The following is a 55,543-nucleotide window of genomic DNA, read 5'->3' as shown; positions in this document are numbered from 1 at the left end:
TTCGGGCAGGTTGGGGGTGATGACAGCAGCCAGCGGCAGCATCACGCGCAAGGCGGCGACGGCATCCGCCTGCAACAGCCTGTCGCCGCTTTTGGCAACCATCACAGGGTCGAGCACGATGGGCGCGTCCAGCCCCTGCAAGCCATCCGACACCGCGCGGATGATGGCGGCATCGCCCAGCATCCCGATCTTGACGGCATGGATGCGAATATCGGCACGGAGTGCGGCGATTTGCGCCGCCACCATCTCGGGGCCGATCATCTGCACGGCTGTCACCCCCTGGGTGTTCTGCGCCGTCAGCGCGGTGATCGCGGCCATGGCATAGCCGCGATTGGCCGAAATCGCCTTGATATCAGCCTGAATACCGGCACCGCCCGAAGGATCCGACCCTGCGATGGACAGGATATTGGGGATCATGCCAGCCTCCATGCATCGACCAGCGCGCGCGTCGCGGATTGGGGGTCAGTGGCGCGGGTCACGGCGCTGACGACGGCCATACCGACGGCCCCCGCCGCTTTGACCGCTGGGGCGTCGCCCGGTTTCAGCCCGCCGATGGCGTAGCAGGGCAGCGATGTGCCCGTGATAATCCGCGCCAACCCGTCAAACCCGATAGGCGGGGCGTGGTCGGCTTTGCTGGCGGTGGCGCGGACCGGCCCCACACCAAGGTAATCGACGCCAGCGGGGACGTGGGCGAGGTGCTCTTCCGCCTCGACCGAGAGGCCAAGCAGCATATCCGCGCCAATGCGCGCACGGATCAGCGCCGGATCACCGTCGCCCTGCCCGATGTGCAGGCCATGCACGCCAGTGCGGATCGCCAGATCGACACGGTCGTTGATAATCAGCCGTGCGCCTTGTGCTGTCACCAAAGGCAAGACGGCGGCGATCAGCCCGGCAAGATCAGCGTCGCTGGCTGTCTTGTCGCGGATCTGGATCAAGGCGGCGCCACCCTGCGCCGCCGCCTTGATCTGGTCGATCACCGATAACGGGGCCTCGGCATCGGTGACAACATAGATCGGCCCCATCATGCGGATGTGACCTTTGCGCCGACGGTCAGGTCATGGGGTGTGATCGCATAAAGACGGTCCAGAAACGCCGCACCAAAGGCCCCCGGCCCTTTTGTCGTCGCTGCCGCCTGCTGCCCAGCCAGCCCGTAATAGGCCATCGCCGCGACGGTTGTTTCCAGCGCCGGCTGGCCGACGGCGAAGGCCCCGATCACCCCGTTCAGCGAACAGCCAAGCGCTGTGACCCGCGTCATCAGCGGATCGCCATTGGCGACGCGATAGGCACGGGTGCCATCGGTGACGTAATCGACGGGCCCCGACACCGCGACCACCCCGCCCGTCCGCTGCGCCAGTTCACGCGCTGCGGCCTCGGCGGTCTCGACCGTGTCGGTCGTCTCCGGCCCGCGCCCGCCAGTGGACAGGCCCGCGAGCGCCAGCACTTCGGAGGCGTTGCCGCGGATCACCGTGGGCCGCAGCGCCAAAAGCCGCGCGCAGACGTCCTGCCGGTAGCGGGTTGCACCCACACCCACAGGGTCCAGCACCCAGGGCCTCGCTGCGTTTTGCATGACCTGAGCGGCCGTTTCCATCGCCTCGGCCCAAGCAGGGTCGAGCGTGCCGATATTGACGGTCAGCGCCTGTGCGATGGCGGCGAATTCGCCCACCTCCTCGCGCGCATGGACCATCGCGGGGGCGGCACCTGCGGCCAGCAGCACATTGGCCATGATGTTCATGGCGACGTAATTGGTGATGTTATGGACCAAGGGCGCGTTGCCGCGCATCTGGTCAAGGTAGTGCCCTGTGTCGTTCATCGTGGTCCCCCGTGGCATGGGGGTCAGGGAACGCACCAACCCCAGACAGGGCTTGGCTGTTCACGGACTCCCTACGCCAGCATGATCTGGTTCAGGTTCAAAGGGTGCTTCTCAGCCCGCAATGCGGACGCCCCTGTCGTGATGCGGAACGTAAAGGGTGGGGACGGTCTGTCAAGGGATCGCGGTCAACCCCGCCAGATCGCCTCATACTTTGCCATGATATCGCCCAACCGCTCTGGCCCGAAACTCGGGTCGTGGCCGCCGTGGACCAGCGTGATGTCCAGCGCGTGCAGTTTGGCGAAAGTGTCCAGATAATCCGGCACCGACATGCCCGGCCCGTCATAGATCAGCGGGCCGTCGTAGATCGCGTCGCCTGCGAACAGGACGCCCGTTGCGCGTTCATATAATCCGATGCCGCCCGGCGAATGGCCCGGCAGATGGATGATCTCATACAGATGGTTGCCCAGATCGACGGTGTCGCCCGCGTCGAGCAAGTCCGTCGCAGGCGCGCCGCGCAGGACGTAGGACCGCGGGTCATAGCCCGCATAGGGCAGGGCGTCGATCAGCACCTCGTCCAGAGGCGGATAGCCTGCATCAAGGAAAGTCTGGATCAGGCGCGCGGGCATGTCGTCGCGGTAAAGCGATTTGAGGCCGGAAGGAGCCGCCATTTCCTCTGCCTCGGTTGGATGCACCAGACGGGTGTCGAATTCATGCACCCCGCCGATATGGTCGATATGGGTGTGGGAGGACACGCAGATGATGTCCTTCCCCGGATCATCACGGAGCGTGTCAAGGAACGGGCGCAACGGCACGATCCCCATGCCGGTATCGAGGATCATGTCGCGGTCACGGCCTTGGACCAGAAACATGTTGGCCTGTTCCAGCACATGGACATGCGGCTCAAGGATCAGGGTCACATCGGGGCCGACCACTTTGGCTTTGAACCAGTTTTCGGCGACGGGAAGCGGCATGTCAGTGGACTTTCATAAGAGGACGGGATTCAATACCGCCGGTGAATAGGGGCGCGTGCCAGACGAAGCTGTCGTTCGCGCGGTCCAGAACGGGTTTGCCCATGGCGAACGGGTCGGTGGCAAGTTCGGCGATGCCACGCGCGCCGTCCCATGTGCCCAGCGCATAAAAGCTGGTGAATGTATCCCGTACGGGCCGGTCCATTGGCGCGAGTCCGATGCCCAGCAGGAAACGATCGTCGCTTTCCACCAGCACGCCGGTCATGTCGCCCCAGGCGATGCGATGCCCGCGCAGCGGGGCGGTGGGTTGCTTGAGCCACGCCTCGCGATAGTCGGCATGGACGCCGTCTTCGATCAGCACATCGCCGTCGAACCACATCGCCCCCACATCGGGGCGGGCCAAAGCGCCTTGCCAGTTGATCGTGCGGTGCCACGTGCATTGGCCCTGCGCGACAGTGATCTCGCCAGCGAAACCCTCGATCCGCAACAAGGATTGCAGCGCTGCGGCGTCCAGATCGGCAAGGCAACCCCCCTGCAGGGCAGGCAAATCGGCAGGCACGCGCAGATCGGCAAAGAGCATCCCCGCCTGCAACCAATGCACGCGGGTTGTCGTATCCTCAAAATCCGGTGCCTTGATCCAGTCGCGCCGCCAGTGGCCTCGCAGATCGGCGGTCTTTATCACGCAGCGGCCACCTGCAAACGGCCCAGTTCGGCGGTGATCTGGTCGGCGGTCACGACAGCGCCCGTCTGGAGGTATTCCATCGCCTTCAGCGACGCGTCATGCGCATCCGTCGATGACCCGCCGACGCAATCGCCCACGACGCGGCAATAGTAATCGCCCTGATGCCCGTCCGCGAAAGTATAATGCACGCAGACATCCGTAAGCCCGCCGATCAGGATCAGCGTCTGTGCCTTCAGCCCTTTGAGCAGAATTTCCAGCTCGGTCCCGTAGAAAGCCGAATAGCGGCGTTTGTGGACAAAATAATCTCCGGGCTGGCGGCCCATTTCCTCGAACGCGACGGGGGTGCCGGGTTCGCCGTCCATGCAATGCACATCCTCGGTCCCGTCCAGTTCGCGGCCATAATCCACCATGTCGCGGCGATGGATTTCCTGAATGAACACGACCGGAATCCCCGCGTCATGGGCGGCATCCACGACGCGGCGCGCGCGTGCGATATTGGCGCGGTAACCGGGCATGACGGGGATGCCCGCCTTGTGATCCATGAAAGCGGATTTCTGGATATCGACGACGATCAGCACAGGTTGGCCGACAAGCATGGGTTGGCGTGGCATTGTGAAACCTCCTTTAATTGCGGGATTGATCCGCGCCCATCAGGCGCGGCAGATCGCCCCAACGGGCGACGGCGGAAAAGACGGCGATAGAGACGGTGATGAACAGCACGGCCGCCACCGCCATCGTGGGGGTGTAGCCATTGCGCAAGGAATTGAAGATTTGCAGCGTCACGGTCGCATAGGCCGAGGCCGAGACGAAGAACATCACGATGAATTCGTTGAAGCTGAGGACCAGCGCAAAAAAGAACCCCGAGATCGAATAGGGCAAGGTCTGCGGCAGGATCACCGTGCGGAATGTCACCGCCTCGGTCGCGCCCATGGTGGCAGCGGCGTCCAGATGCGCGCGATCAATGGATTGCAGCCCGATCGAGATGGTCACCAAGGGCAGCGCCAGAAACAGCGTCGCATGGCTGACGATGCCGACCCAGATCGCCCCCAGACTGCCGATGAAGGCCCACAAAAATCCCAGCCCCACGCCAAAGACGATTGGCGGCAGCGCGAAAGGCAGCGACCCAAGCCCTGCCAGCACCTTTGATGCCTTGCTGCCCTTGGCCCAGAGCAGATAGGCCAGCGGCCATGCGAGCAACACCGCTAGCGTCGCCGACCCGAAGGCCACGATCAGCGAATTCTGCAAGGCGCGGACCCAGATCGTTTCGGTGATGAAGAATTCCACAAAGCGCGCGAAATTGGGATCCTCGGGCGGGAACAGCATGGTGCGCCCGCCGTTCAGCGACGCCCCCGCCACCACGATGATCGGCAACGCCAGCACCAGCCCCGACAGCGCCATGAAGATATGACCGAATAAGCGGCGCATCAGCGGGCCTCCGATCGTTTGGTCAGGTACTGGGCCAGCACCAGAAACAGCGCCGCCGTGACCAGCAGGACCACCGCCTGCGCCGCCCCGAAGGGTGCGTCCAGCGTCGCGCCCCGCACGCTTTCATAGACAGCGACGGCGGTTGTCTGCTTGGCGGGTTCGGCGAAAACGACGACGGTGACATAGCTGCCCAGCAGAAAGACGAAGAGCAGCAGCGTGGACCCGATCAGCGGCAGTTTCACCGTGGGCAGGATCACCGATGTCATCACTTTTGTCGGGCTTGCGCCCATGGTGCGCGCGGCCTCGGTCAGGCTGGGGTCAAGGCGCGACAGGGCCGGATAAAGCAGGATCACCGCATAGGGCCAGACCAGATAGGACATGGTCAGGATGGTCGCGAATTCGGATGTCTTGAATTTCACATTGCGCGGATTGGCAAGGCCCCATTCGCGCAAAACGTCGAACCAGCCCGTGCGTTTCAGCCAGTCGGTGGCACCCGACACCTCGAACAGCATCGGCAGGCCGGAGCGGTTTGAGAGCAGTACATCCCAGCCCATGACGATGAACACTTCGGACAAGGACAGGCTGGCGAGGATGAACACGAGCCAGCAGCTTTGCGCGCGTCGGGACTGGCGGGTCAGAAGATAGGTGAACGGAAACGCCGTGGCGACCGCCAGCACCGACGCGATGACGGCATAGTAAAGCGCATAATACAGCCGCTGCAGATGCAGGAACGTCACCTCGTCTGGCCAAAGCGCGCCGACGAAGAACCGCTGGTAATTGGCCAAGGTGAAATCCCATTCCCAGCCAGCGCCTTCGATCTTTTGACCAAAGGAAATGACGATCACCAGTATGAACGGCGTGACCGCAAGAAACAGGATCAGCGCGCCCAGCGCCCACGTCCCCCACGGCCTGCGCATCTGCGGCACCGGAGCGGTCATCTCCGCCTTGGTGCTGTCGACGGCGGTCATGCGGCGACCTGATCCGCGACGCGCGGGAAGACGTGGATCGCCTCTGCAGGCAGAGCGACGGCGACGGCATCACCGATACGCAAAGGCTGGCCGCTGTCGCTGTCGGTCACGATCATCGGCCCGATGGGCGTGTCCAGATAGATGTCGCGCACCGGCCCCACATCGCGCACGAATGTCACCTTTGCGGGAAGACGGTTCGCCTCGCCTACCAGACCGGCCTTTTCGGGGCGGATCGCGATCCGCACGGGTGATCCGTCGATGAAATTGGCGCGCGGCGTGATCTGCAGCAGATGCGCCCCCAGCCGGACATTGCCACCTTCGGTCACGCCATCAAAGAAATTCGCCTTGCCGATGAAATCCGCGACAAAGGCGTTTTCGGGCTGGTGATAGATCGCCTGTGGCGTGCCCACCTGTTCGATGCGGCCCTCCGACATGACAACGATCTGGTCGGCCATGGTCATCGCCTCGTGCTGGTCATGGGTGACGACGATTGTGGTGATGCCCAAACGCTGCTGCAACTGGCGCAGTTCGACCTGCATATCCTCGCGCAGTTTGGCATCGAGCGCGGACATCGGTTCGTCCAGCAAGAACACATCGGGTTCCTGCGCCAAGGCCCGCGCGATGGCGACGCGCTGGCGCTGGCCGCCCGACAATTCCCCGATCCGGCGGTCGGCAAAGGCCGACAATTGCACAAGGTCCAGCAATTCGCGCGCGCGCGCCGCCGCCTGCCCGCGCGGTGTGCCCGCGATGGTCAGCGCATAGCTGACATTGTCGCTGACGTTCAGATGCGGGAACAGCGCGAAGGACTGGAACACCATCCCGAATTTGCGTTTGTGCGCTGGCAGGCGCGTGATGTCCTGCCCGCCCAGTGAAATGGACCCCGCCGATGGGTCCTCCAGCCCCGCGATCATCCGCAAGAGCGTGGTCTTACCGCACCCCGACGGCCCTAACAGGGCCGTCAACGCGCCGTCCGCGAAATCAAGGCTGACGTTATCGACCGCCCTGACATCGCCATATGCCTTGCGGATGTATTTGAGGCTGAGGCCTGCCACCTTTGTCACGCCCCCGCAAGCATGCGGTCCCACGATTCCTTGATGAAGGTTTCCTTATCTAGATAGGCCTCATAGGCCGGACGGATCACGGGACTGCCGGAGACCGAGGCGAATTCCTCCGGTGTCAGATCGGTGACGGACGCGTCCACCAGCGGGGCAGTGCCGATCATCCGCGACATCAGCGCCTGCGTGGACGGCTGCGAGGTGAAGTTGATGAATTCCGCCGCTTCCGCGCCCTTGTCGGACAGCGAGGACAGACACCAGGATCCGTAATCCTGCGGATTGCCCTCTTTCGGGAAAATCGACTGGATCGGGAACCCGTCAGCGGCCATCAGTTGCGCCACGTCGTGATAATACTGCCCGCCAATAACATCGCCGTTCTTCATCGACTGTTCCATCTGGCTTTCGGCGGTCCACCACAGCGCCACATTGGGCTTCAGCTCTGCCGCCTTTTCGATCAGCGCGACGATGCCGTCCTCGGTCGCGAAGGTGGCTTCGCCTTCAAAGAAGGTCGCGGCGATGATGTCGAGAAGCTGGGAATTGTAGTTCTTGGACAGCCCAAGGCTGGATTCATAGACCGAGCTGTCCCAGAAATCGGCCCAGCTTGCGGGCGCGCTGACCTCGTTGGGGTTGATGACCATGGCGCTAAACCACGACAACGCACCGACACCGATCGGGCCTGTGCCATCCTCGAAAATGAAATAACCGTCCAGATTGGACGCATCCGGGATCGCCGCCATGTCGAGAGGCGAGATCAACCCACCCAGACGGCTGGCCTTGATCATCGTGTCGCGCGCATAAAGAGACAGGTCCGTCGGCACCGTGCCTGCGGCGGTCGCCTGCTGCATCGTGACCAGCCAGTCGGTCGAATTGGGCTGCGTGACGCTTTCAACCTCGATCCCCGTCGCGGCGGTGAAGGCTGGAAACACATGTTCCTTGAAGCTGTTTTCGAAATAGCCGCCATAGGATGCGACCTTGAGACTGCGCGTCTGCGCAATCAGCGGCGTGCCGATCACGCTGCTGGCCAGCGCAAGGCCGCCCGCACTGGCACCGGATTTCAGCAGACTGCGACGGTTCATGAGATGACGAGACATTGGCTTTCCCTTGGTAATTGTGACTGATGTAAAGGCGGCGGGCGCAACAGATCGCCCATGACATTCAGCAGGCCAAAGCCGTGTTGATCCGTCAATGCCGCACAGCAGCAAAGCCATGCCGCACCTGCATTCGCGCGAAATGCAGGCAGTCTTGACCAAAGGTGAACAAAAAACAGGCATGACGCCCAAGGCTGGGCCGCGAGGGCGCAGCGCTCTTGCCCGGTGCGCGCGGGATGCAGAACGGTGGGGACAGCCGCTTTCAAAGGGAGTCGTTTCCATGTCCGATGCCGACCAGCACGCCTTGACCATCGCCGAAGCCAACCTGCCCGTCATCGACCTTGGCGGTCTGACCTCGGGTGAACCCGCGCAAAAGGCCGCCGTCGCCCGCGCGCTGGGGGATGCCTCGCGCACATCGGGGTTCTTTTACATCCGCAATCACGGGATCGATCAGACGCTAATCGACGCGGCCTTTGCCGCATCCAAACAGTTCCACGACCTGCCGCGCCGCGAAAAGATGAAATACTGGTCGGGCTTCACCACCCACCATCGCGGCTATGTCCCGCTGGAGGAAAACGGCGCGAGCTTTCCCAAGCAGATCAATTTCAACGAAGCCTGGGACATGTCGTTCGAGGCCCCCGCCGACCATCCTGATTACCTCGCAGGCTGGCGGATGACGGGGCCGAACATCTGGCCCGACCTGCCCGGCTGGAAAGAGACGGTCAGCACCTATTACGACGAGGTCTTCGCGCTGGGTTTGCGCCTGCTGGATGCGCTTGCCTTGGAACTGGGCGTCGATCCGGCAGAGTTGTTGCAGCACATCACCTGCCCTACGTCGCAGCTGCGCCTGCTGCGCTATGTCCCCAACGACATGCCCGCCAACAAGGATGTGGTCGGCATCGCGTCGCATTCGGATTTCGAGTGTTTCACGATCCTGATGCAGGGCGGCCCCGGTCTGCAGGTGATGACCGCCGACGACGACTGGATCGAGGCACCCCCACTGCCCGGCTGTTTTGTCGTCAACATCGGTGATATCTTCGAGACATGGTCGGGCGGCCAGTTCAAATCCACCCAGCACCGCGTCAACAACATCGGGCGCGAACGCTATTCGATGCCTTTGTTCTTTGGGCTGGATTATCACAGCATCGTCGAACCGCTGGCGCAGTTCCGCACGCCGGAAACGGTTGCGAAATATCCGCCCATCAAGGCGGGCGAACATCTGATGCGGATGACGGTCAATGCCTTCCGCTATATGGCCGATGCGCGCGCCAAGGGTGAATTCAGCACCGATTACGAAGTCCCCGAGGAAAACCCCTTCAAGCGCGAGGCACGGGTGCTGGTCGCCGAATGACCCCGCATCCCGATTTTGCAGGGCTGGATGTGCCCAAGGCGCTGCCGCTTGGCCCCTATCTGCTGACCATGCTGACAGGGGCCGATGTGGACGAGGATTTCGCGGCCGTCATGGCGTCGGCCGCCGTGCTGCGCGGGTTCTTTGCACCCGGTTGGCCGGACGAGCTGACCCATGACTATGACCTGACCGACCTGCATTGGCACCACCGCGAATTCACGGCGCGGCGATCGTTTGCATGGATCATCCGCGACGGTGCGGGGGTCTATCTGGGCTGCGCCTATCTGTTCCCCGACATCGCGACCACAGGGCGGGGCGAGGCGGTGTTCTGGTTCACCGACACGCCGAACCGCCTGTCCCATATCGCGGCTTTTGGTCCGTTTTACCGCGACTGGTGGGTGGCGTTGTTACCGCAGGGGTATGATCTGCGGCTGTCGCATAATGCCCATCTGGGGCGCTGAAACTTTTAGGCCTCCGGCGGGGATATTTGGGCTCGAACGATGTCAGAGGCTGGCGATATAGGCGCGCCAGCCGCCGAAGTGGGTGATGTCCTTGGCTGTGGTCAGAGCGTAAGCTTCGCACAGGAAGCCTGATACCGCATTGCCATCCGCCAGCGTCAGCTTGCCGATGCCCAAGGGGGCGGGGATCGCGGTGACAAAGCGGCCAAAGGCGGCCTCGGGCAGCGCCCAGATTTCCACCTTGATCGCAGCCCCGTCTGCGGCGCGGACCAGCCCCGGTTTCGGTGGCACGGTGCCGTCCAGCGCGTAGAGCCTGTACGCCGCTTCTGTCATTGTCTCACGCAGCAAGCGCCCGCCCGCGTCGGTCAGTTGGTGATTGAGCGGCATCCCCGTCAGATGCGCACCGACGACGGCGATGGGGATCATGCCTTTGGGGATGGCGGCTGTGTCGAGCGGCGGGATCGCTGCGGCCGTGTCGCGGCCCATGCCGCAGGCGGCGGAATGGTGCAAGGCGGCGGCGAAAGGTGCCAAGCCATCATCGCTGAAGGCGGGGCCGATCAAGGTGACGCCACCGGGCAAACCATGCGCCGTGATCCCCGCAGGCACGGCGATGGCGGCATAGCCCAGAAGGTTCGCGAAATTGGTGTAGCGCCCGAAATGGCTGTTCTTCGTCACCGGGTCGGCCAGCATGTCGGCCACGGTGTAGATCGTCGGCGAGGTCGGCAAGAGCAGCAGATCGACGCTGTCCCAGACAGGGGCGACCTGCGCGCGCAGTTCTTCCAGCCGATAGCGTCCGTTGAAAGCATCGACCGCGCTATAGCGCCCCGCCGCACCGATGATCCCGCCCACGGTCGGGTCAAAATCGGCCGCATTGGTGGCGTAGAAGTCTTCCACCGCTGCCAGACGTTCTGCGACCCAAGGGCCGTCGTAAAGCAATGCTGCCGCTTCGCGGAAAGGTGCGTAATCGAAGGGGACGATGGTGGCGCCCAGCGCCTCGGCCCGTGCGATGGCGGCGTCGTAGAGCGCCTCGAATCCGGCATTGCCGTAGAATTCACGCTCAGACCCCGCCAGCACGCCGATGCGCGGCTTGGGCCGGATGCCGACAGGCTGTGCCGCGCGCGTGAACCCGTCGCCGGGATCGACGCCCTCCATCACCGCGCGCACGGCGATGCCGTCGGCCACACAGCCGGCAAAGACCGTGACCACATCGACACTGCGGCAGGCGGGCACGACGCCGGTGTTGGGCACCAGTCCCGGTGTCGGCTTGATCCCGACAAGGTTGTTGAACGCCGCAGGCACACGGCCTGATCCGGCGGTATCGGTGCCCAGCCCGAAGGTCGCAAGGCCAGAGGCCACCGCCACCGCCGACCCCGACGACGACCCGCCAGAGACATAATCCGCATTGAACACCGACCGTGGCGCGCCGTGGGGCGAGCGTGTGCCATTCAAGCCTGTGGCGAATTGGTCGAGGTTGGTCTTGCCCACCAGCAATGCCCCCGCCGCGCGCAGCCGCGCGATCACGGTGGCATCGGCCTTGGGATCATAGGCATAGGCCGGACAGCCCGCTGTCGTCGGCAGGCCCACCACGTCGATATTGTCCTTGGCCACGTAAGGAATACCCCAGAGCGGCAGATCGCGCGGCCCCGCCATCAGATCGCGGGCGGCGGCGCGCAGAGCGTCATCGGCCACGGGCAGAATGAAGATCGCGGGGTCGCTGGCGGCATGGCGGCGCCGGATGATCTCCTCTGCCAGATCAAGCGGGGTGGCGCCGTTGGCATAGGCGGTGCGGACAGCCTCTATCGTCAGGATTTCGGGGAACATCAGTCAGTCTCCAATATTGCAATCACTTGGCCTGCGCGCAGGGTCTTGCCCGGTGCGACGATACATTCCCGCAAGATGCCCGCCGCCGGGGCCAGCACGCGGATTTCCATTTTCATCGATTCCACGATGGCCACCGTATCACCTGCCGCCACATGGTCGCCGATGGCGGCGGTATATTTCCACAGATTGCCAGGGATGCTGCTTTCGACACCCACATGACCCGCCGCGATGGCAGCGTTCGCAGGTTCCGCCACACCTGCATCGCTGACAAAACTGTCCAGCCCTTGCGCCTTCCAGCGGGCGCGTTCCGCCTCGAACGCGGCTTGCTGGCGGGTCTTGAAGGCGGTGATGCTGCCTGCCTCGGCCGCTTGCTGCACCTTGTGGTCGGCCCAGCGAAAGGTCGTTTCCTCGATCTTCACGTCATACCCGCCGTGGGGGAAGGCGGCGCGCGCCTCGGTCAGCTCTTCGTGCGAGACGGGGAAGAACCGGATCTGGTCGAAGAACCGCAAGAGCCACGGCTGGTCGGCAAAGGCCGTCGTGCGCCGCCACGTGTTCCAGATCTGGATCGTGCGCCCGAAAAGCTGATAACCGCCCGGCCCTTCCATCCCGTAGATGCACATATAGGCCCCGCCGATCCCTACTGCATTTTCGGGGGTCCATGTGCGGGCGGGGTTGTATTTGGTCGTCACCAGCCGGTGGCGCGGATCAATCGGGGTCGCGACCGGCGCGCCCAGATAGACATCGCCCAGACCCAACACGAGATAGCTGGCGTCATGGACGATTCGATGCACGGCATCCACATCAGGCAGACCGTTGATCCTGCGGATGAAGTCGATATTCGACGGACACCACGGCGCGTCGGGGCGCACGAGGTCCTGATAGCGGGTCATGGCCAGCACGGCGTCGGGGTCGTTCCATGACAGCGGCAGATGCACGATGCGCGATGGCACGGTGACATCCTCGGCGGCGGGCAGGGCGCGTTCGATTTCGGCCAAGGCGTCCAGCAGTTTGGTGCGCTTGAGCTTGGTGCTGTCGTAATGGATTTGCAGCGACCGAATACCGGGGGTGACGTCGATCAGCGGCAGGCCCGCGTCCTGCACCGCCTGCATCAGCAGATGCACGCGCAGGCGTAGTTCGATGTCCAAGGTCATGTCGCCATATTCGACCAGCAGGTTGTCATCGCCCTGACGGCGGTAGACCACAGGCACGGGTCCGTCAGGGTCACCACCTAGGACAGGCGATCCGGCACCGATCACGGCAGGCCCGGCGACGGGATCAGCGGCGCGGGCGGCGGGCACGAACCGCACCCGATCACCGGGGCGCAACTGGCCCATTTTCCAAAGATCGTCGCTGGCGATCACGGCAGGGCAGACGAAACCGCCAAGGCTCGGCCCGTCGGGGCCAAGGATGATCGGCATGTCGCCGGTGAAATCAATCGCGCCCACGGCATAGGCGTTGTCATGCAGATTGGACGGGTGCAACCCCGCCTCGCCCCCGTCGGCGCGCGCCCATTTCGGCGCAGGGCCGGTGAGGCGCACGCCGGTCCGGTCGGAATTGAAATGCACCTCATAGGCGGTGGCAAACAGGGTGGCGATATCCCCGTCCTGAAAGAAATCGGGCGCACCGTGGGGGCCATAGACCACCGCGATCTCCCAGTCCTGCGTCAGATCGGCAGGCTCGAACGGTTGCGGATCACCGACCGGCGCATGGGCCAGCCCCAGTACATCGCCAGTGCGCAGGGTGCCAGTGGCATGGCCGCCGAATTGCCCCAGCGCGAAACAGGCGCGCGACCCCAGAACCTGCGGTGCGGCAAACCCGCCCGCAACCGCCAGATAGGCACGCTGGCCTGCGCCCGTGATCGCGCCAATCGCCAGCACGCTGCCCGCAGGCACGTCAACGACCGGACCGACAGGCACACCATCCAGCGTCATCGCCATCTGCGCACCGGCCAAGGCCACACGCGCGGCACTGGCAAAGCGCAGGGTCGGGCCGTTGACGGTCAGTTCCAAAGCGGCGGTGTCGGGATGGTTGCCCAGCGCGCGGTTGGCATTGCGGAAAGATCGCGCATCCATCGGACCCGAGGGCGGCACGCCCACATGCCACAGGCCCAGACGGCCAGGCAGTTCCTGAAGGCTCGATTGCGCACCGGGGGCCAGCACCTCGATCACCTGCGGATCAAAGGCGAAGCTGTTCAGCGCCGTCGTCGTCACCTGAGCGGAGGCGAGGAGGTCCGACCCCGCAATCGCGCGCAGATAGCGCAGGTTGGTTTCCACCCCGCCGATCCGCGTGGCCTCCAGCGCCTGTTGCAGCGCGGTGATCGCGGCATCGCGGGTGTCGCCATGCACGATGATCTTGGCCAGCATCGGGTCATAAAATGGCGTCACATCGCTGCCCGTCTCGATCCAGCTGTCGATGCGAGCATTGGCGGGGAATGTGACCTCGGTCAGCCGCCCCGCCGCCGGGCGGAAATTGGCATGGGGGATTTCGGCGTAAAGGCGGGCCTCGATCGCGGCGCCTTTCGGTGCGGGTGCGGTTTCAGGCAGTACGAGATCACCCGCTGCCTGCCGGACCATCCATTCCACCAGATCGATGCCGCAGACGGCCTCTGTCACCGGATGTTCGACCTGCAGGCGGGTGTTCACCTCCAAGAAAAAGAAATCCTGCCGCACAGGGTCATAGATGAATTCGACCGTCCCAGCAGAGGCGTAGGACACAGAGGCACACAGATCGACCGCCGCCTTGTGCAGCGCGCGGCGCACGGCGTCGGACAGACCGGGGGCTGGCGTTTCCTCGATCACCTTTTGATTGCGGCGTTGCAGCGAACAATCGCGTTCGCCCAAGGCCAGCACGCGGCCTTTGCCGTCGCCGAAGACCTGCACCTCGACATGGCGGGCCTGTGCCACGAAGCGTTCCAGAAACACCCGCGCATCGCCGAAACTGGCGGTCGCGGTGCGCTGCACGGCGGCGAAAGAAGCGCGCAAGGCAGGTTCATCCGCGCAAAGCTGCATCCCGATCCCACCACCACCAGCGGTGCTTTTCAGCATGACAGGATAGCCGATATCGCCTGCGGCCAGCACGGCGGCATCGACATCGGCCAACAGATCGGTGCCGGGCAACAGCGGCACACCCGCCTTGCGCGCCAGATCGCGGGCGGTGTGTTTGGCACCGAAATCGCGCAGATGCGCAGGGTCAGGGCCGATAAAGGTGATCCCTTCCGCCGCCAACCGTTCGGCAAAGCCTACGTTTTCGGACAAAAACCCGTAACCCGGATGCACGGCCTGCGCGCCGGTTTGCCGGCAGGCGGCGATCACTGCATCCACATCCAGATAGCTTTGTGCGGCAGGTGCTGGGCCCAGCCGCACCGCCTGATCCGCCAGACGCACATGGCGCGCGAAACGGTCCGCGTCGGACCAGACCGCAACGCTCGCAATCCCCATCCGCCGCAATGTCGCAATGACACGCACGGCAATCTCGCCCCGATTGGCGACCAATACTTTGTCAAACATGGCTCAATCCTTGATGATGACGCGGCAGGGCGTCGGATCGAAACCGTTGCAGGGGTTGTTGATCTGCGGGCAGTTGGAAATCACGCAAAGCACATCCATCTCCGCCACCAGTTCCAGATGGTCGCCGGGGGCAGAGATACCGTCATCCACCGTCATCGCGCCATTGGGGCTGATCGGGACGTTCATGAAGAAATTCAGGTTCGGCACGATATCGCGCTTGGTCATGCCGTGGCGAGCCAGTTCAAGGATGAAATTCTCGCGGCAGGCATGTTGGAACCGCGTGTCGTGGCCAAACCGCACCGTGTTGCTTTCGCACGAACAGCACCCCGCAGAGGTGTCGTGCCGTCCCGCGCTGTCCGCAGTCACCCGCAGCATTACGCGCCCAAGGTTTGACATGATCGCCGTGCCGGTGGTGACATAAGCGGCCCCTTGGGCGCGCAACGTATCCTGGCTGGAATAGCGTTCGGCATGGTCAATCGCGTTGTAGAACAGCGTGTCGATGGCCTGCTGGCCATAGGTATCCTCGATCCGCAGGGTCTGGCCTTTGCGGATGATGCCGGACCAGGGGGCGCGGGCGGGAATGTCGTGGACCGTTTCCATCAGATCGCTCCCTGCAGGCGGGCGTTGTTTTCAAAACCGCGCCGCGCCTCGGCGGTGGCGGTGCGGCAGAGGTCGTCGGCGGGGATGGGCTGTGCTGGCAGGCAGATCACTGACAGATCGGGCGGCACATCGCTGGCATCGGGGGCCAGCGGGTGACGGCAATTCGACAGGGCGATGCACAGGTCCATTTCCGCACGCAGATCGACCCAGTCGCCCGCCGCCAGCATCGCGGGGCGCCATGTGAAGCGCCCTTCGGCATCGACACGGACAGGGGCGAACAGGTTCAGCACAGCGGGAATATCGCGCCTATCCAGCCCCAGCTTGGCCGCCGCCAGCAGCATGTTGTCGCGCGTGTTGCGTTGCGCATCGCCGGTGTAATCCGCCACGGTTTCAGGGCTGGACCCGCCTGTCAGCACGTCATGCGCGCCGCTGCTATCCTCGACCAAAGACAGCATCACGCGGCCCATGTCCGAGAAGATGACGCGCCCTTTGGTCAGGTCGGTCGTCCATTGCAGTTTCACCGTATCAGGCAGGCAGAGCCGTTCGGTCGTATCGGGCAAAGCCCACGCAGCCAGCGACACGGTCGACGCCCCGCCGGGGACAAGGCGCAGCACCTCGCCCGCTTTCAGATGCAGCGCGGTGTACCAGCCCCCCGGCACGGCTTCCGTCAGGCGGGCGTCTGGGGCAACAGGCGCGGGGCGCGGGCTGGGTTGGGGCAGGGCTTTCGCCTCCATCCCCTCGCGCTGGAAATCAAGGTATCGCTGGCGGTCAGCGGCGATCTGGTCGGGGGTGCGATGGATATGCATCTAATGCCTTTCAATGCTGTCGGGTCGTCCCGCGATCAGTGTGTCCAGCGCGGGGTCGTCCCGCAGCGCCGGGTTGTCGTAAATCGTGCCACCGCCCGCCACACGGGGCGGCCAGATGGCGATGTCCTTGCCGATCTGCGCGCCGTAGCGGGCGATCTCTTCGGGCCGTATGCGGGTGCGTTCAAGGGCGACGATCCGCGTGCCAAGGGTGAAAGCCTCGCGCAGATCATGCGTGACCATCACCACCGTCATCGGCAGGGCGTGCCAAAGCCGCTGCATCAGCGCGTGGATATCGGCGCGGATGCCGGGGTCGAGCGCGCCGAAAGGTTCATCCAGCAACAGCACACGTGGCTGCATCATCAGCGCCTGCGCAAGTGCTAGGCGTTGCTGCATCCCGCCTGACAATTGGGCGGGGTATTTCCCTTCGGCTCCCGCCAGCCCGACATCGGCGATCATCGCGCGGGCGCGGTCTTGCAGGGCGCTTTTGCGCGCGCCCGTCAGTCGGCCCCAGACACGAGATCCCGCCATTTCCGGCCCCAGCATGACATTGCCCAGCACGGTCAGATGCGGGAACACTGAATAGCGTTGATAGACGACACCCCTGTCCGGTCCGGGTTCCGTCGGCAGCGGTGCGTCGTCGAGCAGGATCGTGCCGCGTGTGGGTTGTTCCTGCCCCAGCAGCAGCCGCAGCAATGTGGTCTTGCCACAGCCTGACGCGCCGACCAGCGCGACAAAGGACCGGGGTGCGATGTCGATGCTGATATTCTCCAGCACGATCTGGTCGCCGTATTCCTTCCACAGGTTGGTGATGGTCAGGGCGGTCATTTGCCGACCTCCATCTCGGACCACGGAAACAGCCAGCGGCGCAGACGGTCCAGCCCGTAATCGGCCATCGCCGCCAGAAAGGTGATCCATGCAACATAGGGAAAGATGATGTCCATCGACAGATAGCGGCGGACAAGGAAGATGCGATAGCCAAGGCCGCTGTCAGATGAAATCGCCTCTGCCGCGATCAGGAACAGGAACGCGGCCCCCAGTTGCAGCCGCAGGCTGACGATCAGGCGCGGCAGGACCTGCGGCAGCACCACGCGCCAGACGACCAGCCAGCTGTTGGCGGACAGAGTTTCGGCCTTGACGATCTGTTCGCGCGGCAGATCCAGCACGCGCTGCGCCATGTCACGGATCATGATGGGCGCGATGCCGATCACGATCAGCGCGATCTTGGAAATCTCGCCCAGCCCCAGCATGATGAACAGCACGGGCAGCAAGGCCAATGGCGGGACCATCGCGACAAAGCCCACGAACGGCCCCAGAAGCGCACGGATCGCCGGAAAGATGCCGATGGCGATGCCAAGCACCAACGCCAGCGCCGTCGATATCCCCAGCCCCGCACCCAGCCGTTGCAGACTGGCCGCCGTATCGGTCCAGAGCAGGTATTCGCCCGTGCGCCGGTCAGGAGTGAAGGCCATCAGATCAATCGCTGTCGCCATGCTCGACAACGCCGGCAGGAGTTTATCCGCCGGATTGTCGGTCAGCCGCGCCGCCGACCCCGCCAGATAGGCGACGATCAGCAGCACGAAAGGTGCCAGCTTCAGCGCCAACAAGGCCGGCGGCGAAAGCCGTTGATTGATCAGGCGCATGGCAGAAGACCGGCTTACAGCGCGCCGTCGGCGGCCATCTGCATGTAATCGGTCGTAAACCGGAGCTTGATATTGTCCGCATCGCCCAACACCGTCCCGCCAGGGAGTTCGATCCCGATCGCATTGTCGGACGTCGCGGTTGGCGTCAGAAGACCCTTGTCGAACAGGAAGGCCCGCACAAGGTTCATCGTGTCCGCCAGATCAGCCGAAGCGGTGAAAGCCACGGCAGCCGCGGGATCGGCGAAGAGTTCGGTCGCGGCCATCTGCGCCTCGAAGCCCGCCTGATCGGTGCCGGAAGCCGCCCCCATCGCCGCGCGCGCCTCGGCGCCTTCGGGGGTGTCGGATGTCATCAGGGTGACGGTTTCATACCAGATGCCCGCCAGCGCGCGGCCGAAATCGGGGTTCGCGTCCAGCACCTCGGTATTGGCGACCATAAGGTCGATGATCTCGCCGGGGATCATCGAACTGTCAAAGACCTGCACAGCGTCGGGCAGCATCGCGATTTCGGCGACCATCGGGTTCCATGTCACCATTGCAGTCACGTCCGCCGTCTGGAACGCACCGACCATGTCGGGGTCCGCCGTGTTGATCACGTTCACGTCACGTTCGGACAGGCCCACAGAATCAAGCGCGCGCGCCAGCAGGTAGTGCGAGACCGAGAATTCGACCAGATTGACAGGCCGCCCCACGATATCCGCGATGCTTTCGCCACCCTTGAGAAACACGGCGTCATTGCCTGCCGAAAAATCACCGACGATGACAGCGGTTGTATCCACACCACCAGCGGCAGGGATCGACAGGGCGTCCATATTCGTGACGGTCACGGCGTCATAGGCACCGGCGGTGTATTGGTTGATCGATTCCACGTAATCGTTGAACTGGGTCACGTTGATCGTGATGCCGTATTGATCTGCCCAGCGATCCACGATGCCGGTATCTTCGGCATAGCCCCAGGGCATCCAGCCGACATAGATTGACCAGGCGACGTTGAATTCGGTCTTTTCCTGCGCGGCGACGGGTGCAGCAAGAAAGCTCGCGCCGATAATGGCCAGCAAAGGCAGCGTTTTGTTTTTGAATGATAACGTCATGGCAATCCCTGTCAGTGTGAATGGATTGGTCGCACGACATCGACGCCAATCCCTTGGCTGTTCGAGGTCTCCCGGGCTTTTATCCCGCCGTGTGCCCGAAGGATCTGTCTGCCCTTCAGGTGCGGCTCTTGGTCCAAGCGCATGTCGCCATGCCGGAACCCTAGCCACCTTACTCGCCCCTACGATCACCGGGTGCCAGCCACAGGACAACGGCTGGCAACGGCATGATCCGTCTTGCGGACGGACACTGCCGCAAAATAAGGCAGGCATTGCGGCAGATGGTCAATAACCAAGCGGCGCCCGGCCGGGAATCAGCGCATCAGCGCGCCACGTTCCGCCACTGGATCAAGCGCCGGACCGGCACCGACATCATCCAGCAGCCGGTCGATCACCGCAACGCTCAGATCAGAGGCGGGCATGAAATTATCCGCGCTGCCTGCATCCACGCTCAACGCGGTGACCCAACCACCAGCCCGGGAGTCACGACAGACAACGTGACGCAGATCGTCTTGCCCGATCAGGCGACACAGGCCGATGTCCGTGTCATAACTTCCCAGAACACGCGCCGTGCTGCCATCCGCCAATCGGATTTCGGCCCCTGTGAGCAAGTCGGCGGTCGCTGCTGCCACGTTCACCTGATCCGGCCCGGTGCCGCGCCCGACGAAAAACCCGCCCACCGCAAGCACAAGAGCGGCAGCCATGGCCATGCCCCAGCCAGCGGCCGGTGCCATCTGCCTGCGGAGCGGCGCGACCTTCGGGACGCCGTCAGCCATCACGGCGGCCATCAACCGTTCGGGCACAGGTTCGAGAGGATAGGCATCCTGCAAGAGACTGCGCGTCGTCGCAAAGGCGCGGTAACGCGCGGCGAGGGCAGGATCCGCGGCAATCAGCCGACGCAGGCGATCGGCCTCGATTTCGTTCAATTCGCCATCGGCAAGGGCCATCAGCATATCATCACTCACTTTATCCTGTCGGGTCATCGGTCGATCCCTTTCTCTGTGCGCAAGGGCGTGTCTTTGAGTTTGTCGGCCAGGGCAAGCCGGGCCCGCGAAAGCCGGCTCATCACCGTACCTTCGGGAATGTCGAGCATCTCTGCCACCTCGCGGTAGCGCATGCCCTCGACACAGACGAGCATCAGCACGATGCGCTGATCATCTGGCAGGCCCTGCATCGCGCGGCGTACCTCGGCCAGATGCAGGCGGGCTTCGGTCGTTGTGCGGCCGTCCGAGCCGATGATCGTATCGGCAGCCTCGGTGTCATATGCGACAGTGTTGCGACGGGCGCGGATCATGTCGATCCATGTGTTGCGGATGATGCGGAACATCCACGCATCCATCCGTGTGCCCACGGCAAAACTGTCCAGATTGCGCAGCGCCTTTTCGATACTTATCTGCACCAGATCATCGGCCTGATCCGCGGCACCTGTCAGGCCGCATGCAAAGCGGCGCAGACGTGGCAAAAGCCGGATCAGTTCGTTGCGTCGGTCGCTGGGCACTCTTGGCTCTTTCTGCAAACTTCGCGATAGAAACGGGTCAGGCCGATTTTTATTCCGCAATCTTTTCAAAACCGGAATAATATTGAAGCCTCGGACGTTATTGTCCAAGCTGCACATCTGCAAGCAATGCCGGAGACTTGCCATGCCCCCCAAAAATGACCCCGAGGACGAAGCCGACATCAACAGGTCCCGCCGCAAGCTGCTGGGCCGGATCGGCCTCGGCATGGGATTTGCCTATGTCGCGCCCGCCTTGACCGGGCTCAGCGTCGCGCGCGCGTCGGGTGGCAGCGGCGGCGGTTCCCCGGCCAGCGGGCCCAGCAGCTCAAGTCGGTCAACACCGTCGCGGGCATCCGCACCGTCACGCGCGTCGATGCCCTCGCGCCCAGACGCGCAGCCGGTGCAGCAGCAGCCGATACAGCAGCGGCGACCCTCGTCACCGACGGGTGAAATCCTCGTCTTCGTGCCGTTTGGCCAATCGCTCAGCCCTGCGCTGGCCGCGGGGTTCAGGCCGCTGTCGCAAACCGATGCAGGTGCGCTGTCGGGTATTCTGGTCCGGTTCGCCGTGCCGTCCGGTCGGACCGTCAGAAATGCGCAAGCCGAATTGGAACGGCTTTTTCCGGATGCGGTGACGGATGAAAACCATTTCTATACGCCCGACGATTTCACCTGCACCGGCGAGGATTGCGCGGCCCACGCGATGATCGGCTGGGCCGGTTGGCCCAGCGCCATGCGGCCCCGGATCGGGATGATCGACACCGGCGTGAACACCGCCCACCCTGCCTTGCAGGGACGCAGGTTGAAAGTCTATCAGGTCGACCTTGGCGACCGCGAGGCAGCGGGCCGCGTCCACGGCACCGCCATCGCCGCAATGCTTGTGGGCAGCGTCACAGGGCGGGTGCCGGGTCTGCTGCCTGACGCCGAACTGATCGCGGTCGAGGCGTTTCACGCGCGCGGGTCGGGCGAACAGGCTGACGCCTTTTCCGTCGCCAATGCGGTAGACCTGCTGATTTCGCAAGGCGTCGACGTGATCAACATGTCCTTTTCCGGGCCCGAGAACGCCGTTCTCAAACGTGTGGTCGAACGCGCGGCGGAACTGGATATCGGACTTGTCGCCGCTGCCGGAAACGGCGGGCCAGGCAGCGCGCCCGCCTATCCCGCCGCCTGGCAAGAGGTGATCGCGGTCACGGCCGTCGATGCGCGTGAACGTATCTATCGTCAGGCGAACCAAGGCCCCTATGTCGCGCTCGCGGCGCCGGGGGTGGACATCTGGACTGCGGCATCGATTTCCGGCGGGCGGCTGCGGTCGGGGACGTCATATGCCACGCCTTTCGTGACGGCGGCACTGGCGGTCGAAAGGATGCGGATGCCCGAAAAACAGCTGCGCGATGTGACGGCGACCCTGTTCGCCTGCGCCAAGGATCTGGGCGAGGCAGGCTATGACCCCGTCTACGGGCATGGCCTGGTGTCGTCGCCCGAAACCTGTAACGACGAAACGCAGTTTTTTTCGGTCAGCGGGGAATAAAGCGGACGGTTGACCCGTTTTCCTGACACGAAGACGAAATGCACAACCAAAAAGGACCCATTCGATGGCACAGAACACCAAGGACATGATTTCCCGCCGCGGCCTGTTGATCAAGCTCGGGCTTGCCACCGGTGCCGCCTATGTCGCGCCGACATTTGCGGGCATGGACGTCGCCAAGGCAAGCACAGCCAGCAGCGCAAGCAGCCCGTCGGCACCAAGCAACCCATCCGCTCCAAGTCGTGCGTCGCGTCCAAGCGCACCCTCGACGCCCAGTGCGCCATCCAGCCCATCGCGTCCACGCGATGCCTCCGGGCAATCGACGTTCGACTGGCGCTGGGATCCCGAAACGATGTCCTGGGTCCGCAACACCACCACGCCATGATCCATGACGGCCTTGGGTAAGATCATCCCCCAATCGGAGGCCGCACAGGGCGGCCCCGATACCACACGCAACGTCCGGAACTATCCCGGTCTTGCCTTGCAGGTCGTGCTGGATGATGCCGCGACTGTCGGCGAGGCCCTTGACAATGCCCTGCGCGGCTGGACGCCGACGGTTGCCGATGCTGCCGACCCAGCGGCGCGGCTGTCACTGGTTCTGGGGGCTGACGGTGTCTATGCGACGCGATCCGCCTATCTGGAGGAAACCATTCACGGGCTGGGCGTGGCCGGTGCCGCCTGCGCTGTGATCGCCGATCTGGCGCAGGATTACTTCGTCACGCGCCCGGGCTGCCTTGCGCTGCATTGCGCCGCATTCCGGTTCAACAATCGCCTGATCGCGATGACCGGCCCTGCGCGTGCGGGCAAGAGCACGCTTGCCGCGCGGATGACGCAGGAAAAGGACATGGCGTTGTTTTGCGACGATGTCCTGCCGTTGATGCCGGATGGCACTGCAGTCGGCCTGGGCATCGCGCCTCGCTTGCGGCTGCCGTTACCCGAGGGCTGTTCGGACAGCTTCAAGGCGCATGTCGCGCAGCATATGGGGCCAAGCGACGATCGCTACGCGTATCTTTCTGCACCGACCGTCGCACCGCACGGGACACAGGCACCATTGTCGACGTTGCTGATCCTTGACCGCAGGACCGAGGCCGAGGCCTGCCTGCACGAAGTGGCTGATGACGAGGCGCTGCATTTCCTGTTGTCCCAGAACATGGCCGATCTTGAAACGGCGGATGCGGCCATTGCCCGGCTGACAAGTCTGTTGCGCCGGATCATCTGCCTGCGGCTGGTCTATTCCGATCTGGAAGACGCGGTCGGGCTGATCCGGCATGCCTTTGGTGGCGGTGCCGATGTGCATGCCGACGTCATGATCGAACCCCCTCTGCCCCAGACCCAAACAAGGATGATGCCTGCGGCCCGAATGGCCCCTGACATGATCTGGTCGCGTCGGCCCGATGTCATGATGCAGGCGACAGGCGATGCAGCTTTTCTCTGGATGCCCGGCAAGCAGACCGTCTGGCGGATGAATGCGCTTGGGCTGGCGGTCTGGAGCATGCTCGAAATTCCCGGCTCTGCGCAGGAAATCGCGGCGGTGCTCGCCGAGCATTTCACCGACCAGCACGAAAGCAACCTGATCACCGACGTCAATGCATTGCTCCAGGCGCTTGCCAATGGAGGGCTGATCGAAGCCGCAGAGGCTATGGCCCCGTCCGCATGAAGTCAAAGCGCACGCGCACCCGGCAATCGGCGAGCCCGAACCCGGCCCGCATGGCTGCCTTCGGCGCGTCAATCGCGCTGCGCAGCGACAAAAGCCCGCTGATCCGGTCCGGCGCGACCAGCGTCATGGTCAGCCAAAGCGCGATTTCGGTACAAGCCCCGTCGCTGCATTCCCGGTTTTGCACGTTATCGGACAGCCACCGATAGGGTCCGGCCTCGCGCCATTCGTAGGACGACATACCCGGCACGTCCGGCTGCGGCAGCCCTTCGGCAAGACGATCAGGGTGAAAGGCACCGTCCCATTCCACGCGCCTCGACATGAATGCGACCTGTGACGCAGCGAGCATGCCACCCAGATCCGCCGGACAGCCCGACGTCGCCTCGGCCAACGTCCGCCATTGCCATGTGCCATCCTGTGGGACCATCGCATCCGGCGCGGCAAACACTTCGACAGGACAGTCGCCGTCACCGCCAAAGCTGGCGTAAATATCCCGGCGGGGCGCATCCACCCATGACATGATGCCGGCATCGGGTTCATAAACCAGCGTCGCCACAGCCCGATCGACCGGCGTCTCTGAGATGGAGGGTTCACCGACCACCTCCGCGATCTCTTGTGCCGACAACGGGCTGAGCGAACATTGGCACCCACCGGACGTGCAGATCGCAAGCACGGTGTCGGCCCGCGCCGCAACAGGGATTGCCGTTGCCAGCAAGAGGCCAAGCAGGGCTGTCACGAACACCCGCGCGGTCATGGCGCGCGCTTTTGAAAAGGTACGATCAGGTCGATCAGCACGTCTGCGGGTATGCCCTGCAAATCCAGTGATTGCGCACCAAGCGGGGCAAGCGTCGGGGATGCGGCGGGGGCGATGCCGTCTTTGGCCATCGTCTCTATCAATGCGCCCAGAAGGTCGGCCATCGCGCGATCCTCGGCCTGCGGATCACCCCGCAGCGCATCGGGCGCGGCATGACCATCCGGCAAAGCGTCGGTCACGTCTTCGGCCTCCCCGGTCATCCAGAGAGGGCCGGACCAGTCCTCGCCCGGTCCCGCGATACGTGACAGGCTGGCGCCGACCGCAGCGCCGCCGCCGACAGGGATCACCTCTCCGACATATTCGACGTCCGCCGTGGGCGTCCCCGTGAACTGCAACAGCGGGGTGCCGTCAACCGACGCCAACGTCAGTGAAAGCGTGGTGTCATCAACCTGCCCGGTAACATCGCCCGTCATATCACGTACGGGGCCAAGGTCGGGCGCAGAGACGAAATAGCCGAAGACCTCTGGCGCGCCCGCGTCCTGAAACAATTCCATCATGATAAAGGGCGTTGCGTGATCTGGCAGACCCGGCGTGTCCAGACGGGCAAACCACACGCCTTGCAGTTCACCCGCGGCCGTGCCCGGTGCGTCCTCACCCATCGCGTCCAGTTCCAGCGCCATTGCCGCCGACCCGAGCGAGGCCAGCACGAAAGCCACGGCGACGGCATCGGCATCGGTCACGGCGTCCGTGACACACATCGTGTCACCTGCCAGACCGTCCTGGCAATAGACCGCCTGCGCCTGACGGGCATTGACAGCCACCACGACGTCGCCATCGACGATGCGCACGACGTCGAAACTGGGCCGCGCGGCGGCCGCACCGGCGGGCGTGACATAGATATAAGGTTCTGTCAGTCCATAGCCCGGCAGCAAGGTGATCGCGATGTCATCTTCGGGCAGAACGATGTCGCAGGGCGTCAGACCCGGCCCGTCGCAGCGGTGCAGGATCTCTGCCGAAGCGACCACTGGGTCAACCGGCGCACGCACGACCAGTGTATCGCGGGCCAGCACGACCCGGCCAGTCTGCGTGTTCTCGGCCACATAGCGCAGCGCGTATTCACCCTCGCGCGCAGGCGCCGTCAGCGTCACGGGCGCTCCCGTCGCCCAACCCCAGCCCAGCCCGCCCGACATGTCGTCGTCTCCTGCGGCCACGATGTCGATCCGGTCGCCTGCAAGAAGCGGGCCGGAATAGGTGACGCGGATCGTCTCGCCCGGCGTCACCACCATGGGAAAAGACAGGCTTGCGCTGGCATCCGCCTCAACAACGTTTGCTGCGGCGTCATCCGCTGTCACAGTCAGCGGTTGCTCGGTGATCACATGCAGCGACGCGGTCGGATGGTCGATCACATAGCGCAGCACGTAATCCCCCGGCCCCGGCACCCGTATCCTGCCACTGTGACCATCCGCCATATCACTGACGGACAAGGATGATTTCGACTTTTGATTGTCAAAGTCATAGACACCGCGTGTGGTGATTTCGAGATAGGACGGATAGCTGTCGGCAGGGGCCGCGCCTGCGACGGCGACATCCATCCAGCGATCCGGGCCATGCGTATCGGGCGCGGTAATCCGGACAGCGCCCCGCAGCGCCGCAATGTCGGCAAGATCGGTCAACAGCGATTGGGCCACAGCAGCGCTTTGGTCGGTCAGCGACACGGCGTCTGGCTTGAGCCCGGATGCGTGATACGCCCCGCCCGCCAGATAGGCATTGTCGCGCCGCAAATCCGTTTCATTGCCATAGCCGATAAGATCGCAGGTGGCGGTCTCGATGAAACTGGCACCCGCGGGTTCAAAGCTGAACGCCGCACAGTCGGATCGGGCGGCGCAGAGCGCCTGACAAGCGTGTGGCTGGGTGCCCGGCGGCATAGACAGACGGTCCCTGCCACCATTGGCCCCGGTCGCTGTCAGGTAGGAAAACGGCAGCCAGTCCAGGCCGCCCGACCCTGTCCACTCGCGGATCGGCGGCGGTGGCGGGGTGTCGGCGGCCAAGGGCGGTGCGCACGGGTCCGCCTCGTCCTGCCCGGCAGATCCCTGGGGGGCGGATGTGTCTGTCCTGTGCAATGCGATGCGCCGGTTTTGGGCACGTCCGGCCTCGGTGGCGTTGTCCGCCACTGGGCTGTCATAGCCGAAACCGGCGGCATTCAACCGTGCGGCATCCACACCCGCGACGACGAGCCAGTCACGCACGGCCATCGCGCGATGGTCGGACAAGGCCTGGTTATAGTCACGACTGCCACGGTCATCGGTATGCGCCGCGATCTGCCAATCGCCACCCAGCGTCAGGATCGCGTCACGCGCCGCGACAAGCGCCGGCAGGCTGTCAGGACGCAGGCTGGCGCGGTTGAAATCGAACGCGACGCCGTTCAACGCGACATGTCCCCCAGAGACGAGCGTTCGGACAAGCTGCAAACATGATTGCGTAGGCTCATCGGCTGATTGCGCGCGAGCAGGCGACAGGATGGCACCATGTGAAACCATGACAACGCAGACAAATATTGCTTGGCCACATGCCGCTAGGCGCCTTGTCAAGCATGTCAGGGGTGGCAAACACATGCTCCTCATCCTCGGTCTTGTGCAAGTATCTTACGCAAGAAAGAGGCAAACAACTACTGGATGGTAACGAAATTCGAAGGTTCGGTCCACGAGACCGGACAGAGCCCCGCCCGCGCAGACGGCGGACGGGGTCGCTTTGCTTAGCGTTGCGCCTCTTGCGAGGTTTCGGTCACGGTTTCGCCGGCAGTCTGGATATCGCGACCGGCCCCTTCGATGGTTTCGCAAGCGGCCAACGCACCGGCACCAAGCAGGACCAGAACTGTAATGCGCAAATTCTTCATGATAATCTCCAATATGTGAACCATGTGCAGGCACATAACCACGGACACCCGGATCGGTTCCCGACGAAGACAAATATGTTTCAGCCTTCCTCCTCGACGGCGTGCCACTTGACCGGAAAGACGACATGCAATTCGTAGCGGTCTGCAAACTGGTTGATTTCCAGCGTGCCATTCAGTTGCGCCACGAAGGATTCGATCAGCTTCGACCCAAGGCCGGACCCATAGCCGGGCCCGTGCGCCGCCCTCTCCTCTTCGGTCGGGGCAACGTAGGAATTGACGACGCTCAGACCATAATTTCCATCGCCGACATCCTTCAGCGCGATGTTGATCCAGGCATCCATGCCCGTCGTCATCCCGCAATATTTGACCGCATTGATCGCAGCTTCGGTCGTCAAAAGCGACAGCGGCACAGATTGATCCGGGCTGATTTCCACGGGATCGAACTGGGTTGCCACGCCGACCTTGCGACCGGATTCGTCCAGCGTGCCGACGATGACCAGTTGCTGGATGATCCCGTCCAGCAATGTATCCGCCCGCACCAGCGACAGGTTGCGCGCCATGTACAAATAGCGATGGATCGCCGACAGCGCCATCACCCGGTCTTGCACGCGGCGCAACAGGTGTTTCGCCTCGGCGCTCTTGGTGGCGCGGATCTGCATGTTCAGCATGCTGGAGATCAGTTGCAGGTTGTTCTTGACCCGGTGATGCACCTCGCGCAGCAGGACAGTTTTTTCACGCAGGTCCGCCTCCAGTTCGCGTTCCTGTTCGGACAGACGGCGGGTCATCGCGCGGAAACTTTCGGCCACCACCTCGAGTTCGTCAGGCGCGTTGTCCAGTCGCGCACCATCCAGATCGCCACGCCCCGCCGCATAAAGCCGCATCCATGACCGCAGACGGCGGACGTGCCGGATCACCAGATAATGCACCCAGATATAGGCGATCGCGATGGTGATCGCCCAGATCAGCAACGGGAAATAAAGCGCGAACACCTGTTCATAGCGCAATTGGACAAGCCCGCTTTGCTGCGGCTCCCAACTCCCCAGGGCAAAGACCTTGCCGGGCACCAGCGGGATCACGGCAAAGTCGCGCGTAATCCCGAACCTGTTGTCATCGCGGAATGTCTGCCGCCCCTGCCCGGCAAGTTCCTGAAGCGTCCGGTTTTCCGGCAGGACCGCGCGGCGCATATCGGTGTAATTCGCAGTCGCGATGATGCTTCCATCCGCGCCAAACAGCACAAGGTCCACGTCCGGCGCCGCTTCGGCCAATGCGTCGATCAACTGGTTCATCTGGATCGCAATCCAGACAACCCCGCGATATTCAGCGCCGTCGAACATCGGGACGAGAACGCTGACTGTGGCGACCCCGCCTGCGAATTCGAGAGAATGCATGAACACTTCGATTTCGCGACTGCTCAGTTCAGGCACGATTGACGTGACCGCCTGTTGATCCTCGGGTACGCCACCGGAGGCGCAGACCATGTTCAGGTCAGGCCCGACAAGACCGGCGAAAATATACGCATTCTCTTGTTCGACAAGCTCGCGCATCACGACGTCACAATTTTCAAAGGAACCGTCGGTCGCATTCAGAACATCCGCAAGCGTCCGGCCGACGCTCAGTGTCGCGTGAATGACATCGCGGCTGTCTGAAAACGCCTGTTGCGTTTGCGCCAGCAGCGCGGTGCCGGACAGGACCTCGCGTTCCTTGAGGACTTCATAAGTCTGAAACACCGAGATTAGCCCAAGCGGCAGAATTGCAAGGCTGAGCGCGAGGCCCAGTCGCAGTGCCAGCTTGGGTCGGAAAAACCCGTCCAGCACGCTGGATCGTTCCTTCATGCAGCCGGCTTTCCCATCACCACGGCCAGAGTAGCGGCATCCGTCATTTCCAGCTGGTCCTCGTCATCAATATGCATCAGTTCCGCCAACCGCTTGCGGGCGCGGTTTGTGCGGCTTTTGACCGTTCCGACAGCGCAGCCACACATCACGGCGGCTTCTTCATAGGAAAAACCCTCGGCACCGATCAGCACAAGAACTTCGCGCTGCTCGTCGGTGAGCTTGGCAAAGGCGACGCGGAAATCGGCCATCGCAAGATGCCCGTCATGCGCGGGCTTTTCCGACAATTTGCCGGCCATGACCCCGTCGGGGTCTTCGACTTCGCGGCGACGTTTGCGGTACAGCGAATAATAGGTATTGCGCAGGATCGTGAACAGCCAGGCCCGCAGGTTGGTGCCGGGCTGGAACTTGTCCATATTGCTCCATGCTTTGACCACGGCATCCTGAACCAGGTCATCCGCCGCGGCAGCATTCCGGGTCAGGCTGGTGGCAAAAGCGCGCATGGCAGGCAAATGCGTGATCAGCTCGTCCCGAGGGTCGATATGCGTGGCCAGTTTATCTGTCACGATTTTTCCTCGGGGGGTTCTGGCGTACGTTGGGCCGTGCGTGTCCGCAACTGCTCCAGAAGCTTGGTAAAGCGTTCTGGAACCGGCTCCTTGGCGGCATCCGCGTAAACCCGGCGGAGGTTTTCATCAATTTGCTGGTTCAATTCGGTCGTCCTGCGTTTGTTTGCCATGTCGCCTATTTTCTGCCACCCTTGAAAAGGAACAATTTTGCACCCTCCTTGGAACATAACACGGCCGCCGGCGTTGGGTTCCATACAAGATCAACTTTTTTCCACTTCTGGGGACATCAATGACGGAAACACAGAACTTGCCTGATCTCGCGACGGAAATTGCAGATCAACTGCCTTTCCTGCGGCGCTATGCCCGTGCCTTGACGGGCAGTCAGCGATCGGGTGACAATTACGCGGCCGCAACGCTCGAGGCGGTGCTGTCGGACGACACGGTCTTTGACCGCGCGCTTGCGCCCAAAACGGCCCTGTTTCGCGTCTTCCACCAAATCTGGGTTTCTTCCGGCTCTCCGGTCGACGAAGCGACAGACCCCGACACGCCCGAAGCGCGCGCGCAATGGCGTCTTTCGGGGCTGACCGAAAACACCCGCGAGGTCCTGCTGCTGCATAGCATCGAAGGCTTTACGACGAACGATATCGCCACCATCATCGGCACCACCACAGACGAGGCGCATTCGCTTTTGTCGATCGCACGCAACGAGATGACAAGCGCCATTCATGGCCGGATCATGATCATCGAAGACGAGGCGATCATCGCAATGGACATTCGCGCCATTGTTGAAGAGATGGGTCATGCGGTCACCAACATCGCCCGCACCCGCGACGAGGCCGTGCAACTGGCGCGGCGCGATCCGCCCGACATGATCCTTGCCGACATCCAGTTGGCCGATAAATCGTCGGGGATCGATGCCGTCAATCATATCCTCACAGAGCTGGGCGAACTGCCCATCGTCTTTATCACCGCGTTTCCCGAAAGGCTGCTGACGGGCGAACGTCCGGAACCGGCGTTCCTGATTACCAAGCCATACACGGAAGAACAGGTGCAATCCGCGGTCAGCCAGGCGATGTTCTTTGCCGGGACAGAGACCCTGCGCGCCTAGATGCGACCAAAAAAAAAGCGACCCTGCATTTTTGGTGCAGGGTCTTTTGTTATGGCGACGCAGGCGTCAGGGTGTCCGTCCGCGTAAGGCGCGGGCGATCATCGCGACGACGAACAGCACGATAAAGACAAAGAACAGGATTTGCGCGATTCCGGCCGAGGCCGAAGCGATCCCGCCAAAGCCCAGCACGCCCGCGACAAGCGCGACGACAAGAAAGACAAGTGCCCAATACAGCATGGATTTCTCCTTTCATATTCACCAGTTGTGATGCGGGTCCAACCAGCGAACCTGCCACTTGGTTCCCTGTCCGCCCACAAATGGCCTGATTGGGCGTTGCGGGCGAACGGGCGAATATGCCCTCTGACGGAACTTCGTTGCCACTGCGGCGTTATGGTTGCAGAGACAACGAAAGGATTTCAACATGGCTCAGCCAAAAGCAGTGAATACCGCCCCGCAAGACACCCAAGATCACATTGAACAGCTGTCCGAACAGATTGCGGTTCTGCGTCAGGACATCAGCGCGATTTCCAAATCTCTGGGAGAGATCGGCGCATCGACCAAGGATGCAGCGGTCGAATCCGCACGTCTGAAAGCCGCGGAGCTGCGCGCCAGTGGTGAAGAGCTTGGCCAACAGGCTGTTGACGCCGTGCGCCAGCAACCCGCCGCAGCCGTCGGTATGGCGGTCGGCGTCGGATTCTTGATGGGTTTTCTGACAGGACGGAAGTAATCCATGACCGGACTGGTTTCCGATCTTCGTCGCCGCGCGCGCCTTGCAGCCCGCGCGGCGGCCTTGTCCGCCGCAGGCATCGTGTTTTGTGCGACCGGCCTTGCGTTTCTGACGGTCGCCCTCTGGGTGTTGCTGGCGACGCATCAGGGTGTGCTTGCCGCATGGACGGTGCTGGGCCTGCTTTACATGGTGCTTGGCATCTGTTTCGTGCTGATCGCGGGGCGCAATGACCGGAAAACGCCCGCCGAACCTGTAGCGGCAGCACCTCAACCGGCCCAGGGTGTCGAACCGTTCCTGCGGATGGCTGAAGGCTTTGCCGCCGGTATGCAGGCCGGACGCAACGCCCGAAGGCCGCGCCGTTAGATTTCGCGCACTGCCGTCCGCAAACTGCCATGGATCATGTCTTCGGTGAACGGACGCACGAGCATGGCCCAGCCTTGATCCAGCACGGCCGCCTCGTCATCCTCGCCCACTGTCAGGACGATTTTGGCCCCGGTCAGCAAAAGCGCCGGGTACACAGGCGACGCCATCAGATCATCGAAGCGCATTTCAAGAAACATTGCAGCAACCGGCCCACCGGGTGTGACGACATCTTGCAATTCCTCATGCGTCGCGACCTTGACCAGACGGCACGGCCCCCTTGCCAGAAGCGCGCCACAGATATCCTCCGCGATCAGAAGATTACTCTCCATGACAATATATTTTAGCGGCTCTTGCCGGGTTGGATCGTCATATGGCATATGCATCTTTCAGGTGAATTCTTCGGGCTTTCCTGACTCTTCTCTATAGTGTTTTCAAGGTCACGCATTAATCTGTGACAGGTTCAGGCGGATTATCTCCATGGTCACAACTTGCCGAAACTGCCCGCTTCGGAAACAGCCGATCTTTGATCAGTTCACTGATGCAGAGATCAATTTCATGCAGGCCTTCAAATCGGGAGAGTTGAAGATCGCCGCAGGGACGACCCTGATGATGGAAGGGTCGAACAGCCCGCAACTCTACACTGCGCTGGATGGCATGGGGTTGCGCTACAAGACGCTGATGTCGGGGGATCGGCAGGTGCTCAACTTTGTCATGCCCGGCGATTTCATTGGGCTGCAAGCAGGCGTGATGAAAGAAATGCAACATTCTGTCGAAGCGACATCCGACATGGTTTTGTGCGTCTTCGACCGCAAACGGCTTTGGGAATTGTTCCGCGACCAGCCCGGACGCGCCTTTGACCTGACATGGCTCGCGGCCGTCGAAGAACATTTTCTGGGTGAAAGGCTGGCTGTACTTGGCCACATGACCGGGATCACGCGGATCGCACGTGCGCTTGTGCGGATCTATGACCGCGCCGAGGCGGTGAAGCTTGGCAAGGATTACGTGATGCCGCTGCCCTACAAGCAGCAGGACATGGCCGATGCCTTGGGCATGTCTGTCGTCCATACCAACAAGATGCTGAAGAAACTGCGCGATCAGAAGCTCGCGACATGGCGCGGCGGCCGGCTGGAAATCCATGATTACCCGGCCTTGTGCGAGATCGCGGAACTGGACCGCGACGACACGCCGGTGCGTCGGCCACTTCTCTAGCCGCCTCGCGTCCTAGACGATCTCCGGCGGAACACCTGGCACGGGGGCGGCCATGTCACGGGCGGCGTCGGAATCGTATTCGACCAGAAACCCGCGTCGATGTTGCGGTGGTAAAGCACTGTTGGTGCTGACCAGCCTTTTCCAATGATCAAACCCTGTCGGTACATCCATGAATTCCGGCCCGGCATCACGCGGCAGCCAGACACCCATGACGCGCGCGCGGACTTGGGCCACGTGATCTTTTCGGGTCAGGTGCAGGCCCGTCTCGGTGTCCCAGCGCATGCTTCGTCCGTTCAGATTAGCCGATGACACAACCGCCACGGAATCATCAAAGATGGACACCTTGGAATGGACATAGATCAGCGGCGCATTTTCCAGCGCATCGCGATCGGGGCTGTCGCTGTTACGCGGTTGAACAGGCGAGGCGAACAAAAGCCGGTCCGGCCCGAACGCCTGGCGCAGGCAATTGATGACACGCACCTGCTGGTGTTCACCGAACCGGCTGTCCAGCCCCGGTTTGTCCGAGAAGGCGACAGATTCTGGCGCGGCGGGCAGGACCACGATCAACCGCAGGTCAGGCACCTGCTTTGCGCGTCGCGCAAGAGCCCGCGCAATAGGAAGGTGCCGCAGGAACTGCGTTTCCAGATAGATAAGTTGGTGCGACTGCCCGATGGCGCGCAGATGCACGGATTCGATCTCGTCGATGACATTCTGCGGTGACAGGCGAAACGGCGCATTCACGCGGCGGCGCGACAAGGTGCGCACAAAGCCGGCGACCGGCGGCGAAGGGCGGGTCTTGCGGGCGACCACATCAAGAAACGTATCAAGATGCGCCTTGGCCGCCGCAACGACCGGCCCGGTCGCCATCAGCTGCACGTCGTGCCATGTCTGGTCGGGCGACCGCAGGTGGTCATGCGTATCATAGCGCCGGTCGTTCAGATCAAGACCGCCGATATACACCATCTTGTCATCGAACACGGCCAGCTTTTGATGATGCGTCGCAGGGTGGATCTGGCCCAGCGTCTGCGGAAACCAGAGTTGATCATGGCGATCAACGCGGCTCAGACGTCGCAACCCCGGCGATTCCATCCTGAACCGGCTCCGCTCGGCCATGGTCATGCCGGACCAGATTTCCACCATCTCGCGCATCTTCTTGCGGGCGAGAGGATAAAGCGCCACGCGCGAACAAAGCCCGCATTGTGCATCATGCAAGGCCACGGTGAAGGACAATTGCGCGTCGGGCGCGGCGACTTCGCGCAGCGCCGCGATCTGCCGTTGGGTGCGCCAGGCGAGCCTGTGCAACTCGACCGCTGCGACAGGGTCAAAATCGGACACGATCAGACGCACGGCCACGCCACGGTTCAGTGCATGCAACAGAAGATCGAACCATGTGCTGCCGATTTCCAGTGCCTCGGCGGAACGCAACCGCGTCGTCAGGTCAAAAATGCGAAAGCACCCGGAAATGTCATGGCGCGCGTCCAGAACGGCCTTTTCGAGCGCGGGAAACGCCTCTGCCGCTGTGATCAGAACGGAAAGGTCATCAACGGCAGCGGCGTTCTTGTGAAGCGACCGGCCGATCTCGTGGTTTTGTAGCTGCGTCATCTGGTTCATCTTGTGCCAATCTTTGCAAACCACGTTTCGCCCGATCACGTCATTCGGACATTCATTGCCCGTGCCTGTTGGCGTCGCATGGGGTGGTCGGACACCATGATCGATCGACGCCATATCTTGCAGCGGCGGCATTGCGCCTGCCGACTGCAAGGAAGCAACGCAAGAGCTTTGCAAGAGTTCCGCAAGCACCCTCATCCATTGGGTATTCACTGCGACAAGCGGCGTTTGACAGTCGACCCGCAGGGCGCGGCTAACGCAAAAGCACAGGCAAGGTTCCGTCCGTTTCGGGTGGTTTATTTGAACCGTCAGCGGAAACCTTTCGGAGCGCTCGCGGTTGATCGGTCACAAGGCGACGTGACCCTGCGCCGCCGGAAAGAGATGATCAAGGAGTACCAAAATGAAACGTATTCTCGCAACAACCGCGCTTGTCGCGCTGACAGCAATGCCGTCCTTTGCGCAGACCGACACCACGACAACAACGGGCGACACAACCATGTCGCAGGCCGATCCGATGGGCGGCATGTTCGACATGAACGGCCTTCAGATCAGCGCCGATGAAATGATCGGCCGCACCATCTATGGCAGCAGCGTTGCTGGCGCCGGGACAGGTGATGCGGTCATTACCGGCGACGGCACTGCCGCCGACGGCACAATGACAGAATCCGGCGTGGCTGGAATGGACGCGCCTGCCGACGATTGGGAAAACCTCGGGTCCGTCAATGACGTGATCTTCAGTGCCGATGGCGGTATCGACGCCGTCGTTCTGGACATCGGCGGCTTTCTGGGGATCGGCGCGCGTGAAATCAGCCTGACGATGGACGAGCTGACGCTGATCAACGATACCAGCAGCGACGAAGATTTCTTTGTCGTCTACAACGGCAACCCTGCCGAACTGGAACAGCGCCCCGAAATGGACCGTGACAGCATGACCCTGCAGGGCAGCATCTTTCAGTCTGAAGGCGGCACGAACACCGTGACCGACGACGCCGAGATGCAGGACACGATGACAACCGCGACGGATTCGTCGGATGCCCCACTGGCCCCGACAACTGCGCAGGACGCATCGCCCGCGACCGGCGCCAATGATCTCGTGCAGGAAGGCGCGCAAGCACCTCTGGTTGCCGAAGAGATCACCACCACCGATCCGGCCGGCGATGCCATGGCGATGGAGGATGACACGTATCTCAGTGACGAAGACCGCGCGGCTTTGACAGCGGACGACCTGATCGGTGCCGATGTGCATGACCTGAACGGCGAGACCGTCGGCAACATCGACGATATCGTCCTCACAGCCGATGGTCAGCTGGGCGAGGTGATCGTCGATGTGGGTGGTTTCCTCGGGATCGGCGCACGGCCTGTCGCGCTTGCCTTCGACGATCTGCAGATTGCGCGCGACGAAGGCGGAATGACGTCATCGCTGCGGGTGTCAACCCAGTTGACCGAAGAAGAGCTTGAAAACATGCCGGAATGGACCGGCGACAGCTGATCCACGGTTTAGTATCATCGCAGAAGGCCGGGCATTCGCCCGGCCTTTTCTTTTGCGGGCTTTTCTTTTGCGTTTCTTTCCCACCAGAATGGCCGGGACCGAACAGAAAGACAGCCCATGACCACACCACCCACCCTGCTGATCCCCCGCAAGCTAGCGCCTGCTGTGCTGGAGCGTGCGCGCGACACTTATAATGTTGTCCTGAACGAAGACGATCACGTCTTTACGCGCGCCGAACTGATCGCGGCCTGTCAGGATGTCGATGCCGTCCTGCCCTGCCATTCCGAACATTTCAACGCCGATGTCATCGCAGCCCTGCCACAGCGGTTGAAGATCATCGCCAACCATTCCGTCGGCGTCGATCATGTCGATCTGGCGGCGGCCAAGGCGCGCGGGATCGTTGTGACCAACACGCCTGACGTTCTGTCGGACGCCACCGCCGAAATTGCCATGCTGTGTATGCTGGGCGCGGCACGGCGCGGGTCCGAAGGCGACAGGATGGTGCGCGAAGGGCGCTGGAACTTCTGGTCGCCCGCTTTCATGGTGGGGCGGCAGGTCACGGGCCGCCGGTTCGGGGTGCTGGGCATGGGCCGCGTCGGGCAGATCACCGCCGACCGCGCGCGGGGGTTCGGGATGGAAATCCATTACCACAACCGCACCCGCCTGAGCCCGGACAAGGAAAAGGGGGCGATCTTTCACGACACCGTCGACAGCCTGCTGGCGGTATCGGACGTGCTGTCGCTGCATTGTCCCGCCACGCCGGACACAACGGGGCTGATCAACGGCCGCACGATCGCATTGATGCCGCAAGGGGCGATTCTGGTGAATACCGCACGCGGCGCGCTGGTGGACGAGGACGCGCTGGTCGCCGCCCTGAAAAGCGGGCGGCTGTTCGCGGCGGGCCTTGATGTGTTCCGCACCGAACCGGGCGGCAACCCCGACCTAGCGGGTTTGGACAATGTGTTCATGCTGCCGCATATCGGATCGGCCACCTTCGAGACGCGCGACGCGATGGGGTTTCGCGCGCTTGATAACCTTGATTCCTTCTTCGGCGGGGGGACGCCGGGCGATCGGCTGGTCTGATCGGACCACGAGGAACGCCTTGTGGTTGCGGCGCGGCACAGAATCCTTGCGTGTTAGCGCAAACGCGTGACTTGACGTCGCTTGAGTGCTTGCTTTTGGAAAATTGGTGAGTAATCCTGACCACCTCGGTGTCTTTTGGCAGCGAAATATATCTGGGAGGATACAATGACACAAAAAACGGCTCCGAAGACCACGAGCGCGCTGTCGCGTCGGTCATTCTTGAGTAAAGGCGCCTTGGGAGGAACTGTCGCCGCCGGTGCCGCGCTGAGCGCACCTGCTGTTATGGCGCAATCGCCAATGGTTGTCCGTATGCAGACATCCTGGCCCGCATCCGACATCTGGATGGATATGGCACAGCAATACATCGATCGTGTGGAGGCGATGTCCGGCGGACGTCTGTCGATCGACCTGCTGCCAGCCGGTGCCGTCGTCGGCGCGTTCCAGGTTATGGATGCTGTCAACGATGGCGTCATCGACATGGCCCACACCGTACCCGTGTACTGGTACGGCAAATCCAAGGCCGCGTCGTTCTTTGGCACGGGCCCTGTTTTCGGCGGTTCCGCAAACACAATGCTGGGCTGGTTCTACCAGGGCGGCGGCGACGAGCTTTACCGTGAACTGACACAGGACATCCTTGGCCTGAACGTCGTGGGGTTCATGGGCTTCCCGATGCCCGCGCAGCCCTTCGGCTGGTTCAAGGAAGAAGTGAACACCGCTGCTGATCTGCAGGGCTTCAAATACCGGACGGTGGGTCTGGCTGCCGACCTGTTGCAGTCGATGGGCATGTCCGTGGCACAGTTGCCAGGCGGCGAAATCGTGCCTGCGATGGAACGTGGCGTGATCGATGCGTTCGAGTTCAACAACCCGTCGTCCGACTTGCGTTTCGGCGCACCAGACGTGGCCAAGAACTATTACCTGTCGTCCTACCACCAAGCGTCCGAAAGCTTTGAATTCATCATCAACCAGGATTTCTATACCGACCTGGATGACGATCTTCAGGCGATCCTGCGCTATGGTGTCGAGGCTGCGTCAACCGCGAACACCGCATTGGCGATGGATCAGTATTCCAACGACCTGCTGCGTATCCGCGACGAGCTGGGCGTGACCGTTCACCGGACTTCGACCGACATCCTGCAAGCACAGCTTGGTGCCTGGGATGGCCTGATCGCAGAGCTGGAGCAGGACGAATTCTCCAAGCGGGTGATGGACAGCCAGCGCGCATGGGTCGACAAAGTCGCCTATTACGAGCTGATGAACGCACCGGATCTGGCGCTTGCCTACGAGCATTACTTCCCGGGCAAGCTCGCGATCTGATCTCACGGATCACAATCTCGACAAGAGCCGGGGGCGCCGCGCGCCCCCGGTTTAGTACGACATGAACGGGAGCAGTCATGATCCGCTATATCGAATTCGCAGACAAGCTGTCGGGGTACTTTGGCAAAGCCTTCGCTTGGCTGATCCTGATGATGACCTTCGGCATGAGCTTTGAAGTCTTCATGCGCTATTTTCTGAACAAGCCGACGCCATGGGCGCTGGACGTGTCGTTCATCATGTATGGGACATTGTTCATGATGGGCGGGGCCTATACCCTGTCGCGCGGCGGGCATGTGCGGGGCGACTTCATCTATCGCCTGTGGAAACCGCAGACACAGGCCAAGGTTGATCTGGTCCTGTATATCATTTTCTTCTTTCCCGGCATCTTGGCGCTGGTCTTCGCAGGCTGGAAATATGCCGGTCGTTCGTGGAGCTATGCCGAGGTCAGTATCAACAGCCCGGCAGGTGTCCCGATCTATCAGTTCAAGACAGTCATCGTCGTCGCGGGGCTTTTGCTGCTGGTGCAGGGCTTGGCCCAGGTTTTCCGGTGCATCCTGTGCATCCGCGAAGGCTATTGGCGCCGTGCGGCTGAAGACGTCGTGGAAACCGAAGAGTTGTTGATCAAGGAAGCCGCCGAAAAAGCGGCGCAAGGCCAGTGACATCGCGCAACGCGCCCGGTCCCCATTTTACGGAGTATAGCAAGTGACTGATCCGCAAGTTGCCCTGATGATGCTTGGCATCTTCATTGTTCTCGTTTTTCTAGGCTTTCCGATTGCATTCACGCTGATGGCGATGGGGATCGGGTTTGGCTACTACGCCTATTACGATCCCGACCGGATGTGGCGCACGTTCAACCGCCTGACCGAGGATGCGGATGGCTGGACATCCTTCACCGCCTGGATCGAGGGGTTCTACAATAACAGGATCTTCGATCTCTTCGTGAACCAGACCTACACGGTCATGTCGAACGAGGTTCTGACCGCCGTGCCGCTGTTCCTGTTCATGGGCTATGTGGTCGAACGCGCCAATATCGTGGACCGGCTGTTCACCACGCTGAACATCGCGGCCAAGGGGATGCCCGGGTCGATGGGTGTTGCGGCGCTTGTGACCTGCGCCTTGTTCGCGACCTCGACGGGCATCGTGGGTGCGGTCGTGACGCTGATGGGCCTGCTGGCGCTGCCAGCGATGCTCAAGGCGCGCTACGACACCAGCTTTGCGTCCGGGATCATCTGCGCGGGCGGCACACTCGGCATCCTGATCCCGCCGTCGATCATGCTGATCGTCTATGCCGCCGCGTCCGGGGTGTCGATTGTCAGGCTTTATGCCGCAGCGCTCTATCCCAGCCTTGTGCTGGTCGGGCTTTATCTGACCTACATCATCGGGCGGTCGATCCTTCAGCCCAGCGTCGCACCGAAACCGACCAAGGAAGAAGTCCCCGACGTCCCGTTTCCGCAATTGGCATGGATGCTGGTCACGTCGCTGTTCCCGCTCGCCTTCCTGATCCTTGCGGTGTTGGGTTCGATCCTGTTCGGCCTTGCAACCCCGACCGAGGCGGCATCGATCGGTGCCCTTGGCGGCATGTTGCTGGCTGTGGCCTATCGGGCGATGAGCTATCAGAAACTGCGCGAAAGCGTCTATCTGACAGTGCGCACGACCGCGATGGTCTGCTGGTTGTTCGTCGGTTCCTACACGTTCTCTTCGGTGTTTTCCTATCTGGGTGGCGAACACCTGATTTCGGAATTCGTAATGGGGTTCGACCTAACGCCGTTCCAGTTCCTGATCCTTGCGCAGCTGATCATCTTCTTGCTGGGCTGGCCGCTGGAATGGTCGGAGATCATCATCATCTTCGTGCCGATCTTCCTGCCCCTGCTGCCGTTGTTCGGGGTCGATCCGCTGTTTTTCGGCATCCTTGTGGCGTTGAACCTGCAAACGTCGTTCCTGACCCCGCCGATGGCGATGTCTGCCTATTACCTGAAAGGGATCGCGCCACCCGCCGTGCAATTGTCGCATATCTTCAAGGGCGTCATGCCGTATCTGCTGATGGTCTTTGTCTGCATGTTCCTGATGTATGAATTCCCTGCGTTGGTCTTCTCTTTGCCGGATGCGATCTATGGCACACGATAAGGCCAGAACCCTGCCTTCCGGGGCGCGGCGCAACGAAGGGGTGATCGCGCTCGATCCGCTGGACATGCGGGACCGGCTCGCTTCCGGCGCCTTGCGCGCGGTTGATCTGTCCACTGCCTGCGTGGATCAGGTCAAGCGCCGCGAGGCAGACGTGCAGGCCTGGTCCTGGCTGGACGAGCAACACGTGATGGCGCAGGCGCAGCGTCTCGATACGCTGCGCAAGACGGGCCATCCGGTGGGCCCCTTGCACGGTCTGCCCGTCGCGCTGAAGGACATCATCGACACACAGGGGATCGCCACCGAGAACGGCACAATCATCGACAAAGGCCGCGTGCCCACCGAAGACGCGGTGATCGTGCGCAAGCTCAAGGCGGCGGGTGCTTATGTGATGGGCAAGACGGTCACGACGGAACTGGCCTATATCGCGCCGGGCAAGACCCGCAACCCGGTCAATCCCGCGCACACACCCGGCGGATCATCGCAAGGGTCGGCGGCAGCGGTGGGTGCGGCCATGGTGCCGCTGGCGATTGGCACGCAAACCGGCGGGTCAGTGATCCGGCCTGCGTCCTATTGTGGGGTCGTGGGGTTCAAGCCCAGCTTCGGGATGATCCCGCGCACAGGCATCCTGCCGCAATCGCCCTCACTCGACACGGTCGGCGTCTTTGCGACCAGCGTCGCGGGCGTGGCGATGCTGGCGGATGTGCTGTGCGGGGATGATCCCGCCGATCCGGCAACGCGCCTGTCGGCACCGCCGCGCATGCTCGCGACGGCGCTGTCCGATGTGCCGGTACGTCCGACGCTTGCGATCCTGACGCAAATGCCGGGCGATACGGCCTCGTCAGATGACATGGCATTCGCCATGCAGGAATTGGCGGGCCTGCTGGGCGAGGACGCTTTTGCGCTGATCCTGCCGCAGCTTTTCGACGAAGCCGCCGAGATCCGCGAGCGGATCAACTTTGCCGAGATGGCGAAATGCTATTACACCTATGAAAGACGCGGGCGCGATCGCCTTTCGGACCTCACGTTGGCCGCGATCGACGCAGGCAAGTCCGTTCTGGCAAGGGATTATCTTGCCGCGCTCGACTGGCCGAAACTGCTGAACGCCGCGCTGGACGAGATTTTTGATCGCTGCGATGCGATCATTTGTCCGGCGACGCCCACGTCCGCGCCCGAAGGGCTGTCATCTACCGGCAGTGCCGTGTACAATGGTTTGTGGACGTTGTGTGGCGTGCCGGTGGTGACGCTGCCAGTGTTCGAGGATACGGCAGGGATGCCGATGGGCCTGCAACTGGTGGGCCGACGGGGCAATGATGCCCGGCTGCTGCGGACGGCGCGGTGGTTGATGACCGAACTCAGAAACACGAGCGGAGTAGTGACCGATGATTGACCGCGTTCTTGCGATTTTCGCCTTTGTCGTGCTTTGCGCCTTTGTCGCCGTGCTTGTCTTCAAACTGCAACGGGTTGATATCAGCGTGATCGCAGCCATCACCCTTGGCCTTGCGGGCTGGGACGTGCTGGGCCGCAAGAAAAGCTGAAGCAGCGGCACGACAGATGCGTCTGGCTGCCGCTTTTGCAATCTTCCGTGTTCTTGCCCCTCAAAGGGCCGCCTTTTCCTGAAAACCGCTTGACCTTTGTCCGCCCGACAGGTTGAACGGCCCTGATAATTGATGTGGGAAACAGGTGTTTTCAGATGAACGACCAGAACCGGAACCTCATCCTTGCAACGCTTCTCAGCTTTGCCGTGATCATGACATGGACACTGCTGTTTCCGCCCGAGGAAATCCTCGTCGATACTCCCGCAGAGGTCGCGACCCAATCCGTTGATCCGACCGTCCCGCTGGCCGATCCCGGCACACCTGTCGCGACGGCGCCTGCCGATGTTGCAGATGAAACCAGTCCGGATGTACCGCGTGTCCGGATCGAGACACCCGAACTGACAGGGTCGATTTCGATGCTGGGCGGGCGGATCGACGATCTTGCCCTGACGGATTACCGCGAAACGCTAGATGAGGGCGCACCCATCGTGCGCCTGCTGCGCCCCGTGGGCGAAGAAGACACTTACTTTGCGACCTTCGGCTGGACCGCGACAGAAGGCATCGATCCCGCAGCCGTGCCCGGCCCCGATACGATCTGGTCCGTCGAAAGCGGCGAAACGCTGACACCCTCCACACCCGTGACGCTGGTCTGGGACAACGGCGCAGGCCAGATTTTCCGTACCGAGATTTCGGTGGACGAGCGTTTCATGTTCAATTTCGCGCAAAGCGTCGAAAACGTGGGCGAGGCGCCCATCACCGCGCGGCCCTATGGCATCCTGCGGCGGCACGGGGAACCGTCCGACGCAAAACGGTTCTTCATCCTGCACGAAGGTCTGGTCCGGATGTCCGACGGCGAGCTGGAAGAAACCACCTATCGCAATATCCTCGACTACACTTTTGACGAACGCGAACGTACGCTGGCCGAACGGATCGAGGTGCAGCAATCCGGCTGGGTCGGCTATACCGACCATTACTGGATGACGACGCTGATCCCGGAAGCCGGACAGCCGTTCCGGTCCACGTCGAAATACTTCGAAACGCGCGATCTGTATCAGGTCGAGGCTGTCATGCCCCCCAGCGTCGTTGCTGCCGGTGAAACCGTCACGGTGACAACCCGCATGTTCGCGGGCGCCAAGGAATGGGAAGCGATCCGCGACTATGAACTTAACGGCGGGGTAGAGCGTTTTGTGGACAGCATTGACTGGGGCTGGTTCTTTTTCCTGACCAAGCCAATCTTCTGGGTGCTGCACACGCTGAACATCTACATCGGCAACATGGGCTGGTCGATCCTTGCACTGACCCTGTTCCTCAAGGCACTTGTGCTGCCGCTTGCCTATAAATCCTATGTCTCGATGGCGCGGATGAAAGAACTCCAGCCCGAGATGGAAAAGCTGAAGGAGCGTGCCGGCGACGACCGGCAGTCCATGCAGCAAGGCATGATGAAGCTGTACAAGGAAAACAAGGTCAACCCGGCCGCGGGCTGTCTGCCGATCCTGTTGCAGATCCCGATCTTCTTTTCGCTCTACAAGGTGATCTTTGTGACGATCGAATTGCGGCACGCGCCGTGGATCGGCTGGATCGATGACCTCAGCGCGCCTGACCCGTCGTCGATCATCAACCTCTTCGGCCTGTTGCCATGGGCGGCGCCCGATCCGAACTCGATCCTGTCACTGATCTTTATCGGCGTACTGCCGATCCTTCTTGGCGTGTCGATGTGGATGCAGCAAAAGCTGAACCCCGCCCCGACCGATGCGACACAGCAGATGATCTTTGCCTGGATGCCATGGGTCTTTATGTTCATGCTGGGCGGCTTCGCCTCTGGTCTGGTGCTGTACTGGATCGCGAACAACATCATCACCTTCGTGCAGCAATATGCGATCATGCGCAGCCATGGGGCCAAACCGGATGTGTTCGGCAACATCAAGTCCAGTATCAAGCGCAAGAAGACAGATCCGGCCAGCAAGCCAGACAAATAGAACGGCAACAGCGAAATGGAACTCCGATTCCCCCAAGCGCCCGACCCCGATGACGCCTCGAAAGAGGCCGGGCGCATGCTGTTCGCGGGCGAAACCACCTTTGTCAAAGGTGTCGTCGCCATGGACGGCCTGCCTCCCGCCGACCGGATCGAGGTCTGCTTTGCTGGCAGGTCCAACGTGGGCAAATCCTCGCTGATCAACGCTTTGACAGGGCGCAAGGGGCTGGCGCGCGCGTCCAACACGCCGGGCCGCACGCAGGAGATCAACTTTTTCACCGCAGGCGACATCTATGTCGTCGACCTGCCGGGCTATGGTTTCGCCAATGCGCCTGTCGCCGTGGTGGAAAAGTGGCAGCGCCTGCTGAAACAATACCTGCAAGGCCGCCAGACACTGCGCCGTGTCTTTGTCCTGATCGACGCGCGACATGGCGCGAAAGCGGTGGACGAAGAAATCATGTCGCTGCTCGACGCCTCGGCCGTGACCTTTCAGGTCGTGATGACCAAGGTCGACAAGCTGCGCGGCGACGCGCTGGCGGAATCGCTGGCCAAGACGCGCGCCGCACTGGTGAAACACCCTGCGGCCTACCCCGAACTGATCCTGACCTCCGCCGAAAAGGGCGACGGGATTCCCACATTGCGCGCCATCATCGCAGGGATATCATGAAGAAAAGGACCGCCGACATGAACCGTGACTGGATCGCGACCGCCCGCACCCTGTCTGAGGCGCTGCCCTATCTACAGCGCTATTCCGGTGCTGTCGTCGTCGTGAAGTTCGGCGGAAACGCGATGGGCGACGCCGATGCGATGGCCGAATTCGCCCGCGATATCGTGCTGATGAAACAGGTCGGCATGAACCCCGTCGTCGTGCATGGCGGTGGTCCGATGATCAACCAGATGCTCGACAAGCTGGGCATCAAGACCGAATTCGTACGCGGCCAGCGCGTGACCGATCAGGACACGGTGGAAGTCGTGGAAATGGTGCTGACCGGACTGGTCAACAAACGCATCGTGCAGGCGATCATGGACGAAGGCGGGCGCGCTGTCGGCCTGTCCGGCAAGGACGATGACCTGATGGTCGCCGAGGCGCTGAACCCCGAACTGGGCTTTGTCGGCCGTCCTGTGGAAATGAACGTGCAGGTGCTGCGCGATCTGAACGCCGCAGGGATCATCCCTGTCGTGGCCCCTGTGGCGACTGGCATGGACATGCTGGAAACCTTCAACGTGAATGGCGATACGGCTGCTGGTGCCATCGCAGGCGCGCTCAAGGCGGACCGCCTTCTCCTGCTGACCGATGTGCCCGGCATCAAGGATGCCAGCGGCGAGGTTGTGACCCAGCTGACCCCCGATCAGGTCCGCGCGATGATCGCCGATGGCACGATCAGCGGCGGCATGATCCCCAAGGCCGAAACCGCGCTGATGGCGGTGGAACAAGGGGTGCGCGCGGTCGTCATCCTTGACGGGCGGCTGCCCAATGCCAGCCTGCTGGAACTGTTCACCGAACATGGTGCAGGCTCGATCATCCGCGAGCCGCGCTGACGATGACCGCCAGCGCCCTTGACGCGGCACTGGCTCTGCAAGGGCTGTATGTGTCAGGGGCTTTTCACATTCAACCGGATGACGGGCTGCCGCGCAAGGACGGGTCACTGGTCCTGATTAGTCCGGCCGAACCCGCGTTCTGGCCGATCTTCATTCAAAGCCCCGAATACCGTGACGGCGCATCCGACCCGATGGACCGCTGGTCGCGCCGGATTGGTGACGCGCTGGCGCAGGATTTCGGCGCACTGGCGCTTTACCCCTTTGGCGGTGCGCCGTTCCTGCCATTCTATACTTGGGCGCTGCGTTCTGGCCGGGCCTGGGCGTCACCCATCGGGTTTCTGGTGCATGACACGGGCGGGCTGTTCATCTCTTACCGGATGGCATTGCTGGTGCCCTGGGTTGCCGCCACAGGCGCGGGGCCACGCCCCTGCGACAGCTGCACAGGCCAGCCCTGCACCACCGCATGCCCTGTCAGCGCCTTTGCCGATGGCTACGATGTCGCGGCCTGCAAGGACCACTTGCGCAGCGCAGCGGGACAGGAATGCATGGGCCAAGGCTGTGCTGCACGCCGCGCCTGCCCCGTGGGCAAAGGCAACCGCCTGCCCGCCCATGCCGCCTTTCACATGGGGTCTTTCCTGTGAGCCTGATGCTGATCCTGATCCGCCATGCGAAATCCAGCTGGGACGATCCTTTTGCCGACGATCACGCACGCGTACTGAACGACCGGGGCCGCGCGGCGGCACCTGCTATCGGCGCTTGGCTGGCGTCGGAAGGGCACGTGCCCGATGTCGTGCTGTGTTCCGATGCCGCGCGCACGCAGGAAACAGCCGCGCTGATCCTGCCACATCTGGCCCCTGCGCCCGTGCTGCAACTTGTGCCGGGGCTCTATCACGCCAGCCCCGACACGATGCTGGATGTGCTGCGCAGACAGACAGCCCACTGCATCGCGATGATCGGGCATAATCCGGGCATCGCCATGTTCGCCGACGGGATGATCGGACGGCGCCCCGCGCATCCGCGTTTTGGCGATTATCCGACCGGCGCTACCTGCGTGATCGCCTTCGACATCGCGGACTGGGGCAATGCAGCCCGCCACAGCGGGACCTGCAAAGCCTTCAGAACCCCCGGCGACCTGCCCGTCTTCAGAGCCTAAATATCCCCGCCGGAGGCCAAAAGTTTTTCTTCAATGCCCGAGGATCTGGCTCAGGAACAGCTTCGTCCGTTCGGACTTTGGATTGTTGAAGAACTCTTCGGGTTCGTTCTGTTCGACGATCTGACCCTGATCCATGAAGATCACGCGGTTCGCCACCTGACGGGCAAAGCCCATCTCGTGCGTGACGCACAACATCGTCATGCCGTCCTCGGCCAGACTGACCATCGTATCAAGCACTTCCTTGATCATTTCAGGGTCTAGCGCCGATGTCGGTTCGTCGAACAGCATGATCCGCGGGCGCATACACAGCGACCGTGCAATTGCAACTCGCTGCTGCTGACCGCCGGACAACTGGCCGGGATATTTGAGCGCCTGTTCGGGGATCTTGACCTTGGTCAGGAAATGCATCGCGATCTCTTCGGCTTCACGCTTGGGGATCTTGCGCACCCAGATTGGGGCCAAAGTGCAGTTTTCCAGAATGGTCAGATGCGGGAACAGGTTGAAATGCTGAAACACCATCCCGACCTCGGACCGGATGCGGTCGACGTTCTTCAGATCGGACGACAGCACCGTGCCATCCACGGTGATCTTGCCTTTCTGATGTTCTTCCAGCGCGTTGATACACCGGATCAGCGTCGACTTGCCTGACCCCGACGGTCCGGCGATGACAATCCGTTCGCCACGCTGCACCGTCAGGTCGATGTCGCGCAGCACGTGGAACGTCCCGTACCACTTGTTCATGTTGTGGATTTCGATTGCCACCTCGTCAGAGACATTCGCGGCGATCCGGGTTGTCCCGGCGATATCCGTGTCAGCTTGGGCCATGATGCTCTCTCTCCTCAGCGGTGGTCGGTCCGGAGACGACGCTCCAGATACATTGAATAACGGGACATGAAGAAGCAGAACATGAAGAACAGTGCCCCCACAAAGATATAGAGTTCCCAGTAGATGCCATTCCATTCACTGGTCGCGCGGATCGCGTTGGTCAGGCCAAGCGGGTCACGCAGACCGATGAACACGACCAGCGTGGTATCCTTGAACAAACCGATGAAGGTGTTCACAATACCGGGGATCGAGATCTTCAGAGCCTGCGGCAGAATGATCAGGCGCATGGATTTCCAGTAATCCAGCCCCAAAGAATCCGCCGCCTCGTATTGCCCCTTGGGCAAGGCCGCCAGACCGCCGCGCACCACCTCGGCCAGATAGGCAGAGGCGAACAAGGTCACCATGATGATCACCCGCAACAGCAGATCGAATTCGGTACCAGGCGGCAGGAAATAGTTCAGCAAGGTCGAGGCTGTGAAGAGCCACACGATCAACGGCACGCCGCGGATGACCTCGATGAAGGACACGCAGACCCATTTGATCAACGGCATCGACGATTGGCGCCCCAGCGCCAGCGCGATACCCAGCGGCAGCGACAGCACGATCCCCGATGTCCCGATGATGATCGCCAGCATGAAACCACCAAAATTCTGCGATGCGATGAAAGGCAGACCCAAGGGGATCGCGTCGGTCAATTCGCCGTTCAGCTGCGGAAGCAACGGGAACAGCCCGTCGATGCCGACCACGCCGAGCGGGTTCATGAAGATCGCCAGAAAGACAATCAGTGACACGAAAAAGCCGCCAAGGCTGCCGACAAAGGCAGCAGCATAACGCCCCGCCATGATCGTCGCCAGAAGGCCCAGCGCCACCAGCGTCGGCAGCCACACCGACCCGCCCCAAAGCAGGAAGAACGCGACGAACGGATAGATCAGCGAAAAGATCAGCAGACTGCGCGGCAGATTTGAATACAAGACAGGTGCGATCGCAGGGACAAGCAATGCCAAGGCCAGCAGCGGCCGCCAGTAGCCAAAGAAAAAGATCGCGGCATTGCTGATCTCGTCTTTCATCGCCGAAATGAATGCGACCTGCTGTGTGGCGTTGAAGCCGCCGCCAAATACCATTTCCGCGCCACCGGCCGCAGCCAGTTCGTCCGCATAGAACAGGCGCGCGAGCAGCGGGTCGTCGGTCGGATAGAAACCGAACAGCATCTGCAACCAGCGTTCGTTCACCACGGCCCAGCAGGCCGCGCTGTCCAGTCCGCGTGCATTGCGGATTTCGCGACATTCGGTCAACGATCCCGCGTCCCAGATGCCGTTGAAGACCCAAGGCAAGGTGCCCGACAGGACCGACCACACGACATAGATCGCAAGGATCGTCATTGCCGAATTGAACCATCCGGCGAACAGGTTTTCGCGCAGCCACTTGATCGGGCCGGCTTGGCCCGGTGGTGGTGGCGCTTCAGGCAACATGTCGCTGCGGACGTAGGCGACTTTTGGTGTTCCGCTCATCTCAGCGCTCCTTCAGCTTGACGCCGGAATTATAGAAATTCATGGCCGATGAAATGATCAGGCTGGTGATCAGATAGAATATCCCCAAAAGCAGGATGCCTTCCAATTCCCGCCCGGTCTGGTTGACGGTGATGCCGCCCAATGTGGACCGCGCATCCATATACCCCACGGCCAGTGCCAGCGACGAGTTCTTGGTCAGGTTCAGGAATTGCGAAATCAGCGGCGGGATGATGACGCGCAGCGCCTGCGGCAGAATGATCAGTTGCATCGTACGGTTCGGCTGCATGCCCAGCGCAAAGGCCGCCTCGGTCTGGCCTTTGGACACGGCAAGAATACCCGACCTGACGATTTCCGCGATGAAAGCTGACGTATACAGCGACAACGCTAGCCAAAGCGCGATGAACGAATTGCGCACCTGCAAGCCGCCCTGAAAATTGAACCCGCCCAGCACAGGATAATCCAGCGAGATCGGACGGCCCAGCGCAAAGAACGCCAGCGTGACAGGCAGGATGAACAGCGCAAGCGACAACGGCAGCACGGGCAATTGCTGGCCTGTGTCTTCCTGCCGTTTGCGCGCAACATAGCGCAGCACAAAAATGCCAATGATCGACAGGATGAATATCGCAACGACGATGCCGGACCCTTCGCCCCAGATCGGCAGCGGCATGAAAACACCGCGATTAGAAATCGCGACGCTGTCCCACAGGATCATCGACGCGGTGCCGCCTTCCTGAAAGTCGCGCGGCTGCGGCGTTGCCTCGGTCATCACGGCGAACACGATCAGAATCCAGATCAGCAGTGGCGTGTTACGCATGCATTCGACGTAAACCGTCATCACCCGCGCGACGAGCCAGTTGGACGACAGGCGCAGAACCCCCGCAAAAACGCCAATGATCGTGGCCAGAATGCAGCCCAGTACCGCGACAAGCAGGGTATTCAGAATGCCGACCAAGGCGGCGCGGGCATGGGTGTCTTGGGATGTGAAGGGGATCAGTTGCTGATTGATATCATAGCCAGCGGTGGACCCCAGAAAGCTGAAACTGATGTCCTTGCCCAATGCGGCCAGGTTGGTGACAGTATTGTCGACCAGTTGCGCCAGAAATAACATGATCAGCATGGCGGCGACCACCTGAATGGTCATCGACCTGTACCGCGCATCATAAAGCAGCATGCTTATGCGGAATGTCTCGCGCGGTTGATCAGAAATGTCCGCCATGCGCAGCCCTCGATCTGGATACAACAACAGGGGGGCAAGAAATATCTTGTCCACCAAAAGTCAGAATGTCGGTTTATTGAATGATGTAAGGGGCCCGATCAAAGCCGGACCCCAAAACGATCAGCGATTAACGGAACGGGCCACCGTACATCAGGCCGCCTTCGGTCCACTGTGCGTTCAGACCACGTGCCAGACCCACAGCGGTGGATTCACCGATGTTTGCCTCAAAGATCTCGCCGTAGTTGCCGCCGACGGAAATCGCTTGCACGGCCCAGTCTGCCGACAGACCAATCATTGCGCCGAGTTCACCTTCGGTGCCCAGCAAGCGGTTAACTTCCGGGTTGTCGGTAGGTGCTGCGGCCAGTTCGGCAACGTTCGCCTGTGTCACGCCATACTCTTCAGCAGCGATCAGCGCATGCGTCGTCCAACGGACAATATCGCCCCAGTCATTGTCACCGTGGCGCACTGCGGGGCCCAGTGGTTCTTTGGAAACGACTTCCGGCAGAATGACGTGATCGCCAGGGGCCTCGAAGGTTGCACGAGTCGCGGCCAGACCGGAGATGTCTGTCGTGTAGACGTCACAGGCACCGGCAAGATACTGCTGCTGGCCTTCGGCGTTGGTTGCAACGGGCACTGGTTCGTAGTTCAGGCCGTTGGCGCGGAAGTAGTCGGCGAGGTTCAGTTCGGTCGTGGTGCCTGTCTGGATGCAGACGGTCGCGCCGTCGAGTTCGGTTGCCGAAGACACACCCAGCGCGCGCGGGACCATGAAGCCCTGACCGTCGTAGTAGTTGATGGCCGGGAAATCCAGCGCAAGGTCGGTGTCGCGTGTGAAGGTCCAGGTCGAGTTGCGGACGAGAACGTCGACTTCGCCAGCGGCCAGCGCGGTAAAGCGGGTCTGGCTGGTCAGCGGCACGAATTCGACGGCCTGACCATCACCCAGCACGGCGGCAGCGATCGCACGGCACAGGGCCACGTCGAAACCTTCCCAGTTGCCGTTCGCATCGGGAGCAGCGAAGCCAGCCAGACCTTCGTTCGAGCCGCACCGCAGGGTCCCACGCTCTTGAACGTCGTTAAGCGTTTGTGCGGATGCGATACCGGCGGTCAAGCCAGCGACGGCCAGCGCGCCGATAAATACGGTTTTTGTCATTTTTACCTCTTCCTGAGTTTCCACCGTTAAGTACGGCAGCCAATTTTTATACCACCTCTTTCAAGGTAGCGACTTTTACAAAGGCGACGCCCTTGTGCGAGTTTGCGTAGATTGTCCGATGAAACGCCATGGGGTCAAGCAAAACTCGCAGCAACCGCTGCGCAAATGCTTTGAAAACAGGCAATCTTCGGGACAAATGCACAGATATGTGCTCCATCGGTTCATGACCGCGACAGATGAAAGAATCGTTCGGCGTGCAGGAATGCAGCGCGCTTGATCGCAGCGGCAGCAGTTGCGTCTTCGTCGGCCCCCCATTGGGCGATCTGCCAGTCTTCGTCGATGCGCGAAATGTCCCATGCGCGCGCCGCGTCCAGATGGTCACGCATCACGGCAAGCGCCAGAATCAATGATCCGGACAAGCTGATCAGATCATGTGCGGCTGCCAGACGGAAATCGTCCATCCTGTCGAGTTCGCTTTGCAAGACCGCAAGGCTTTCATCGGGTTGCGGGACATGCATGACCCCCTCGCCCACCGCCAAAGTCACGCCCAATGTGTCCGTCGCCCAATGCAGCAGCGGGTCCCATGCCTGCCGCTGGCGCAGAACCAGGCCGTCCGGCGCAGGTGCGCGATAGCACAGCAGATCGGTGCCGCCGTATTCGGACAACAGGCCGATCACCTCGGTGCGCTGGGTGCGGACCTTGTCGATTGCCGCATTGGCGCTGCGCGTCACCGGCATGGTCCGCGGATCAACAAGCCCGGTCTGCGCATCCCATTCCGCCGCGACCGCCTCGGCCATTGGCAGGGTCGGCACGACCAATGCGGCCTTTGCCGGTGTTTTCACCAATCGGCCGTCCAAAGTGACGGTGAATCCGCCCTCGCAGGCCTCCGGCGTCGCGGCTTTCCAGAATCGTTTCGGTTTCCAGTCGGTCATGGTTTTGGTCCGGTCAGTTGGTCGATAGCGGGCAAAAGGTGGTCGAAACTGTCAATCAGCACATCAGGGCGCAGGCTGTCTGCATCATGATAGCCCCAGGACACCCCGATCGTGCGCACGCCAGCGGCGCGCCCCATGTCCATGTCATAGGTCGTATCGCCGATCATCACGGCGGCGCGGGCATCGGTGCCTGTCTCATTGAGCGCGGTCAAAATCATGGACGGATTCGGTTTGGAAGGATGGTCGTCGGCGACCTGTTCGCTATGGAACAAACCCCGCAGCCCGTGTTTTTCCAGCATCTTGTCCAGACCGCGCCGCGATTTACCGGTCGCCACGGCCAGCAAGGTATTGTCCTGCCCGGCCAGTGCGTACAGCGCCGCACGCGCGCCGGGGTAAAGCGGGCTCAGCTCGCCCTGCCCATCCGCACCGCGCAGGTCCATATAGGCATTTTTGTACGCCTGCACGAGACGGGGGTGCCTGTCCAGCGCCTCGTCGGGGCACAGCCGCGCCATGGCGACATCCAGCGACAGCCCGACAATCGACAACAGTTGTTTGCGGTCAGGCAGCACCAGACCTTCGGCGGCAAAGGCGGCGGTCATCGCGGCGACGATTTCGGCCTGGCTGTCGACCAGCGTGCCATCCACGTCGAAGATCACAAGGCGCAGATCACTCATCTGGCATGTTGAACGGATCGACGGGGGCGTGGCCGACGACCCACCCCACGAAATCCCATGTGTTCTGCATATGCTCTGGCAGGTCGGCGGTGATATGAAGCGTCTTGCCGGTCGCGGGATGTTCGATGGTCAGGCTGCGGGCGTGCAAATGCATCTTGCGCCCGATCTCGCTTCCCATGCTGGCACCCCAGCCATCGCCGAGGTTTTCCTGCCCCGACCCGCCATATTTGCCATCCCCGATGATCGGATGCCCGATCTCGGCCATATGTGCGCGCAATTGATGTGTGCGGCCCGTGACCGGCACCAGCGCACACCACGCGGCACGGCTGGCCAGTGTATCCATTACGGCATAATCGGATGCCGCACGTTTCGCGCCTTCGGTGCTGGCGATGTCGTTGGGATGCACGCAGCGCATCTTTTCATTCTCGCCGCCCTTGCCGTGGCCGGGGGCCTTGACCAGACCGTATTTGATCGTGCCCGCGCGCGGATGCGGCACACCGGCGACAGCGGCCCAGTAAATCTTGCGCGTCTCGCGATGCTTGAGGTTCTCGGTCAGTTGCTTGGCCATCATCCGCGTCCGCGCCAGCAGCAGCACGCCGGATGTATCACGGTCAAGCCGGTGGACCAGACGCGGTTTTTCGTCGTAACCGAACATCAGCGCCTCGGCCATGCCATCGACGTGGCGGGTGGTGTTGGTGCCGCCCTGCGTCGCCAACCCGTGCGGCTTGTTGATTGCGATGATATGGTCGTCCTTGTAGATCACGCAGGACTGGATCAGCTTGGCATCGGCCTTGGTCACGCCGTGGCGGGCAAGGGCCGATGCGGCGGCAGCCTCTTCCTCGGTCGGCAAGGGCGGGATGCGGATTTTCTGGCCGACTTCCAGCCGCGTGCTGGTTTTGACCCGCCCGCCATCGACACGCAATTCGCCCTTGCGGCACAGCTTTTCGATGCGGCCTTGGGTCAGATGTGGAAACAGGCGGCGCAGATAGCGGTCCAGCCGCTGGTCGCCGTCGTCGGGGCCGATGGTTCTGGTGTGTACACCGCTCATGTCGTCATTCCTTTGGCAAGCCACAGGCCCAATCCGCAGGCCGCAATTGATAAAACCACCGAGGCAAGCACATAGCCGCCCGCAGCCACGACGCGCCCCGCCTCGACCAGCCGGATGGTGTCGAGCGAGAAGGCCGAAAACGTCGTGAACCCGCCCAGAACGCCCGTCATCACGAAAGGCGCCCAGCCCTGCAACCCGCGCGCGGCCAGCAAGACCCAGACCAGCCCGATGGCAAAAGACCCCGCGACATTCACCGCAAGCGTGCCCATCGGAAAGGCCACGACCGATCCGACCAGATAGCGCAGCACAGAGCCGAAAGCGCCCCCAAGAGCCACGGAGATCACAGGTGTCATCATCGGCCTGCCTTCGCCTTTTGGCGCGGGGAAGTCAATTCTTGCCCCGCTTGGCGCGCAATCCGGCAAAGAAATCGACGCGTTTCTTCAGCTCACGTTCAAACCCGCGATCCACGGGCAGGTAATAAATGCCGCGCTTCATCGTTTCGGGGAAATAATTCTGGCCGCTGAACCCGTCCTCGGCATCGTGGTCATAGGCATAGCCCGCCCCGAACCCCTGTTCCTTCATCAGCTTGGTCGGCGCGTTCATGATATGCGCGGGCGGCGGTTCCGACCCTGTCTGTTTTGCCGCGGCCATCGCGGCCTTGTAGGCGACATAAGCCGCATTCGATTTCGGCGCGAGCGCGAGGTACGTCACAGCCTGCGCCAAAGCCAGTTCGCCTTCGGGCGAGCCCAGCCGTTCATAGGTTTCCCACGACTGCAAACACACCGCCTGCGCCTGCGGGTCAGCAAGGCCGATATCCTCGACCGCCATCCGCGTGATGCGGCGGGCCAGATAGCGCGGGTCCTCGCCCCCGGCCAGCATGCGCGCGAACCAGTAGAGTGCTGCATCGGGGTCCGATCCGCGCACGGATTTATGCAACGCTGAAATCAGGTTATAATGCTCATCACCCGACTTGTCGTATTTCACCGCACGTTTCAT

General features: G+C 62.1%; 58 protein-coding genes and 2 riboswitches (2 of these 60 only partly in view). Of the genes, 20 read left to right on the top strand and 38 right to left on the bottom strand.

Features of this window, described 5'->3' with window-relative positions; genetic code table 11:
• The 10 genes from thiD to H147_RS0100600 form a co-directional block, all read right to left on the bottom strand.
• On the bottom strand, positions 1-417 hold the 5' portion of the coding sequence (gene thiD, locus H147_RS0100645) for a bifunctional hydroxymethylpyrimidine kinase/phosphomethylpyrimidine kinase (RefSeq protein ID WP_026352133.1). The gene continues 381 nt to the left of window position 1, outside the view; only the first 417 of its 798 coding nucleotides appear in the window; the start codon lies at positions 415-417; the stop codon falls past the left edge of the window.
• On the bottom strand, positions 414-1,025 hold the full coding sequence (gene thiE, locus H147_RS0100640) for a thiamine phosphate synthase (protein WP_019953392.1): 612 nt from the start codon (positions 1,023-1,025) through the stop codon (positions 414-416). Before thiE ends, thiD begins: the two co-directional genes overlap by 4 nt.
• Positions 1,022-1,810: a hydroxyethylthiazole kinase gene (thiM, locus tag H147_RS0100635; protein WP_019953391.1), complete on the bottom strand. Its 789-nt coding sequence runs from the start codon at positions 1,808-1,810 to the stop codon at positions 1,022-1,024. The genes thiE and thiM overlap by 4 nt, the downstream gene beginning before the upstream one ends.
• 51 nt (positions 1,811-1,861) lie before the next feature.
• A riboswitch (TPP riboswitch) is annotated at positions 1,862-1,955 on the bottom strand.
• 40 nt (positions 1,956-1,995) lie between these two features.
• Positions 1,996-2,781: an MBL fold metallo-hydrolase gene (locus H147_RS0100630; RefSeq protein ID WP_019953390.1), complete on the bottom strand. Its 786-nt coding sequence runs from the start codon at positions 2,779-2,781 to the stop codon at positions 1,996-1,998.
• A 1-nt stretch (position 2,782) separates the two neighbouring features.
• Positions 2,783-3,460: a hypothetical protein gene (locus H147_RS19175; protein WP_019953389.1), complete on the bottom strand. Its 678-nt coding sequence runs from the start codon at positions 3,458-3,460 to the stop codon at positions 2,783-2,785.
• Entirely contained in the window at positions 3,457-4,071 is a 615-nt protein-coding gene (locus H147_RS0100620) for a cysteine hydrolase family protein (RefSeq protein WP_026352132.1), read from the bottom strand. Before H147_RS0100620 ends, H147_RS19175 begins: the two co-directional genes overlap by 4 nt.
• 13 nt (positions 4,072-4,084) lie before the next feature.
• A complete protein-coding gene (locus H147_RS0100615; RefSeq protein ID WP_019953387.1) occupies positions 4,085-4,885 on the bottom strand; it encodes an ABC transporter permease in 801 nt (266 codons plus the stop codon).
• Positions 4,885-5,853, bottom strand: coding sequence for an ABC transporter permease (locus tag H147_RS0100610; RefSeq protein ID WP_019953386.1), 969 nt, complete (start codon positions 5,851-5,853; stop codon positions 4,885-4,887). The genes H147_RS0100615 and H147_RS0100610 overlap by 1 nt, the downstream gene beginning before the upstream one ends.
• Entirely contained in the window at positions 5,850-6,905 is a 1,056-nt protein-coding gene (locus H147_RS19170) for an ABC transporter ATP-binding protein (RefSeq protein ID WP_043699218.1), read from the bottom strand. The genes H147_RS0100610 and H147_RS19170 overlap by 4 nt, the downstream gene beginning before the upstream one ends.
• 5 nt (positions 6,906-6,910) lie before the next feature.
• Complete coding sequence (locus H147_RS0100600; RefSeq protein ID WP_026352131.1) at positions 6,911-7,999, bottom strand: ABC transporter substrate-binding protein; 1,089 nt, start codon at positions 7,997-7,999, stop codon at positions 6,911-6,913.
• A gap of 277 nt (positions 8,000-8,276) precedes the next feature.
• Between H147_RS0100600 and H147_RS0100595 the strand changes: the two genes are divergently transcribed.
• Both H147_RS0100595 and H147_RS20210 read left to right on the top strand, forming a co-directional pair.
• Positions 8,277-9,347 carry an isopenicillin N synthase family dioxygenase gene (locus H147_RS0100595; protein ID WP_162561611.1) on the top strand — a complete coding sequence of 357 codons (1,071 nt, stop codon included), beginning with the start codon at positions 8,277-8,279 and terminating at the stop codon, positions 9,345-9,347.
• Entirely contained in the window at positions 9,344-9,805 is a 462-nt protein-coding gene (locus tag H147_RS20210; RefSeq protein WP_019953382.1) for a hypothetical protein, read from the top strand. Before H147_RS0100595 ends, H147_RS20210 begins: the two co-directional genes overlap by 4 nt.
• A 42-nt stretch (positions 9,806-9,847) precedes the next feature.
• Here the strand turns inward: H147_RS20210 and atzF are convergent, their stop codons facing one another.
• From atzF to H147_RS0100540, 9 genes are all read right to left on the bottom strand, one after another.
• Entirely contained in the window at positions 9,848-11,623 is a 1,776-nt protein-coding gene (atzF, locus tag H147_RS0100585; RefSeq protein ID WP_019953381.1) for an allophanate hydrolase, read from the bottom strand.
• Entirely contained in the window at positions 11,623-15,129 is a 3,507-nt protein-coding gene (locus tag H147_RS0100580; protein WP_019953380.1) for a 5-oxoprolinase/urea amidolyase family protein, read from the bottom strand. The genes atzF and H147_RS0100580 overlap by 1 nt, the downstream gene beginning before the upstream one ends.
• A gap of 3 nt (positions 15,130-15,132) precedes the next feature.
• The gene (locus H147_RS0100575) at positions 15,133-15,729 is read right to left on the bottom strand and encodes an urea amidolyase associated protein UAAP2 (RefSeq protein WP_019953379.1); all 597 of its coding nucleotides are present in this window, start codon (positions 15,727-15,729) and stop codon (positions 15,133-15,135) included.
• Positions 15,729-16,535 (bottom strand): urea amidolyase associated protein UAAP1, encoded by an 807-nt coding sequence (locus tag H147_RS0100570; RefSeq protein WP_019953378.1) that lies wholly within the window; start codon positions 16,533-16,535, stop codon positions 15,729-15,731. The genes H147_RS0100575 and H147_RS0100570 overlap by 1 nt, the downstream gene beginning before the upstream one ends.
• Positions 16,536-17,360: an ABC transporter ATP-binding protein gene (locus H147_RS19160; RefSeq protein ID WP_019953377.1), complete on the bottom strand. Its 825-nt coding sequence runs from the start codon at positions 17,358-17,360 to the stop codon at positions 16,536-16,538.
• A complete protein-coding gene (locus H147_RS0100560) occupies positions 17,357-18,175 on the bottom strand; it encodes an ABC transporter permease (RefSeq protein WP_019953376.1) in 819 nt (272 codons plus the stop codon). The genes H147_RS19160 and H147_RS0100560 overlap by 4 nt, the downstream gene beginning before the upstream one ends.
• Positions 18,176-18,189: 14 nt before the next feature.
• Positions 18,190-19,263: a putative urea ABC transporter substrate-binding protein gene (locus H147_RS0100555; RefSeq protein ID WP_019953375.1), complete on the bottom strand. Its 1,074-nt coding sequence runs from the start codon at positions 19,261-19,263 to the stop codon at positions 18,190-18,192.
• A 66-nt stretch (positions 19,264-19,329) separates the two neighbouring features.
• Positions 19,330-19,438: riboswitch (guanidine-I (ykkC/yxkD leader) on the bottom strand.
• 136 nt (positions 19,439-19,574) lie between these two features.
• A complete protein-coding gene (locus H147_RS20205; RefSeq protein ID WP_162561610.1) occupies positions 19,575-20,243 on the bottom strand; it encodes an anti-sigma factor family protein in 669 nt (222 codons plus the stop codon).
• Complete coding sequence (locus H147_RS0100540; RefSeq protein WP_019953372.1) at positions 20,240-20,758, bottom strand: RNA polymerase sigma factor; 519 nt, start codon at positions 20,756-20,758, stop codon at positions 20,240-20,242. Before H147_RS0100540 ends, H147_RS20205 begins: the two co-directional genes overlap by 4 nt.
• A 142-nt stretch (positions 20,759-20,900) precedes the next feature.
• Here H147_RS0100540 and H147_RS19150 point away from each other — a divergent pair, with 142 nt between their 5' ends.
• A complete protein-coding gene (locus H147_RS19150; protein ID WP_019953371.1) occupies positions 20,901-22,280 on the top strand; it encodes a S8 family serine peptidase in 1,380 nt (459 codons plus the stop codon).
• A 138-nt stretch (positions 22,281-22,418) separates the two neighbouring features.
• Here H147_RS19150 and H147_RS0100530 read toward each other — a convergent pair whose 3' ends face one another.
• Entirely contained in the window at positions 22,419-22,667 is a 249-nt protein-coding gene (locus tag H147_RS0100530) for a hypothetical protein (protein ID WP_019953370.1), read from the bottom strand.
• Here H147_RS0100530 and H147_RS19145 point away from each other — a divergent pair.
• A complete protein-coding gene (locus H147_RS19145) occupies positions 22,666-23,934 on the top strand; it encodes a PqqD family protein (protein WP_019953369.1) in 1,269 nt (422 codons plus the stop codon). The two genes, H147_RS0100530 and H147_RS19145, sit on opposite strands and share 2 nt — an antisense overlap.
• Here the strand turns inward: H147_RS19145 and H147_RS0100520 are convergent.
• The 6 genes from H147_RS0100520 to H147_RS0100495 all read right to left on the bottom strand — a co-directional run bounded on the left by H147_RS0100520 (position 23,915) and on the right by H147_RS0100495 (position 30,227).
• On the bottom strand, positions 23,915-24,685 hold the full coding sequence (locus H147_RS0100520) for a hypothetical protein (protein WP_019953368.1): 771 nt from the start codon (positions 24,683-24,685) through the stop codon (positions 23,915-23,917). The genes H147_RS19145 and H147_RS0100520 overlap by 20 nt on opposite strands.
• Positions 24,682-27,111 carry an OmpA family protein gene (locus H147_RS20200; RefSeq protein WP_019953367.1) on the bottom strand — a complete coding sequence of 810 codons (2,430 nt, stop codon included), beginning with the start codon at positions 27,109-27,111 and terminating at the stop codon, positions 24,682-24,684. The genes H147_RS0100520 and H147_RS20200 overlap by 4 nt, the downstream gene beginning before the upstream one ends.
• A gap of 326 nt (positions 27,112-27,437) precedes the next feature.
• Positions 27,438-27,578, bottom strand: coding sequence for an entericidin A/B family lipoprotein (locus tag H147_RS20445; protein WP_110570879.1), 141 nt, complete (start codon positions 27,576-27,578; stop codon positions 27,438-27,440).
• 80 nt (positions 27,579-27,658) lie between these two features.
• Entirely contained in the window at positions 27,659-29,410 is a 1,752-nt protein-coding gene (locus H147_RS0100505; RefSeq protein WP_019953365.1) for a sensor histidine kinase, read from the bottom strand.
• Complete coding sequence (locus tag H147_RS0100500) at positions 29,407-29,910, bottom strand: RNA polymerase sigma factor (protein WP_019953364.1); 504 nt, start codon at positions 29,908-29,910, stop codon at positions 29,407-29,409. The genes H147_RS0100505 and H147_RS0100500 overlap by 4 nt, the downstream gene beginning before the upstream one ends.
• Positions 29,911-29,969: 59 nt before the next feature.
• Complete coding sequence (locus H147_RS0100495) at positions 29,970-30,227, bottom strand: NepR family anti-sigma factor (RefSeq protein ID WP_019953363.1); 258 nt, start codon at positions 30,225-30,227, stop codon at positions 29,970-29,972.
• A 35-nt stretch (positions 30,228-30,262) separates the two neighbouring features.
• On the opposite strand from H147_RS0100495, the gene H147_RS0100490 reads away from it, so the two are divergent.
• Positions 30,263-31,081 (top strand): response regulator, encoded by an 819-nt coding sequence (locus tag H147_RS0100490; protein WP_019953362.1) that lies wholly within the window; start codon positions 30,263-30,265, stop codon positions 31,079-31,081.
• 66 nt (positions 31,082-31,147) lie between these two features.
• Here the strand turns inward: H147_RS0100490 and H147_RS20440 are convergent, their stop codons facing one another.
• Positions 31,148-31,318, bottom strand: a complete 171-nt coding sequence (locus H147_RS20440; protein ID WP_019953361.1) for a DUF1328 domain-containing protein — start codon at positions 31,316-31,318, stop codon at positions 31,148-31,150.
• 184 nt (positions 31,319-31,502) lie between these two features.
• Between H147_RS20440 and H147_RS0100480 the strand changes: the two genes are divergently transcribed.
• Both H147_RS0100480 and H147_RS0100475 read left to right on the top strand, forming a co-directional pair.
• On the top strand, positions 31,503-31,808 hold the full coding sequence (locus H147_RS0100480) for an ElaB/YgaM/YqjD family protein (RefSeq protein ID WP_026352127.1): 306 nt from the start codon (positions 31,503-31,505) through the stop codon (positions 31,806-31,808).
• Between the two features lie 3 nt (positions 31,809-31,811).
• Positions 31,812-32,171, top strand: a complete 360-nt coding sequence (locus H147_RS0100475) for a phage holin family protein (RefSeq protein ID WP_019953359.1) — start codon at positions 31,812-31,814, stop codon at positions 32,169-32,171.
• On the opposite strand, the gene H147_RS0100470 is transcribed toward H147_RS0100475, so the two are convergent.
• A complete protein-coding gene (locus H147_RS0100470; protein ID WP_019953358.1) occupies positions 32,168-32,500 on the bottom strand; it encodes a hypothetical protein in 333 nt (110 codons plus the stop codon). The genes H147_RS0100475 and H147_RS0100470 overlap by 4 nt on opposite strands.
• A gap of 148 nt (positions 32,501-32,648) precedes the next feature.
• On the opposite strand from H147_RS0100470, the gene H147_RS0100465 reads away from it, so the two are divergent.
• Positions 32,649-33,380 (top strand): Crp/Fnr family transcriptional regulator, encoded by a 732-nt coding sequence (locus tag H147_RS0100465; protein ID WP_019953357.1) that lies wholly within the window; start codon positions 32,649-32,651, stop codon positions 33,378-33,380.
• A 12-nt stretch (positions 33,381-33,392) separates the two neighbouring features.
• On the opposite strand, the gene H147_RS0100460 is transcribed toward H147_RS0100465, so the two are convergent.
• Positions 33,393-34,982, bottom strand: coding sequence for a phospholipase D family protein (locus H147_RS0100460; RefSeq protein ID WP_026352125.1), 1,590 nt, complete (start codon positions 34,980-34,982; stop codon positions 33,393-33,395).
• A gap of 406 nt (positions 34,983-35,388) precedes the next feature.
• Between H147_RS0100460 and H147_RS0100455 the strand changes: the two genes are divergently transcribed.
• From H147_RS0100455 to H147_RS0100400, 12 genes are all read left to right on the top strand, one after another.
• Entirely contained in the window at positions 35,389-36,477 is a 1,089-nt protein-coding gene (locus tag H147_RS0100455; RefSeq protein WP_019953355.1) for a PRC-barrel domain-containing protein, read from the top strand.
• A 117-nt stretch (positions 36,478-36,594) separates the two neighbouring features.
• Positions 36,595-37,560 (top strand): 2-hydroxyacid dehydrogenase, encoded by a 966-nt coding sequence (locus tag H147_RS0100450; RefSeq protein ID WP_019953354.1) that lies wholly within the window; start codon positions 36,595-36,597, stop codon positions 37,558-37,560.
• 165 nt (positions 37,561-37,725) lie between these two features.
• The gene (locus H147_RS0100445; RefSeq protein ID WP_026352124.1) at positions 37,726-38,874 is read left to right on the top strand and encodes a TRAP transporter substrate-binding protein; all 1,149 of its coding nucleotides are present in this window, start codon (positions 37,726-37,728) and stop codon (positions 38,872-38,874) included.
• A 77-nt stretch (positions 38,875-38,951) separates the two neighbouring features.
• Positions 38,952-39,533, top strand: a complete 582-nt coding sequence (locus H147_RS0100440) for a TRAP transporter small permease subunit (protein ID WP_019953352.1) — start codon at positions 38,952-38,954, stop codon at positions 39,531-39,533.
• 43 nt (positions 39,534-39,576) lie between these two features.
• A complete protein-coding gene (locus H147_RS0100435; protein ID WP_019953351.1) occupies positions 39,577-40,998 on the top strand; it encodes a TRAP transporter large permease in 1,422 nt (473 codons plus the stop codon).
• Positions 40,985-42,385 (top strand): amidase, encoded by a 1,401-nt coding sequence (locus H147_RS0100430; RefSeq protein ID WP_019953350.1) that lies wholly within the window; start codon positions 40,985-40,987, stop codon positions 42,383-42,385. The genes H147_RS0100435 and H147_RS0100430 overlap by 14 nt, the downstream gene beginning before the upstream one ends.
• Positions 42,378-42,533 (top strand): hypothetical protein, encoded by a 156-nt coding sequence (locus H147_RS21115; RefSeq protein ID WP_019953349.1) that lies wholly within the window; start codon positions 42,378-42,380, stop codon positions 42,531-42,533. The genes H147_RS0100430 and H147_RS21115 overlap by 8 nt, the downstream gene beginning before the upstream one ends.
• Positions 42,534-42,688: 155 nt before the next feature.
• A complete protein-coding gene (gene yidC / locus H147_RS0100420) occupies positions 42,689-44,509 on the top strand; it encodes a membrane protein insertase YidC (protein WP_019953348.1) in 1,821 nt (606 codons plus the stop codon).
• Between the two features lie 15 nt (positions 44,510-44,524).
• Positions 44,525-45,172: a ribosome biogenesis GTP-binding protein YihA/YsxC gene (gene yihA / locus H147_RS0100415; protein ID WP_026352123.1), complete on the top strand. Its 648-nt coding sequence runs from the start codon at positions 44,525-44,527 to the stop codon at positions 45,170-45,172.
• Positions 45,169-46,044 carry an acetylglutamate kinase gene (gene argB, locus H147_RS0100410; protein WP_019953346.1) on the top strand — a complete coding sequence of 292 codons (876 nt, stop codon included), beginning with the start codon at positions 45,169-45,171 and terminating at the stop codon, positions 46,042-46,044. The genes yihA and argB overlap by 4 nt, the downstream gene beginning before the upstream one ends.
• A 2-nt stretch (positions 46,045-46,046) precedes the next feature.
• Positions 46,047-46,685, top strand: a complete 639-nt coding sequence (locus H147_RS0100405; RefSeq protein ID WP_019953345.1) for a hypothetical protein — start codon at positions 46,047-46,049, stop codon at positions 46,683-46,685.
• 5 nt (positions 46,686-46,690) lie between these two features.
• Positions 46,691-47,197 carry a SixA phosphatase family protein gene (locus H147_RS0100400; protein WP_019953344.1) on the top strand — a complete coding sequence of 169 codons (507 nt, stop codon included), beginning with the start codon at positions 46,691-46,693 and terminating at the stop codon, positions 47,195-47,197.
• Between the two features lie 30 nt (positions 47,198-47,227).
• Here H147_RS0100400 and H147_RS0100395 read toward each other — a convergent pair whose 3' ends face one another.
• From H147_RS0100395 to H147_RS0100355, 9 genes are all read right to left on the bottom strand, one after another.
• A complete protein-coding gene (locus tag H147_RS0100395) occupies positions 47,228-48,022 on the bottom strand; it encodes an amino acid ABC transporter ATP-binding protein (RefSeq protein ID WP_019953343.1) in 795 nt (264 codons plus the stop codon).
• 14 nt (positions 48,023-48,036) lie between these two features.
• Positions 48,037-49,530: an amino acid ABC transporter permease gene (locus tag H147_RS0100390; RefSeq protein WP_019953342.1), complete on the bottom strand. Its 1,494-nt coding sequence runs from the start codon at positions 49,528-49,530 to the stop codon at positions 48,037-48,039.
• Position 49,531: 1 nt separating this feature from the next.
• Entirely contained in the window at positions 49,532-50,746 is a 1,215-nt protein-coding gene (locus H147_RS0100385) for an amino acid ABC transporter permease (protein ID WP_019953341.1), read from the bottom strand.
• Positions 50,747-50,873: 127 nt separating this feature from the next.
• Complete coding sequence (locus H147_RS0100380) at positions 50,874-51,893, bottom strand: amino acid ABC transporter substrate-binding protein (protein WP_019953340.1); 1,020 nt, start codon at positions 51,891-51,893, stop codon at positions 50,874-50,876.
• A gap of 221 nt (positions 51,894-52,114) precedes the next feature.
• The gene (locus tag H147_RS0100375) at positions 52,115-52,825 is read right to left on the bottom strand and encodes an ATP12 family chaperone protein (RefSeq protein ID WP_019953339.1); all 711 of its coding nucleotides are present in this window, start codon (positions 52,823-52,825) and stop codon (positions 52,115-52,117) included.
• Positions 52,822-53,499 carry an HAD-IA family hydrolase gene (locus tag H147_RS0100370; protein ID WP_019953338.1) on the bottom strand — a complete coding sequence of 226 codons (678 nt, stop codon included), beginning with the start codon at positions 53,497-53,499 and terminating at the stop codon, positions 52,822-52,824. The genes H147_RS0100375 and H147_RS0100370 overlap by 4 nt, the downstream gene beginning before the upstream one ends.
• Positions 53,492-54,547 carry an RluA family pseudouridine synthase gene (locus H147_RS0100365; RefSeq protein ID WP_019953337.1) on the bottom strand — a complete coding sequence of 352 codons (1,056 nt, stop codon included), beginning with the start codon at positions 54,545-54,547 and terminating at the stop codon, positions 53,492-53,494. The genes H147_RS0100370 and H147_RS0100365 overlap by 8 nt, the downstream gene beginning before the upstream one ends.
• Positions 54,544-54,903 carry a fluoride efflux transporter CrcB gene (crcB, locus tag H147_RS0100360; protein WP_019953336.1) on the bottom strand — a complete coding sequence of 120 codons (360 nt, stop codon included), beginning with the start codon at positions 54,901-54,903 and terminating at the stop codon, positions 54,544-54,546. Before crcB ends, H147_RS0100365 begins: the two co-directional genes overlap by 4 nt.
• A gap of 31 nt (positions 54,904-54,934) precedes the next feature.
• On the bottom strand, positions 54,935-55,543 hold the final stretch of the coding sequence (locus H147_RS0100355) for a replication-associated recombination protein A (protein ID WP_019953335.1). It continues 702 nt past the right edge of the window; the window shows 609 of its 1,311 coding nt (coding positions 703-1,311); its start codon lies off the right edge, out of view — the gene reads right to left on this strand; it ends in the stop codon at positions 54,935-54,937.

It is taken from the genome of Yoonia vestfoldensis DSM 16212 (assembly GCF_000382265.1).
In the GTDB taxonomy this organism is placed as follows: domain Bacteria; phylum Pseudomonadota; class Alphaproteobacteria; order Rhodobacterales; family Rhodobacteraceae; genus Yoonia; species Yoonia vestfoldensis.
This window is presented reverse-complemented; position numbering and strand designations above follow the sequence as displayed.

What these genes read in the sequence shown, in the direction of transcription:
- thiE (WP_019953392.1), bottom strand. Translation starts at nt 1,025, where the DNA reads ATGATGGGGCCGATCTATGTTGTCACCGATGCCGAGGCCCCGTTATCG.
- thiM (WP_019953391.1), bottom strand. Translation starts at nt 1,810, where the DNA reads ATGAACGACACAGGGCACTACCTTGACCAGATGCGCGGCAACGCGCCC.
- H147_RS0100630 (WP_019953390.1), bottom strand. Translation starts at nt 2,781, where the DNA reads ATGCCGCTTCCCGTCGCCGAAAACTGGTTCAAAGCCAAAGTGGTCGGC.
- H147_RS0100620 (WP_026352132.1), bottom strand. Translation starts at nt 4,071, where the DNA reads ATGCCACGCCAACCCATGCTTGTCGGCCAACCTGTGCTGATCGTCGTC.
- H147_RS0100615 (WP_019953387.1), bottom strand. Translation starts at nt 4,885, where the DNA reads ATGCGCCGCTTATTCGGTCATATCTTCATGGCGCTGTCGGGGCTGGTG.
- H147_RS0100610 (WP_019953386.1), bottom strand. Translation starts at nt 5,853, where the DNA reads ATGACCGCCGTCGACAGCACCAAGGCGGAGATGACCGCTCCGGTGCCG.
- H147_RS0100600 (WP_026352131.1), bottom strand. Translation starts at nt 7,999, where the DNA reads ATGTCTCGTCATCTCATGAACCGTCGCAGTCTGCTGAAATCCGGTGCC.
- H147_RS0100595 (WP_162561611.1), top strand. Translation starts at nt 8,277, where the DNA reads ATGTCCGATGCCGACCAGCACGCCTTGACCATCGCCGAAGCCAACCTG.
- H147_RS20210 (WP_019953382.1), top strand. Translation starts at nt 9,344, where the DNA reads ATGACCCCGCATCCCGATTTTGCAGGGCTGGATGTGCCCAAGGCGCTG.
- atzF (WP_019953381.1), bottom strand. Translation starts at nt 11,623, where the DNA reads ATGTTCCCCGAAATCCTGACGATAGAGGCTGTCCGCACCGCCTATGCC.
- H147_RS0100580 (WP_019953380.1), bottom strand. Translation starts at nt 15,129, where the DNA reads ATGTTTGACAAAGTATTGGTCGCCAATCGGGGCGAGATTGCCGTGCGT.
- H147_RS0100575 (WP_019953379.1), bottom strand. Translation starts at nt 15,729, where the DNA reads ATGGAAACGGTCCACGACATTCCCGCCCGCGCCCCCTGGTCCGGCATC.
- H147_RS0100570 (WP_019953378.1), bottom strand. Translation starts at nt 16,535, where the DNA reads ATGCATATCCATCGCACCCCCGACCAGATCGCCGCTGACCGCCAGCGA.
- H147_RS19160 (WP_019953377.1), bottom strand. Translation starts at nt 17,360, where the DNA reads ATGACCGCCCTGACCATCACCAACCTGTGGAAGGAATACGGCGACCAG.
- H147_RS0100560 (WP_019953376.1), bottom strand. Translation starts at nt 18,175, where the DNA reads ATGCGCCTGATCAATCAACGGCTTTCGCCGCCGGCCTTGTTGGCGCTG.
- H147_RS0100555 (WP_019953375.1), bottom strand. Translation starts at nt 19,263, where the DNA reads ATGACGTTATCATTCAAAAACAAAACGCTGCCTTTGCTGGCCATTATC.
- H147_RS20205 (WP_162561610.1), bottom strand. Translation starts at nt 20,243, where the DNA reads ATGACCCGACAGGATAAAGTGAGTGATGATATGCTGATGGCCCTTGCC.
- H147_RS19150 (WP_019953371.1), top strand. Translation starts at nt 20,901, where the DNA reads ATGCCCCCCAAAAATGACCCCGAGGACGAAGCCGACATCAACAGGTCC.
- H147_RS19145 (WP_019953369.1), top strand. Translation starts at nt 22,666, where the DNA reads ATGACGGCCTTGGGTAAGATCATCCCCCAATCGGAGGCCGCACAGGGC.
- H147_RS0100530 (WP_019953370.1), bottom strand. Translation starts at nt 22,667, where the DNA reads ATGGATCATGGCGTGGTGGTGTTGCGGACCCAGGACATCGTTTCGGGA.
- H147_RS0100520 (WP_019953368.1), bottom strand. Translation starts at nt 24,685, where the DNA reads ATGACCGCGCGGGTGTTCGTGACAGCCCTGCTTGGCCTCTTGCTGGCA.
- H147_RS20445 (WP_110570879.1), bottom strand. Translation starts at nt 27,578, where the DNA reads ATGAAGAATTTGCGCATTACAGTTCTGGTCCTGCTTGGTGCCGGTGCG.
- H147_RS0100505 (WP_019953365.1), bottom strand. Translation starts at nt 29,410, where the DNA reads ATGAAGGAACGATCCAGCGTGCTGGACGGGTTTTTCCGACCCAAGCTG.
- H147_RS0100500 (WP_019953364.1), bottom strand. Translation starts at nt 29,910, where the DNA reads ATGCGCGCTTTTGCCACCAGCCTGACCCGGAATGCTGCCGCGGCGGAT.
- H147_RS0100495 (WP_019953363.1), bottom strand. Translation starts at nt 30,227, where the DNA reads ATGGAACCCAACGCCGGCGGCCGTGTTATGTTCCAAGGAGGGTGCAAA.
- H147_RS0100490 (WP_019953362.1), top strand. Translation starts at nt 30,263, where the DNA reads ATGACGGAAACACAGAACTTGCCTGATCTCGCGACGGAAATTGCAGAT.
- H147_RS20440 (WP_019953361.1), bottom strand. Translation starts at nt 31,318, where the DNA reads ATGCTGTATTGGGCACTTGTCTTTCTTGTCGTCGCGCTTGTCGCGGGC.
- H147_RS0100480 (WP_026352127.1), top strand. Translation starts at nt 31,503, where the DNA reads ATGGCTCAGCCAAAAGCAGTGAATACCGCCCCGCAAGACACCCAAGAT.
- H147_RS0100475 (WP_019953359.1), top strand. Translation starts at nt 31,812, where the DNA reads ATGACCGGACTGGTTTCCGATCTTCGTCGCCGCGCGCGCCTTGCAGCC.
- H147_RS0100470 (WP_019953358.1), bottom strand. Translation starts at nt 32,500, where the DNA reads ATGGAGAGTAATCTTCTGATCGCGGAGGATATCTGTGGCGCGCTTCTG.
- H147_RS0100465 (WP_019953357.1), top strand. Translation starts at nt 32,649, where the DNA reads ATGGTCACAACTTGCCGAAACTGCCCGCTTCGGAAACAGCCGATCTTT.
- H147_RS0100460 (WP_026352125.1), bottom strand. Translation starts at nt 34,982, where the DNA reads ATGACGCAGCTACAAAACCACGAGATCGGCCGGTCGCTTCACAAGAAC.
- H147_RS0100455 (WP_019953355.1), top strand. Translation starts at nt 35,389, where the DNA reads ATGAAACGTATTCTCGCAACAACCGCGCTTGTCGCGCTGACAGCAATG.
- H147_RS0100450 (WP_019953354.1), top strand. Translation starts at nt 36,595, where the DNA reads ATGACCACACCACCCACCCTGCTGATCCCCCGCAAGCTAGCGCCTGCT.
- H147_RS0100445 (WP_026352124.1), top strand. Translation starts at nt 37,726, where the DNA reads ATGACACAAAAAACGGCTCCGAAGACCACGAGCGCGCTGTCGCGTCGG.
- H147_RS0100440 (WP_019953352.1), top strand. Translation starts at nt 38,952, where the DNA reads ATGATCCGCTATATCGAATTCGCAGACAAGCTGTCGGGGTACTTTGGC.
- H147_RS0100430 (WP_019953350.1), top strand. Translation starts at nt 40,985, where the DNA reads ATGGCACACGATAAGGCCAGAACCCTGCCTTCCGGGGCGCGGCGCAAC.
- H147_RS21115 (WP_019953349.1), top strand. Translation starts at nt 42,378, where the DNA reads ATGATTGACCGCGTTCTTGCGATTTTCGCCTTTGTCGTGCTTTGCGCC.
- yidC (WP_019953348.1), top strand. Translation starts at nt 42,689, where the DNA reads ATGAACGACCAGAACCGGAACCTCATCCTTGCAACGCTTCTCAGCTTT.
- yihA (WP_026352123.1), top strand. Translation starts at nt 44,525, where the DNA reads ATGGAACTCCGATTCCCCCAAGCGCCCGACCCCGATGACGCCTCGAAA.
- argB (WP_019953346.1), top strand. Translation starts at nt 45,169, where the DNA reads ATGAAGAAAAGGACCGCCGACATGAACCGTGACTGGATCGCGACCGCC.
- H147_RS0100405 (WP_019953345.1), top strand. Translation starts at nt 46,047, where the DNA reads ATGACCGCCAGCGCCCTTGACGCGGCACTGGCTCTGCAAGGGCTGTAT.
- H147_RS0100400 (WP_019953344.1), top strand. Translation starts at nt 46,691, where the DNA reads ATGCTGATCCTGATCCGCCATGCGAAATCCAGCTGGGACGATCCTTTT.
- H147_RS0100395 (WP_019953343.1), bottom strand. Translation starts at nt 48,022, where the DNA reads ATGGCCCAAGCTGACACGGATATCGCCGGGACAACCCGGATCGCCGCG.
- H147_RS0100390 (WP_019953342.1), bottom strand. Translation starts at nt 49,530, where the DNA reads ATGAGCGGAACACCAAAAGTCGCCTACGTCCGCAGCGACATGTTGCCT.
- H147_RS0100385 (WP_019953341.1), bottom strand. Translation starts at nt 50,746, where the DNA reads ATGGCGGACATTTCTGATCAACCGCGCGAGACATTCCGCATAAGCATG.
- H147_RS0100380 (WP_019953340.1), bottom strand. Translation starts at nt 51,893, where the DNA reads ATGACAAAAACCGTATTTATCGGCGCGCTGGCCGTCGCTGGCTTGACC.
- H147_RS0100375 (WP_019953339.1), bottom strand. Translation starts at nt 52,825, where the DNA reads ATGACCGACTGGAAACCGAAACGATTCTGGAAAGCCGCGACGCCGGAG.
- H147_RS0100370 (WP_019953338.1), bottom strand. Translation starts at nt 53,499, where the DNA reads ATGAGTGATCTGCGCCTTGTGATCTTCGACGTGGATGGCACGCTGGTC.
- H147_RS0100365 (WP_019953337.1), bottom strand. Translation starts at nt 54,547, where the DNA reads ATGAGCGGTGTACACACCAGAACCATCGGCCCCGACGACGGCGACCAG.
- crcB (WP_019953336.1), bottom strand. Translation starts at nt 54,903, where the DNA reads ATGATGACACCTGTGATCTCCGTGGCTCTTGGGGGCGCTTTCGGCTCT.